This window comes from Bernardetia aquimarina, assembly GCF_042180575.1.
Classification (GTDB): Bacteria; Bacteroidota; Bacteroidia; order Cytophagales; family Bernardetiaceae; genus Bernardetia.
Genome location: NZ_CP170094.1, coordinates 5,476,714 through 5,534,384, shown reverse-complemented (window position 1 = coordinate 5,534,384; position 57,671 = coordinate 5,476,714). Strand labels below are relative to the sequence as shown.

General features: G+C 30.4%; 62 protein-coding genes (2 of these 62 only partly in view). 26 read left to right on the top strand and 36 right to left on the bottom strand.

All coding sequences use genetic code 11. From position 1 onward, the window contains the following. Nucleotides 1-1,486 carry the 3' portion of a GNAT family N-acyltransferase gene (locus ACE193_RS23825; RefSeq protein WP_375560685.1) on the top strand. 332 nt of this gene lie to the left of the window's left edge, so the window shows 1,486 of its 1,818 coding nt (coding positions 333-1,818); its start codon lies off the left edge, out of view; its stop codon occupies nucleotides 1,484-1,486. Between the two features lie 82 nt (nucleotides 1,487-1,568). Here the strand turns inward: ACE193_RS23825 and folK are convergent, their stop codons facing one another. Beyond that, on the bottom strand, nucleotides 1,569-2,189 hold the full coding sequence (gene folK / locus ACE193_RS23820; RefSeq protein WP_375560684.1) for a 2-amino-4-hydroxy-6-hydroxymethyldihydropteridine diphosphokinase: 621 nt from the start codon (nucleotides 2,187-2,189) through the stop codon (nucleotides 1,569-1,571). A gap of 34 nt (nucleotides 2,190-2,223) precedes the next feature. Beyond that, nucleotides 2,224-3,765, bottom strand: a complete 1,542-nt coding sequence (locus ACE193_RS23815; RefSeq protein WP_375560683.1) for an Ig-like domain repeat protein — start codon at nucleotides 3,763-3,765, stop codon at nucleotides 2,224-2,226. 306 nt (nucleotides 3,766-4,071) lie between these two features. Between ACE193_RS23815 and ACE193_RS23810 the strand changes: the two genes are divergently transcribed. The 4 genes from ACE193_RS23810 to ACE193_RS23795 all read left to right on the top strand — a co-directional run bounded on the left by ACE193_RS23810 (nucleotide 4,072) and on the right by ACE193_RS23795 (nucleotide 8,178). After that, entirely contained in the window at nucleotides 4,072-5,436 is a 1,365-nt protein-coding gene (locus tag ACE193_RS23810) for a hypothetical protein (RefSeq protein ID WP_375560682.1), read from the top strand. A gap of 444 nt (nucleotides 5,437-5,880) precedes the next feature. After that, nucleotides 5,881-6,480, top strand: a complete 600-nt coding sequence (locus ACE193_RS23805; RefSeq protein WP_375560681.1) for a Crp/Fnr family transcriptional regulator — start codon at nucleotides 5,881-5,883, stop codon at nucleotides 6,478-6,480. Between the two features lie 120 nt (nucleotides 6,481-6,600). Then, complete coding sequence (locus ACE193_RS23800; protein ID WP_375560680.1) at nucleotides 6,601-7,107, top strand: YybH family protein; 507 nt, start codon at nucleotides 6,601-6,603, stop codon at nucleotides 7,105-7,107. A gap of 102 nt (nucleotides 7,108-7,209) precedes the next feature. Then, on the top strand, nucleotides 7,210-8,178 hold the full coding sequence (locus tag ACE193_RS23795) for a zinc-binding dehydrogenase (RefSeq protein WP_375560679.1): 969 nt from the start codon (nucleotides 7,210-7,212) through the stop codon (nucleotides 8,176-8,178). A gap of 794 nt (nucleotides 8,179-8,972) precedes the next feature. Here ACE193_RS23795 and ACE193_RS23790 read toward each other — a convergent pair. From ACE193_RS23790 to argH, 5 genes are all read right to left on the bottom strand, one after another. Further along, a complete protein-coding gene (locus ACE193_RS23790; RefSeq protein ID WP_375560678.1) occupies nucleotides 8,973-9,620 on the bottom strand; it encodes a DinB family protein in 648 nt (215 codons plus the stop codon). Between the two features lie 145 nt (nucleotides 9,621-9,765). Beyond that, nucleotides 9,766-10,050, bottom strand: coding sequence for a hypothetical protein (locus ACE193_RS23785; protein ID WP_375560677.1), 285 nt, complete (start codon nucleotides 10,048-10,050; stop codon nucleotides 9,766-9,768). After that, nucleotides 10,023-10,211 carry a hypothetical protein gene (locus ACE193_RS23780; RefSeq protein WP_375560676.1) on the bottom strand — a complete coding sequence of 63 codons (189 nt, stop codon included), beginning with the start codon at nucleotides 10,209-10,211 and terminating at the stop codon, nucleotides 10,023-10,025. The genes ACE193_RS23785 and ACE193_RS23780 overlap by 28 nt, the downstream gene beginning before the upstream one ends. A gap of 1 nt (nucleotide 10,212) precedes the next feature. Beyond that, the gene (locus ACE193_RS23775; RefSeq protein WP_375560675.1) at nucleotides 10,213-10,770 is read right to left on the bottom strand and encodes a hypothetical protein; all 558 of its coding nucleotides are present in this window, start codon (nucleotides 10,768-10,770) and stop codon (nucleotides 10,213-10,215) included. 212 nt (nucleotides 10,771-10,982) lie between these two features. Further along, complete coding sequence (gene argH, locus ACE193_RS23770; RefSeq protein ID WP_375560674.1) at nucleotides 10,983-12,263, bottom strand: argininosuccinate lyase; 1,281 nt, start codon at nucleotides 12,261-12,263, stop codon at nucleotides 10,983-10,985. Nucleotides 12,264-12,522: 259 nt separating this feature from the next. Here argH and ACE193_RS23765 point away from each other — a divergent pair, with 259 nt between their 5' ends. Both ACE193_RS23765 and ACE193_RS23760 read left to right on the top strand, forming a co-directional pair. Beyond that, on the top strand, nucleotides 12,523-12,807 hold the full coding sequence (locus ACE193_RS23765; RefSeq protein WP_375560673.1) for a hypothetical protein: 285 nt from the start codon (nucleotides 12,523-12,525) through the stop codon (nucleotides 12,805-12,807). Nucleotides 12,808-12,943: 136 nt separating this feature from the next. After that, nucleotides 12,944-13,777, top strand: coding sequence for an NAD-dependent deacetylase (locus ACE193_RS23760; protein WP_375560672.1), 834 nt, complete (start codon nucleotides 12,944-12,946; stop codon nucleotides 13,775-13,777). A 37-nt stretch (nucleotides 13,778-13,814) separates the two neighbouring features. Here the strand turns inward: ACE193_RS23760 and ACE193_RS23755 are convergent, their stop codons facing one another. From ACE193_RS23755 to ACE193_RS23740, 4 genes are all read right to left on the bottom strand, one after another. Further along, complete coding sequence (locus ACE193_RS23755) at nucleotides 13,815-14,285, bottom strand: nucleoside 2-deoxyribosyltransferase domain-containing protein (protein ID WP_375560671.1); 471 nt, start codon at nucleotides 14,283-14,285, stop codon at nucleotides 13,815-13,817. Between the two features lie 6 nt (nucleotides 14,286-14,291). Next, nucleotides 14,292-14,864 (bottom strand): hypothetical protein, encoded by a 573-nt coding sequence (locus ACE193_RS23750; protein WP_375560670.1) that lies wholly within the window; start codon nucleotides 14,862-14,864, stop codon nucleotides 14,292-14,294. Continuing rightward, complete coding sequence (locus ACE193_RS23745; RefSeq protein ID WP_375560669.1) at nucleotides 14,776-15,231, bottom strand: HTH domain-containing protein; 456 nt, start codon at nucleotides 15,229-15,231, stop codon at nucleotides 14,776-14,778. Before ACE193_RS23745 ends, ACE193_RS23750 begins: the two co-directional genes overlap by 89 nt. A gap of 87 nt (nucleotides 15,232-15,318) precedes the next feature. Beyond that, nucleotides 15,319-16,341 carry a T9SS type A sorting domain-containing protein gene (locus ACE193_RS23740; protein WP_375560668.1) on the bottom strand — a complete coding sequence of 341 codons (1,023 nt, stop codon included), beginning with the start codon at nucleotides 16,339-16,341 and terminating at the stop codon, nucleotides 15,319-15,321. Between the two features lie 193 nt (nucleotides 16,342-16,534). Here ACE193_RS23740 and ACE193_RS23735 point away from each other — a divergent pair, with 193 nt between their 5' ends. Then, nucleotides 16,535-17,260, top strand: a complete 726-nt coding sequence (locus ACE193_RS23735; protein WP_375560667.1) for a hypothetical protein — start codon at nucleotides 16,535-16,537, stop codon at nucleotides 17,258-17,260. Between the two features lie 260 nt (nucleotides 17,261-17,520). Here ACE193_RS23735 and ACE193_RS23730 read toward each other — a convergent pair whose 3' ends face one another. Together ACE193_RS23730 and ACE193_RS23725 are read right to left on the bottom strand one after the other, a co-directional pair. Further along, a complete protein-coding gene (locus tag ACE193_RS23730) occupies nucleotides 17,521-18,576 on the bottom strand; it encodes a saccharopine dehydrogenase family protein (protein WP_375560666.1) in 1,056 nt (351 codons plus the stop codon). A 335-nt stretch (nucleotides 18,577-18,911) separates the two neighbouring features. After that, the gene (locus ACE193_RS23725) at nucleotides 18,912-19,613 is read right to left on the bottom strand and encodes an N-acetylmuramoyl-L-alanine amidase (protein WP_375560665.1); all 702 of its coding nucleotides are present in this window, start codon (nucleotides 19,611-19,613) and stop codon (nucleotides 18,912-18,914) included. Between the two features lie 453 nt (nucleotides 19,614-20,066). On the opposite strand from ACE193_RS23725, the gene ACE193_RS23720 reads away from it, so the two are divergent. Together ACE193_RS23720 and dnaJ are read left to right on the top strand one after the other, a co-directional pair. After that, complete coding sequence (locus tag ACE193_RS23720) at nucleotides 20,067-20,684, top strand: nucleotide exchange factor GrpE (protein ID WP_375560664.1); 618 nt, start codon at nucleotides 20,067-20,069, stop codon at nucleotides 20,682-20,684. Between the two features lie 132 nt (nucleotides 20,685-20,816). After that, complete coding sequence (dnaJ, locus tag ACE193_RS23715) at nucleotides 20,817-21,971, top strand: molecular chaperone DnaJ (protein ID WP_375560663.1); 1,155 nt, start codon at nucleotides 20,817-20,819, stop codon at nucleotides 21,969-21,971. Between the two features lie 72 nt (nucleotides 21,972-22,043). Here dnaJ and ACE193_RS23710 read toward each other — a convergent pair whose 3' ends face one another. Together ACE193_RS23710 and ACE193_RS23705 are read right to left on the bottom strand one after the other, a co-directional pair. Next, nucleotides 22,044-22,520 carry a hypothetical protein gene (locus tag ACE193_RS23710; RefSeq protein WP_375560662.1) on the bottom strand — a complete coding sequence of 159 codons (477 nt, stop codon included), beginning with the start codon at nucleotides 22,518-22,520 and terminating at the stop codon, nucleotides 22,044-22,046. Between the two features lie 10 nt (nucleotides 22,521-22,530). Continuing rightward, a complete protein-coding gene (locus tag ACE193_RS23705) occupies nucleotides 22,531-23,004 on the bottom strand; it encodes a hypothetical protein (RefSeq protein WP_375560661.1) in 474 nt (157 codons plus the stop codon). Between the two features lie 87 nt (nucleotides 23,005-23,091). Here ACE193_RS23705 and ACE193_RS23700 point away from each other — a divergent pair, with 87 nt between their 5' ends. From ACE193_RS23700 to ACE193_RS23670, 7 genes are all read left to right on the top strand, one after another. Then, entirely contained in the window at nucleotides 23,092-23,634 is a 543-nt protein-coding gene (locus tag ACE193_RS23700) for a transposase family protein (protein ID WP_375558620.1), read from the top strand. Beyond that, a complete protein-coding gene (locus ACE193_RS23695) occupies nucleotides 23,588-24,028 on the top strand; it encodes a transposase family protein (protein ID WP_375558619.1) in 441 nt (146 codons plus the stop codon). The genes ACE193_RS23700 and ACE193_RS23695 overlap by 47 nt, the downstream gene beginning before the upstream one ends. A gap of 24 nt (nucleotides 24,029-24,052) precedes the next feature. Then, entirely contained in the window at nucleotides 24,053-24,601 is a 549-nt protein-coding gene (locus ACE193_RS23690) for a hypothetical protein (protein WP_375560660.1), read from the top strand. After that, on the top strand, nucleotides 24,598-24,924 hold the full coding sequence (locus ACE193_RS23685) for a hypothetical protein (protein WP_375560659.1): 327 nt from the start codon (nucleotides 24,598-24,600) through the stop codon (nucleotides 24,922-24,924). Before ACE193_RS23690 ends, ACE193_RS23685 begins: the two co-directional genes overlap by 4 nt. 23 nt (nucleotides 24,925-24,947) lie before the next feature. Next, nucleotides 24,948-25,475, top strand: a complete 528-nt coding sequence (locus tag ACE193_RS23680; RefSeq protein ID WP_375560658.1) for an OmpA family protein — start codon at nucleotides 24,948-24,950, stop codon at nucleotides 25,473-25,475. Between the two features lie 160 nt (nucleotides 25,476-25,635). Next, complete coding sequence (locus tag ACE193_RS23675) at nucleotides 25,636-25,941, top strand: hypothetical protein (protein WP_375560657.1); 306 nt, start codon at nucleotides 25,636-25,638, stop codon at nucleotides 25,939-25,941. A gap of 23 nt (nucleotides 25,942-25,964) precedes the next feature. Then, nucleotides 25,965-28,493, top strand: a complete 2,529-nt coding sequence (locus ACE193_RS23670) for an NACHT domain-containing protein (RefSeq protein WP_375560656.1) — start codon at nucleotides 25,965-25,967, stop codon at nucleotides 28,491-28,493. A gap of 1 nt (nucleotide 28,494) precedes the next feature. Here ACE193_RS23670 and ACE193_RS23665 read toward each other — a convergent pair whose 3' ends face one another. Further along, nucleotides 28,495-29,616, bottom strand: a complete 1,122-nt coding sequence (locus tag ACE193_RS23665; RefSeq protein ID WP_375559008.1) for a transposase — start codon at nucleotides 29,614-29,616, stop codon at nucleotides 28,495-28,497. 175 nt (nucleotides 29,617-29,791) lie between these two features. Between ACE193_RS23665 and ACE193_RS23660 the strand changes: the two genes are divergently transcribed. Further along, a complete protein-coding gene (locus tag ACE193_RS23660; protein ID WP_375560655.1) occupies nucleotides 29,792-30,619 on the top strand; it encodes a hypothetical protein in 828 nt (275 codons plus the stop codon). Nucleotides 30,620-30,747: 128 nt separating this feature from the next. Here ACE193_RS23660 and ACE193_RS23655 read toward each other — a convergent pair whose 3' ends face one another. The 18 genes from ACE193_RS23655 to ACE193_RS23570 form a co-directional block, all read right to left on the bottom strand. Then, nucleotides 30,748-34,140, bottom strand: a complete 3,393-nt coding sequence (locus ACE193_RS23655) for a helicase-related protein (protein ID WP_375560654.1) — start codon at nucleotides 34,138-34,140, stop codon at nucleotides 30,748-30,750. A 9-nt stretch (nucleotides 34,141-34,149) separates the two neighbouring features. After that, nucleotides 34,150-36,087: an AAA family ATPase gene (locus ACE193_RS23650; protein WP_375560653.1), complete on the bottom strand. Its 1,938-nt coding sequence runs from the start codon at nucleotides 36,085-36,087 to the stop codon at nucleotides 34,150-34,152. Nucleotides 36,088-36,098: 11 nt separating this feature from the next. After that, nucleotides 36,099-39,416 carry an Eco57I restriction-modification methylase domain-containing protein gene (locus ACE193_RS23645; RefSeq protein ID WP_375560652.1) on the bottom strand — a complete coding sequence of 1,106 codons (3,318 nt, stop codon included), beginning with the start codon at nucleotides 39,414-39,416 and terminating at the stop codon, nucleotides 36,099-36,101. Nucleotides 39,417-39,582: 166 nt separating this feature from the next. Next, entirely contained in the window at nucleotides 39,583-40,197 is a 615-nt protein-coding gene (locus ACE193_RS23640; RefSeq protein ID WP_375560651.1) for a hypothetical protein, read from the bottom strand. Between the two features lie 550 nt (nucleotides 40,198-40,747). Further along, nucleotides 40,748-41,089 carry a hypothetical protein gene (locus tag ACE193_RS23635; protein WP_375560650.1) on the bottom strand — a complete coding sequence of 114 codons (342 nt, stop codon included), beginning with the start codon at nucleotides 41,087-41,089 and terminating at the stop codon, nucleotides 40,748-40,750. Beyond that, nucleotides 41,086-41,793, bottom strand: coding sequence for a hypothetical protein (locus tag ACE193_RS23630; protein ID WP_375560649.1), 708 nt, complete (start codon nucleotides 41,791-41,793; stop codon nucleotides 41,086-41,088). Before ACE193_RS23630 ends, ACE193_RS23635 begins: the two co-directional genes overlap by 4 nt. A gap of 49 nt (nucleotides 41,794-41,842) precedes the next feature. Further along, on the bottom strand, nucleotides 41,843-43,030 hold the full coding sequence (locus ACE193_RS23625; protein ID WP_375560648.1) for an ISL3 family transposase: 1,188 nt from the start codon (nucleotides 43,028-43,030) through the stop codon (nucleotides 41,843-41,845). Between the two features lie 26 nt (nucleotides 43,031-43,056). Further along, complete coding sequence (locus tag ACE193_RS23620) at nucleotides 43,057-43,260, bottom strand: hypothetical protein (protein ID WP_375560647.1); 204 nt, start codon at nucleotides 43,258-43,260, stop codon at nucleotides 43,057-43,059. Nucleotides 43,261-43,618: 358 nt separating this feature from the next. Beyond that, nucleotides 43,619-44,116, bottom strand: coding sequence for a hypothetical protein (locus ACE193_RS23615; RefSeq protein WP_375560646.1), 498 nt, complete (start codon nucleotides 44,114-44,116; stop codon nucleotides 43,619-43,621). Between the two features lie 151 nt (nucleotides 44,117-44,267). Next, complete coding sequence (locus tag ACE193_RS23610; RefSeq protein ID WP_375560645.1) at nucleotides 44,268-44,585, bottom strand: hypothetical protein; 318 nt, start codon at nucleotides 44,583-44,585, stop codon at nucleotides 44,268-44,270. Nucleotides 44,586-44,792: 207 nt separating this feature from the next. Next, nucleotides 44,793-45,926 (bottom strand): hypothetical protein, encoded by a 1,134-nt coding sequence (locus tag ACE193_RS23605; RefSeq protein ID WP_375560644.1) that lies wholly within the window; start codon nucleotides 45,924-45,926, stop codon nucleotides 44,793-44,795. Then, nucleotides 45,923-46,126, bottom strand: coding sequence for a hypothetical protein (locus tag ACE193_RS23600; protein ID WP_375560643.1), 204 nt, complete (start codon nucleotides 46,124-46,126; stop codon nucleotides 45,923-45,925). Before ACE193_RS23600 ends, ACE193_RS23605 begins: the two co-directional genes overlap by 4 nt. Then, nucleotides 46,123-46,578 carry a hypothetical protein gene (locus ACE193_RS23595; RefSeq protein ID WP_375560642.1) on the bottom strand — a complete coding sequence of 152 codons (456 nt, stop codon included), beginning with the start codon at nucleotides 46,576-46,578 and terminating at the stop codon, nucleotides 46,123-46,125. The genes ACE193_RS23600 and ACE193_RS23595 overlap by 4 nt, the downstream gene beginning before the upstream one ends. Then, nucleotides 46,568-46,840: a hypothetical protein gene (locus ACE193_RS23590; protein WP_375560641.1), complete on the bottom strand. Its 273-nt coding sequence runs from the start codon at nucleotides 46,838-46,840 to the stop codon at nucleotides 46,568-46,570. The genes ACE193_RS23595 and ACE193_RS23590 overlap by 11 nt, the downstream gene beginning before the upstream one ends. Next, nucleotides 46,830-47,024: a hypothetical protein gene (locus ACE193_RS23585; RefSeq protein ID WP_375560640.1), complete on the bottom strand. Its 195-nt coding sequence runs from the start codon at nucleotides 47,022-47,024 to the stop codon at nucleotides 46,830-46,832. Before ACE193_RS23585 ends, ACE193_RS23590 begins: the two co-directional genes overlap by 11 nt. Next, a complete protein-coding gene (locus ACE193_RS23580; protein ID WP_375560639.1) occupies nucleotides 47,011-47,163 on the bottom strand; it encodes a hypothetical protein in 153 nt (50 codons plus the stop codon). Before ACE193_RS23580 ends, ACE193_RS23585 begins: the two co-directional genes overlap by 14 nt. Before the next feature lie 5 nt (nucleotides 47,164-47,168). Next, on the bottom strand, nucleotides 47,169-47,357 hold the full coding sequence (locus tag ACE193_RS23575) for a hypothetical protein (protein ID WP_375560638.1): 189 nt from the start codon (nucleotides 47,355-47,357) through the stop codon (nucleotides 47,169-47,171). Further along, nucleotides 47,350-47,556 (bottom strand): hypothetical protein, encoded by a 207-nt coding sequence (locus ACE193_RS23570; protein ID WP_375560637.1) that lies wholly within the window; start codon nucleotides 47,554-47,556, stop codon nucleotides 47,350-47,352. The genes ACE193_RS23575 and ACE193_RS23570 overlap by 8 nt, the downstream gene beginning before the upstream one ends. Nucleotides 47,557-47,700: 144 nt before the next feature. Here ACE193_RS23570 and ACE193_RS23565 point away from each other — a divergent pair, with 144 nt between their 5' ends. From ACE193_RS23565 to ACE193_RS23555, 3 genes are all read left to right on the top strand, one after another. Beyond that, complete coding sequence (locus tag ACE193_RS23565; RefSeq protein WP_375560636.1) at nucleotides 47,701-48,174, top strand: hypothetical protein; 474 nt, start codon at nucleotides 47,701-47,703, stop codon at nucleotides 48,172-48,174. Between the two features lie 517 nt (nucleotides 48,175-48,691). Continuing rightward, the gene (locus ACE193_RS23560) at nucleotides 48,692-48,988 is read left to right on the top strand and encodes a transposase (protein WP_375560635.1); all 297 of its coding nucleotides are present in this window, start codon (nucleotides 48,692-48,694) and stop codon (nucleotides 48,986-48,988) included. 99 nt (nucleotides 48,989-49,087) lie between these two features. Then, nucleotides 49,088-49,609 (top strand): hypothetical protein, encoded by a 522-nt coding sequence (locus ACE193_RS23555; protein ID WP_375560634.1) that lies wholly within the window; start codon nucleotides 49,088-49,090, stop codon nucleotides 49,607-49,609. Nucleotides 49,610-50,138: 529 nt separating this feature from the next. Here ACE193_RS23555 and ACE193_RS23550 read toward each other — a convergent pair. Then, a complete protein-coding gene (locus tag ACE193_RS23550) occupies nucleotides 50,139-52,799 on the bottom strand; it encodes a DNA gyrase/topoisomerase IV subunit A (RefSeq protein WP_375560633.1) in 2,661 nt (886 codons plus the stop codon). Nucleotides 52,800-53,208: 409 nt separating this feature from the next. On the opposite strand from ACE193_RS23550, the gene ACE193_RS23545 reads away from it, so the two are divergent. The 5 genes from ACE193_RS23545 (at nucleotide 53,209) to ACE193_RS23525 (ending at nucleotide 57,375) form a co-directional block, all read left to right on the top strand. Further along, nucleotides 53,209-54,414: a BspA family leucine-rich repeat surface protein gene (locus tag ACE193_RS23545; protein ID WP_375560632.1), complete on the top strand. Its 1,206-nt coding sequence runs from the start codon at nucleotides 53,209-53,211 to the stop codon at nucleotides 54,412-54,414. Nucleotides 54,415-54,588: 174 nt separating this feature from the next. Continuing rightward, nucleotides 54,589-56,205: a BspA family leucine-rich repeat surface protein gene (locus ACE193_RS23540; protein ID WP_375560631.1), complete on the top strand. Its 1,617-nt coding sequence runs from the start codon at nucleotides 54,589-54,591 to the stop codon at nucleotides 56,203-56,205. 56 nt (nucleotides 56,206-56,261) lie between these two features. Continuing rightward, the gene (locus ACE193_RS23535; protein ID WP_375560630.1) at nucleotides 56,262-56,414 is read left to right on the top strand and encodes a hypothetical protein; all 153 of its coding nucleotides are present in this window, start codon (nucleotides 56,262-56,264) and stop codon (nucleotides 56,412-56,414) included. 129 nt (nucleotides 56,415-56,543) lie between these two features. Beyond that, nucleotides 56,544-57,281: a BspA family leucine-rich repeat surface protein gene (locus ACE193_RS23530; RefSeq protein ID WP_375560629.1), complete on the top strand. Its 738-nt coding sequence runs from the start codon at nucleotides 56,544-56,546 to the stop codon at nucleotides 57,279-57,281. After that, complete coding sequence (locus tag ACE193_RS23525; protein WP_375560628.1) at nucleotides 57,208-57,375, top strand: BspA family leucine-rich repeat surface protein; 168 nt, start codon at nucleotides 57,208-57,210, stop codon at nucleotides 57,373-57,375. Before ACE193_RS23530 ends, ACE193_RS23525 begins: the two co-directional genes overlap by 74 nt. Here ACE193_RS23525 and ACE193_RS23520 read toward each other — a convergent pair. Next, nucleotides 57,361-57,671, bottom strand: partial view of a transposase gene (locus ACE193_RS23520; RefSeq protein ID WP_375560627.1) — the 3' portion only. Its footprint extends 526 nt past the window's final position; 311 of the gene's 837 nt are visible here — the last part of the coding sequence; its start codon lies beyond the right edge, outside the window; the stop codon is at nucleotides 57,361-57,363. The genes ACE193_RS23525 and ACE193_RS23520 overlap by 15 nt on opposite strands.

Genomic DNA, 57,671 nt, shown 5'->3' with positions numbered 1-57,671 from the left:
TTTACTGATGCGTTATTTGGTAGAACAAAATGAAGATTTTAAAGTAATGGGGAATTTCCTATTGATGAAAATTGAACGATTAGCTCCTTATGTTATTCCTGTAAATCCACTAGAAAATCATCAAGATGCATATTCTAGTATGGCTGGAATGAAGACTGCTCTCACTCAACTTCGTGAAGGAAAACCGTTAGGTATTTTTCCTGCTGGTGAAGTGTCAAGTTATCAACCCGAACTAAAAACAATTTCTGACCGTCAGTGGCAAACTCCTGCAATCAAGCTCATCAAAAAAGCAAAAGTTCCTATTGTCCCTATTTATTTTCAAGGTAGCAATAGTCGTATTTTTCATTTGATAGGCAAATTGCATCCACTTCTCCGAACAGCTTCTATTCCTCGTGAAATGTTCAATAAAAAAGGCGAAGAGGTAAGAATAAGAATTGGACATCCTATTTCTGTAAAAAGTCAAGAAGATTTTGAAGATATAGAACGTTTTGGTCGTTTTTTGAGAGCCAAAACGTATGCATTAGGTTCGACAATGGAAGTCAAGAAATTCTATTATCCTTCCTTTACTTTTCCTTCCAAACCTCAAGAAATTGTCAAAGAAAACTCAAAAGACAAAATAATAAAAGAAGTCGAAAAGCTCAAAGAAGCTGACAAATTACTTTTTGTTCAGCAAAATTATGAAGGTTATGTAGCCAATTCAAACCAAATTCCTACTATTTTGAGCGAAATAGGAAGACTTCGTGAAATTACCTTTAGAGAAGTTGGAGAAGGAACAAATAAAAAAACAGATTTAGATGAATTTGATTTGTATTATCATCATTTGTTTATTTGGGACAAAGACGAGCAAAAAATTGTAGGTGCATATCGTGTAGGTAGAGGCGACAAAATTATGTGTCGTTTTGGTAAAAAAGGTTTTTATATAGAAAGTCTTTTTAAGATGGATGATGAATTTACACCTTATTTAGAAAAATCGTTAGAACTTGGACGTTCATTTATTACAAAAGAATACCAACAAAAACGACTTCCTTTATTTTTACTTTGGAAAGGAATTTTGTTTTTCTTGCTCCAAAACCCTCAATATCGTTATTTGGTAGGACCTGTAAGTATCAGTAGCAATTACACAGAGGCATCAAGAACTTTGATTGTACAGTTCATTCAACGTTATTTTTATCACGAAGAATTATCAAAACTCATTACTCCAAGAAAAGAATTCAAGCCAAAAATAGATTTATTAGATACTGATGCTCTTTTTGAAGGCGCACATGATTTGGCACAATTAGATAAACTCTTATGGGATTTAGAACCCAATCGTCATTCTGTACCTGTTTTGCTCAAAAAATATATTCAGTTGAATGCAAAAATTATCTCTTTCAATCTTGACCCCAAATTTAATAATGCACTTGATGGACTGATGGTTTTGGACATTAAAGAAGTTCCAGAAGAAACCATTAAGAATTTGAATAAAGAAATGGAATTGCCTTCTTAGAAAACAAAAAAAGGTTCAAGTGTCGACACTTGAACCTGTCAAGTTTCATAAGGTTTTTTATGAAGTTTGATTCTATTTTTGTCTAAACCAATAAATTTGAAATTGAATTAACTGCTAACTGCTTACTATTCACTGGTAACTGTTCAACAGGCAATTTATCCAAACAAACTTCCAAAAGCTGCTCATTTGTTTTTTGTAAAACAGGATGCACAAAATTAGGAGCAATTTCAACCAAAGGAACAAGCGTAAAACGACGCTCATGCAAAAATGGATGAGGAACTTTCAGATTGTTAGTTCTATTTTCTGTATTTTCTTCTTCCTCCAAAATCTCATTTTCATAATAAAGAATATCTACATCAATCGTTCGGGCATACCATTTTTGATAGCGTTTTCTACCTAATTTTTTTTCTATGTCTTCTATTTGAATGAGTATTTCTTGTGCAGATAAAAAACTAGAAACCTCTATTACTTGATTCAGAAAGCTAGGCTGATTTTCTACACCCCAAGCTGCTGTTTGATATAGGCTAGATTCTTTTTCTATACTTCCAATCTGTAAAGAAATAGACTTTTTTGCTTCTAAAATAGTATTTTCTCTATCTCCTAGATTTCCTCCTAATAATAAAAAAACAGTTTTTGTTGTCATTCTTGATTCTTTCAAAATAAATATAAAATAGAAACGAGGATAACTGTTTTTAGTGGTCATCCTCGTTTGATTAGATTAGAGTGTTTTGCTTTTTTTATCGGACTTGGAAGTAGTAGGTTATCTCGCTTTCCTTATCTAGTATATCTATTGCATATATAGTTAAAGTATATATAGTACCTGCATTGTTTCCTTCAGCACTAAATGTAAAATCTTCTTGATTTGCAGAAAAAGATACATCTAAAGCATTTACATTATTTTCTGTTTTAGTAGTAATTGGTGTTTGATTTTCTATGCCCCAATTTATTTCATAACTGTCTAATAATAAATCATCTTTTAATCTATTGATTAAACGATAATTAGTTGCTGCTGATATGACCATAGGTCTATTTTGGTCATCACTAAAGGTTCTTTGAAAATCAAAATTACTAGCTAATGTAAAAGCAAGTTCCGAAAAGTTAGGAGGTAGGTTCTCTGCAATAAACAGTTTAATATCTCTTATATCGGATTCGTTTCCTGCTGCATCTATAGCTTTTATTTTTAGACTATAAAACTCTTTTCCTATTCTTGGAGTAGAGCGAAAGCTAAAAACAGGGATATTATCACTAATAGTATAGGATTCTCCACTTATTACTTCTGAAAACAAAGTATCATTAACTATTTCTCCTTCTGTTCTATCTTCTAAGTAGATGATAAGCCTATCTAATGTTCCAAGCCTATCTGTTATTAGTCCCCCAGTAATGAATAGCTCTTGTCCTTGAATAACATTTATACTATCTCCATTTTGAGTTATACTTCCTTTGATATTTGTATCAATACTTTCAATTATTGGAATTTCAGTATCACAATTTATCACAAAAGGTATTTCAATTTCTCTAGTATTGTTTTCGGTATCTGTTGCTGTCAGAATTAAGAAAAATCTTTCATTATTTGGTCTATTAGGAAATATAAGACGAGTATCAAAAACACCATCTAAATTTACTGTATCTCCACTCACATTACTTATAATAGGTCTATCAGAAAAAGATCCATCTACAAAACGAAACCTAGCTGTAATTTTTTGCAAGCCTACATTATCACGAGCTATTCCTAAAAGTGGTACAAGTTCATCTCTACAAACAACATAGTTACCATCAATGAAAGGAATTATATCTGGTAAAAGAACATCTGGAAAACTAGGTGCATCAACATCTTTTCCCACAGAGAAAAAACGGTTAGTAGTAGTTTTATTAGGAGCTTGTCCATTTTTGGTTTTGCGATCAGTTACTGTCAGTGTAAGTTTATATTCTCCTAAAGCAGCTTCAACAGGAATACGCACAAGTTTATATTGACTTAGATTTAACAACCTTGCTTTTATACTATCACTATTTAGTAATATAGTTGTATCTAAAGTACTTATTCCATCTGTTTTTTTTATATCAATACGTACTGTATCTATACCAAAATTATCAGTAAGTATGGCATCTAAAAAAATAGTGTCTGTTATGTTATATTGATTATTTATAGTGAGATTACTAATAGTAGGAGCTAACAAATCTTCAATAGGTACACATCTAGAAAAACCTATTATCAAACTCAAAAAAAAGAGTGATACAATTAAATATTTTTTATAGAATGATTTATGTAAATAAAAATTCATTTTTTTTATAAATTAATGGAGATTACCTTATAACTAGGTGTATAATTAGGATTGTGTAAAATGGACTTCAAAACTAAAAAATGTTTAAAAAATCATTCAAAATTGATTCAGAAATTAATTTTGATGACCTTCAAAGGTACAGTTTTGGGAGTACTTTATAGTCTAACGTTTCTTTTTTTATTAAAAATACAAACAATAAAGGCTATTTTCAAAAAAAAACCACTTATTTTTGATATTCTTTCCTTAAATTGATTTTTGTTAGAGATAAAAAACTGACTTCATCTTTTACCAACTCAAAAAAGATACATGCTTTTTAAAAAAATTATAACTGCTTTTGTCGGACAGACAGACACTCACGATGGAATTGATATACGATTCGGTAGATATTCTGATGCACATAAGACACTAGAAAAATACGATTCTTGGGCAAGATCGACAGGTTTCTTCGAACAAAAAAATTATTTACAAGCCTACCTAGAGTTTTTTAATTATTTATTAGATGATGATGAGAGTAACCTAGATTATGATACTGTACAAATAAACGAAGATGGAAATGTAAGTGATTTTAAGATAGATTTTACACTTCAACAAGGCTCAAAAATAGTTCGTGGATTTGCCAATTCGGAAGAGTTTGTCGGAGAAGTAAAACTTGTACAGGTAAAAGATAATTTACATGTTGCTTTGGGTAGAAGGCTCATGGAAATGAATTATAACCTATTGTATAGTGGATTTTCTTTAGATGAAAATGGTGTTATTTGGATTCGTTTTACTACAAATACAGTAGATAGTTTTGCAGGGAAATTATACAATGGACTTAGAGAAATTGCTACTCGTTCGGATGCTCAAGATGATTTATTATTAAATGAGTTTACAAATCAATTAGAAGCTATTGATGACAAACACATTGAATTTTTGTCAGAAGAACACCAACAAGTAAAGCTGCGTTTTTTGAAAAAATGGATAAAAGAAACACTAGAAGAAGTTAAAAAGTTAAATGCTGAGCGTCTTGCATCAGCTATTTCGTATATGTTATTGACACTTTTGTATCGAATAGATTATTTGCTTACTCCAGAAGGAACAATAACAGCTATTTTGGAAGATATTCATAAAGTAGTTTTTTATGACCAAAACCGTTTGCCTGTTCAAAGAAATGCTTATGCAATCAATCAATTTGAGCAATTATTAGCTCTTTCAGAAGAAGAATTATTACCTAATTTTTATGAAACAAAATCTACCTTCGGAATTGCAAAGCCTATCTACGAACAAGAAATTAAAGAAGTGATAGAAAAGCAAATGCAAGCTGCTGCGTGGTTTGACAAAAATGAGCAACAAGAATTTACTCCTTTTGTATTCGAATACATTGCTGGTTATTGTCTGTTTAATTATGGTTTACCACGTCCAACAAAAGAATTTTTACATCTTTATTTTCAAATTACATATCCTGATTTTTTTGAGGCATTAGGAGCAAAACATACTTTTTCAGAAAAAAAAGACAACGAAATTAGTTTACAGAAAAATTTGATTTCAAAAAGAATTGATTTTATTTTGGAAACTTGGGAAGAAATGTATCCCAATCTAACTGAAAAAACACCAAAACTTTCGTATAAGGATTGTATAAAATTTTCTTTTGATTATTTTTCTTTTGTGAAAGAACTGAAAATGAGCACTTAGGAACAATTATGACTTGTCAAAGCAGCAAAAAATACTACTGGACAAAGTGTTATATTGTTACATCCTTATATTTCTATAAGGTCAAGTTTGTAGAGTGACTATTCAAAATAGACAGTCTGCTCTTTTGAACTGGACTATTTGTTGAAAAATACTAGTAGTATGCTATTTTTGGAGCTTTTTTTAAGTAAGTTGAAAAAAATATCTTTGTATATCTACCAAAGTTAAATTTTTTGTGTTTTTTGTTGGTCATCGCAACGGCAAAAGTCGAGTTGTATAACTCACAGACTTTGTAGTAAAGCGAAATTAGTTTTAGGTCATGCATAAAACCTAAAATAGCTAAACTATTTAGTCTGTTGTTTTATTTTAATTGAAAATCAACTAATTAAAAACAAAACCATTTTTAATTTAACTCCTTATTCACATTAGAAGTTGATAATGTTAAATATGAAGAATACAATGGAATTAGAAACACTCATTAATCATTTCAAGAAGTATTTCCCTTTAGGAAAATCAGATATTGAAGAGCTTCAAAAACGAATTTCTATCAGAAAGATAAAACGAAGACAATATATTTTAGCTGAAGGAGATATTTGCAAACATTATAATTTTGTAGTAAATGGCTGTTTTAAGATGTATAAAGTAGATGAGGCTGCTAAAGAACACAATATATCTTTTGCTATTGAAAATGAATGGATTACAGACATAGGAAGTTTCCATTCCGAAAAACCGTCCAAACTTTATATTGAAGCCATCGAAAAGTCTACTATTATTCAAATTGCTAAAACTGATTTGATTTACTTTTATATCAATCATCCAAAATTTGATAGAAATTTTCGTATTATTCTTGAAAATAATTTTGTTGCTCTTCAAAATCGTTTGCTTCAAACCATCAGCACCACAGCAGAAGAACGTTATCAAACATTTTTAGAAGATAATCCTCATTTGATAAATCGTTTGCCTAATACACAAATAGCTTCTTATATTGGAATTACACCTGAATTTTTGAGTAGAATCAGAAGTCAGCAATTAGAAAAAGATAAATAAAACAGCTTTAAACCTTAAACTATATCAAGACTACTTATTGGAAAAGGTCAAGAGTCAGAACTACGCACATTACCTAATTTTGTGGTATAGATTTATACAAAACCATTCAAAATTAAAGTAATGAAAAAATCAATTCTGTTGTTTGCTGTCTTTATGTTGCCTTTCGTGATGTATGCCAAAACAACTACATTTTCGTATTTCTCAACCCAAAATCCAATAAATAAAATGACAACTCAAACCGTTACTGACACAGAAAAAGAACAAATCAAAAAACTTCTTTTTAGTTATAGAGATGCACTCAATGAATCAAATGTAGAAAAATCTGTTTCACTTTATACAGAAAATGGAGTATTTATGCCTTCAAATGCGCCTACCTCAACAGGCAAAGAGCAAGTAAAAGCAGCTTATCAGTTTGTATTTTCGAATATTAAACTGAGCATTGAGTTTTTTATAGATGAAATAGAAATTGTAGGTCAATATGCGTTTGTACGTTCTACCTCAAAAGGCTCTACACTCATTCACGCTACAGGAGATACTATTCCAGAAGAAAACAGAGAATTATTTGTCCTGAAAAAAGAAAATGGAAACTGGAAGATAGACCGATACATGTTCAATAAAATGAAATAGTTTGTTTTATAAATTAAATCGTTACATTCAAAAATAGTGTAGCGATTTTTTTAGTAAAACTCTACTCTTTTATTTACCTTTTCCTTTCTCAAAAAAACAATCATGAAAGCAGCCGTAACTACAAAAGCAGGAAATCCATCTGTTATCAAAATTCAAGAAAGAAAATTACCTACTCTAAAAGAAAATTGGGTTCTCATAAAAGTAAAATCTTTTGGACTTAACCGTTCAGAGTTGTTTACTCGTCGTGGAGATTCTCCTAATGTTCAACTTCCATGCATACAAGGAATTGAGTGTGTTGGAGTTATTGAAAATAATCCTTCAAATACCTATCAAAAAGGACAACAAGTAGCTGCCATTATGGGTGGAATGGGACGTTTTTTTGATGGAAGTTATGCTGAATATTGTGCTGTTCCTTTAGAAATTATTTTCCCCTTCAAAAGTGATTTAGAGTGGAGTATTTTGGGTGCAATTCCAGAAATGTTTCAGACCGTTTCGGGTTCTTTACATCAAGCCTTAGAAATCAAAAGAGGAGAAATACTACTTATTCGTGGTGGAACATCATCTATTGGAATGTTGGCTTGTCAGTTAGCAAAGTCTATTGGTCTGAGTGTTATTTCCACAACTAGAAACCCTGCAAAAGAAAAAGCACTCAAAGAAAATGGGGCAGATTACGTTATTATTGATAGAGGAATGATAACACAAGAGTTGAAACAGCTATTTCCAAAAGGAGTAAATAAAGTATTGGAACTCGTTGGTGTACAAACTTTAAAAGATTCATTAAAATGTATTGGCTATAAAGGAGTTGTTTGTATGACTGGAATTTTGGGAAATGAATGGACTATGTCAAACTTTACACCTATGGGAGATATTCCTTCTTTAGGACGTTTGACCGTTTATATGGGAGAAGCTCAAAATCTCTCAAAAGATTTATTACAAGATTTCATTGATAAAGTTGCGAAAGGAAATATTCATCTTAATATTGACTCTGTTTTTGAGTTAGAACAAATCGTAGAAGCACATACTCACATGGAAAACAACCTTGCTAAAGGAAAAGTAGTTGTGAGAGTGTGATTTTTTAGATAAAAAAAACAATTTAGGTCTAATTTCCAATTCAATAGTGAGTCCGTTTCTCCAACTATAAAAAAAAGATTCTTTTCAAGTACTTTACTAGAAGCTACATTTACTCTTTCTGTCAAAGCAAGATATACATTTTTGATATACTAAACTTTCATTAGATTCGTATAAACCTACAGGGCATGTTCATAAAAACTTTGTCAGTAGTTTTTGGTAATCCAAAATAACTCTGACAATAGTTTAGGTACAGACGAGCTTATTTTTCCAACTATTGACAGCCTTCTGAAAGGACTGTCAAAGTTAAAAAAATGCTATAACTTATTTGATTAAACATATTCACAAGCTCAATTATTTTTTATGAACATGCCCTGTATAAACCTAGTAGTACAGATATTATTAACTCACTTTTATTAAGTACTTGACTACATTTAGTTTATACTATTTCAATCAAAATTAAGTTGTTGATTATCAAGCAGTTATTTCTATAAGGTTTTCAAAAACCTTATAGAAATAATGCAAACTATTTATGAGCAAGTACTTATCATTCATTATAACATAATCTAATAGTTCTATACTTTTTTGATTGTACTTACTGTATGATTTGATAGCATCTTTTAAATAACATGAACCTTTAGGTTTGTAGTAGATAAAATAGATGTAATTTCTTATCTTGTATGTAAGAATTCATCTAGCAGATAGAGAACCTAATTTTTAAACAACTTCGATAACAAAATACAATAAAATAAATAGTGAGTAAAGTAAAAAAACTATTTTTGAGATAAAATGACTTCTTAGGATTTTATGGTATATTCAATTATTTTATTTTTGGAGAAGTCGTTTTCAGAATGAGATAAAATGACTGAAATTTGGATAAAATGTCTAATTTCATGATTTATTACAAAACGAAATGTATCTCCTAAATTAAATTTCAAAAGGGGAAGCGTTAATGAAACCTTTGTCTTATTCCAATCTACGTATTGTGATTTTACTAGAAGACGTATAAATTCATTTTGGTCTTCAATAAAAGTTTCTAAAACTCCTCTATCTACGCCACTATGAATTGGATTTTTGTCTTTAAAAGTTGTCATTTTATTTATCTGTCCTGCTTTTTTTCCTTTGCTATTTGGTAGCATAGAATTAGCTGAATAATTTCCTAAAAAACCACTTTTGAAAATGTAATCTTGACTTAATTTTGATTTTCCATTATTTGTACTTTTATTTTTATCCATTTTTTCATCAATTCGCTTTTCAATTTCCTGTAAATAAAAATCACTATAACGGTTTAGATGTTCGATACATTCCAAGATTGTCCAACTTTCTGTATTCGGACGAAAATTTAATTCATCATTTGATAAATCTTGTAGTTTATGAGCTTTTTGAATAACCATTTTGATTTCTTCAGTTAGATTTTGAGTGAGTTTTGAGGCTTGCATTTTCATAGAGAAAGAATTTTAAAGTTTTGACTACTAATTATTTACTACAAAAATACAAGCCTTTACTTTTCAAAACATTGATTGAAATCAAGAATTTGTTTTTCTCTAACCACCAACGAACTTAAAAGCATCGTTAAGGTAAAAAGCCTATTTATCTTTTAAGCTCCAAAAGATTAATAAAAACGTCCCTTAAATACCCAAAATCTTTATCTGTAGTAACTAAAGTAGAATAAGAAACGGCAGCAGTTGCAGCTATCCAAATATCATTTTTACTCATATTTCTAGCTGTTATTCCACTCGGAAGAGGGTTTGAAGGCTCTTTTCCTTGGCTATAAACGTCAATATCTGTATATTTTTTGACAATAGCAGGAGTAATATTTATCTCTCCAAACTTAGAAAGTAAGGTTTCTAATTTATCAATTTTACTTTTCCCCATTTTGATTGTCTAGCTAGTGAAAATATTTCGCCTCTACTTACGACAGAAAAAAATACTTGATTTTCTGGATGAGTTAGTTTTAGTTTTTCATTGATAATCTTGCCTTCCTCTCTTTCTCTAGCCAAAAGTAAAAGTATATTTGTGTCTAATAAGTAGCGCATTCTATTTTGTTAATAAGTTCAAAAGGTCTTCTATATCTTCATCACTTTCTATACTACCGATGATATTTTCGTCTATTGGTGGCTGAATATAATTATCAAAATCAAATTCTTTTACATCTTTCATAAAGACTATTTCTTGTTCAATTTGCTTTTCTACTTCGACCAGTGAAAACTCTAATTGTTTTGTATAATCTTCTACTTTAGAAATTATTTTTGATAGATTTTTTGTAAAAGAACGCAAAACCCAAGATACTTTTTGTTCTGATTTATGATTTAAAAGTCCTTTTTTATGCTCTAAAAGAAGTTTTAATTCATTTTTTTTCGATAAATATGCATTATAATTTAATGGCGTAATAATAACTTCTTTCTTTAATTTATTTTTTATAAAAAACATGAAAATATAAAGCATAATCTTACCTATAAACCAAAGTTGAATACCTAACCAAAAACTAGATATTTTTCCTTTTGATTCATACAAAAAATGCTCATACTCTTGAAGTAAATCAGTATATTTTATTACAATTTCATCCGTTGATAATGTACTATCTATATTTTCCATACTTCCCTCCTTTTTTAGTAAAAATCACTATTTCTATCTATACAAATATCGTATTTTATCACCAAAACAAAAAAATACTTACCTAGATTATAAAAAATAATTATATTTGGTTTTATTTACCGAACCACTTAAAAAAATGGCTAATATAAAAGAAATTGACAGCCTTATGAAAGGACTGTCAAAGTTAAAAAAAAGTTTTATAGAAAAAGAATCTAAAACACCTTATCAAATTTCGCCTTAATTTCCTTCAAACAAAGATTTCCGATACTTCCCTCATGCGTGTGATGTACAGTTTTTTCAGGATTAAAGTTTCCTTCCAAAATCTGTTTTCCTAGTTGTTGATAGGCTTCTCTAAAACTCATTCCATTCAACACTAATTTATTGAGTTCTTCAACGCTATACACATAATCATACAACGAATTATCCATAATATTTTCGTGAATAATAATATTTTCTAGCATAAAATGACAAACAATTAGATTTTCTTTTGTTGTTTCGATGGCTTCCATTACACTTCCTTTCAAAAGTTGAAAATCTCTATGATAACCACTTGGTAAATTATTGGTAATCATAATCAGCTCGGCAGGAAGATTTTGAATTTTGTTGCTTTTTCCTCTCAAAAGCTCAAAAACATCAGGATTTTGTTTGTGAGGCATAATACTAGAGCCTGTCGTCAGTTCTTTTGGAAAACTCAAGAACCCAAAGTTTTGACTGTTGTACAAACAAACATCCATTGCAAATTTTGAAAGTGTTCCTGCTAGTGATGCTAAAGCAAAAGCTACCGTTTTTTCTAACTTCCCTCTACTCATTTGTGCAGCAATAACGTTGTAATTGAGCGTTGAAAAGCCTAATAAATCAGTCGTCATTTGTCTATCAATCGGAAAAGAACTTCCATAACCAGCAGCCGAACCGAGTGGGTTTTGGTCAGTAATTTTATAAACAGCATTTAGCAAAATCACATCACTAATCAATGTTTCGGCATACGCACCAAACCACAATCCAAAAGAAGAAGGCATCGCCACCTGTAAATGTGTGTACCCTGGAATTAGAATATCTTTATGTTTTTCACTCAGTTTTAAGAATAAATCAAACAGGTTTTTAGTAAGTTCCTTGATTTCTTTTAGCTCATCTTTTATATACAAATGCAAATCAACAAGAACTTGGTCGTTACGAGAACGAGCTGTATGAATTTTTTTACCTGCTTCACCAATTTTTTGAGTAAGTTGAAATTCTATTTTAGAATGAACATCTTCAAAATTATCTTCAATAATGAAAGTTCCTTCTTCAATTTCTGTTTGAATTTCTTGTAATCCTTTTTCAATATCTTGAAGTTCTTTTTCTGTCAAGATTCCAATTTTGTGTAACATTTTGGCGTGCGCAATATTTCCCAAAACATCATATTTGGCAAGTTTCATATCCAAAACTCTATCATTTCCGACGGTATAAGTTTCGATTAAATTGTTGATTGAATAGCCTTTATCCCAAAGTTTCATAATGTTTTTTTTATAATTATATCGTTGGTGAAGACACCACTAACAGCGAGTTTTTTTTAATTTTACCTATCAAAACCCTAAGGATAGGGTGTTCAAAATTTCAAAAAAAAATCTGCAAAAATGATTCTTTTAATTTGTAGCTTTTTAAAACTGCCGTATTTTGCTGAATATCAACTTTGTACGGTAATTATATTTTGCAAAAATCCTATATTTGTTTTTACCACAAAATAAATAATTAGATTTTATAAAATACACTACAATGATAAAAAAAAGTAGCCAAAAAGATAGTTTCTTTGACAAAAAAAATGAACATGAATTTTCAGCCACTTTTTCAGAATTAGATATTTCTAATGTAGCTGAATCTGATAAACTGCTTTTTGAAAAAATGCAGACTGTATTTTTTCTAGGTCAACTACTTGGTTTGCCCACCTTGAAAAGTATTTTAGTCAAATTTGGTAACACAAGTAGTCAAGCATCCACCAATTACAAAAAGTTTCGTTATTTCTGCTTTTGTGTAATTTATTTTTGTCATTATGAGGATTAGCTGTTTATTCTATTATTTTTATCTAAGACTGTTCAATTATTTGTTAAAATAAACGTTATTTACGGTGTACCGATAGGAGAAAGTTTCAAAATCTAATTACGGAGGAGTATAACATTTCCTCAGAAAGAAGTAAAAAATGGAAAAACAAACATTAGAAATTATAAAAAATTGGCTCATAAAAGCTGATGCCATTGTAATTACAGCAGGAGCAGGAATGGGTGTAGATTCTGGACTAGCAGATTATCGTGGGCAAGATGGAGGACAATGGGGAAAAGTAGAAACAGAAACTGAAAAAACTGTTTTCGAAACTGTCAATCCTGCTGCATTTTTAGAAAATCCTGCTTATAGTTGGGATTTATTTGGAAAACGAATGGAAGAGTATGAAAATACTGAGCCTCATCAAGGATTTTACATTCTAAAAAAATGGGTTTCAACATTTGATTTAGATTATTTTATAATTACTTCAAATATCGATTCTCATTTTCAAAAAGCAGGTTTTGAGGAAGAAAAAATAAGAGAATTACATGGTTCATTGGCTTATTTTCAAAGCAGTAACAACAAACTTTCTGATAAAATTTGGAAAACAGAACTCACAGGAAAACAAATTCAATTAGGTATTTTTGATAATCGATTTCCAATGTGTCCTCATTCAAGAGTTATGGCTCGTCCGAATGTCTATATGTTTAGAGATGATACATTTGTAAATACTCGCACCAAGGCACAAGAAAAAAACTTTCAGAAATTCTTAGATAAAAATAAAGGAAAAAATATTGTTGTTTTTGAGATTGGTTCAGGTCCTCATGTGCAGGCTGTTCGGATGAAAACACGCTTTTTAAAGAGTAATTATGATGCAAAAATTGTGCGTATCAACCCAAAAGATTTCAAAATAAAACCTCCTCATATCGGAATTGATAAAGGTGCTTTGGCTGCTCTGAATGAAATTGATATTTATTTGGGGAATGGAAATTAGGAGTTAAGAAAATGGAAATACACCGATATTTTTGAGATTAGATAATAATGAAAGTGCTGTTGATTTCTTCTATCAACTTTTCCAAACTTTCCACTTGTTTCACACCAAATCTCTGACACACAATATCGATATTTCCTTTTCTCCAATAACCTGTCGGACAACAAACAATGACATTTTTATTCCTTGCAAAAAGTCCTAATTCCAACAAACTAATAGGAGCTTTTGAAGTAGGCGCAAAATAAAAAACAATCAAATCAGCCATTTCTAACGCATCTAATTCCCAAGTTACTTGCTCATTGAAATGCTTGTTTTCGATGGTTTGTTCCCAAGAACTATCCCAGTCTTTTCTGCGTGGGTTGAGAAAACAAAGAGCTTCATTTTCTTTGAAAGAATCAATAATTTCTTGTTGCCAATCAATGGCATTTCCCATGTCGATACTTCCTGCTAGGAAAATACTTTTTTGGTCTTGGGAAAGTTGAATTTCTTGAGGTGGGTAGAAAGTAGGCATTTTGTATTAGAATTTATCAGTTAAAAATTCTTTATCTGTGATTTTATCGTACCATTCTTTACGAATTTCTTTACTTTTTATATCATTATTGATTCGTTTCAAAAACTCTTTAAAGTCCTTATTCATTCTTGTTAGTTTATCCATCATTTCCCAATCTAAAATATCTCTAGTTTGAGCAGGAAAAATAATTTCACTACTATCTGGATCTTGAATATCCAATTTTATAACTCCAATTCCAAAAGAAGTAGAAAGACGTTTGAGTTCACTACTAAATTCCTCATCTGAATCTATTTCTGCTGCAACCAAATAACTTTCATTTGCCCAAGAAGAATTCGAAACTGTTTGAAAAAATACTTCTCTAAGGTTTGTGAAGGTAATTTTTCGTTTTAACTCAAAAGAGTATAATTTGAAAGCTGGGTTTCCTGTTGTATTGCTAAACTCTGTTAGTTCACTTTGCCAATCTTCTATTGAAAAGTGGCAACCTACCATATCAGGGTGTATCCATTCGCCATATTCTTTTTTTTGTAGAAGCTGAATGATTAATCGTTTTGGTATAAGTACGCAAATAATAAAAGGCATAATAAGCCAAAACTGCGTGCAATTCTTTTTCTAAATAGGTTACTTTTTCTAGCTTTTTGAGCTGCTTGGTTTCTTTTTCTATTTCTTTTATTTCTTGTTGTTCTGCCTCTTCTACTCGTTTTTCTACATTATCAAAAGATTTTAGAAAGAATTTTTTAGGGCGAGCGTCCGTAGAAGACATATTACTTTGAGGATTATCTCTAACATAAGTATAAAGTCTTGCTCCTAAAGTTGCTGAAGGAGTTTTTCCCAAACTACCCAATATTTTATCATATCCTTTTTCTACTCCAAAAGTCCAAATATCATTTGCTTTCATTGGAGTTTGAGTTTCTTGTAATACTTTTTCTGCTAATTCTAGAAAAGTCATGTTGTGTAAATTGTTAGTTTTTTGTTTTAATGATAATATTCTACATTATTTTTGAATAAAACAAGAAATGCAAGTATTTCTAACAAATTATTTATTTAAAATAAGCTTTATAGCTTCAAACTTCTTTTCAGAATTAACAACTCTGACTATATAAACCCCATTTTTTAAATTATATAAATCTTTAGAAATTTTATTTCCTGTATAACTTTCCTTTAAAACTAAAGTACCCATAGCATCAAATATTTGTATTTCATAGTTATCGTTTTTTTCAAAATTTATATTCAGTTGTCCTAAAGATGGATTTGGATAAAAAGACGAAATTAATTTTGCTTCTTCAAAACTCAACTCTTCTACTGGAAGTCCATATTCTCCCAAAGGAGCTATTACAATTGGATAAAAATTCATTGTAATTTTATCTTCTTTTGCTTTGTTGATAACATCTATCATAGAATAATTGCTCAATGGTTTTTCTAAAGGAGGAGCATCTCCAATCAATACAATCATTCTTTTACTCGTTGATTTCCAAAAATTTTCTTTTGTAGTTTCAAAAAAACCATCATAAACAGATTCAGGATAATCAGCACCTGCTGTTACTCTGATTCCATTGATAAATTTTCTTGCAGATTCTAGTTCAGTATCAAAGTTTTTAAAAGAATACCATTTGATGCCATCGGCATTTTTATCACCATACAAACCAATTCCAATTCTCACATTCTCATATTTTTTTATTGAGGTAATTATTCTATTTAATCCCTTTTTAATATTTGTAATATCATCTTGCATACTACCTGTTTTATCTATCAAAAACAGAATATCAGCATTATCAACAGCATGTTTTTCAATTATATACTTTATTTCATTTGTAATAAGCATTGAATTAACAAGTACTTTTAGTTCTCCATTTGTTTCTTTAGCTAATTCAAGAAATTTATAGGTAGTAGTGGAATCAATAATATCTTTATTAAACAATGGTGGTATATAAACACTCACTTTATTCATTGAGTCAAGCACAACCATTATTGAATCATTCATCTCTTTTTTCATTTTTAAAATCTCATCTTCTGTTAGGCTTCTTTCTTGTCCTATATTACAAGATGTAACAGCTACCAATAAAAAAAAACTGATAAATAGTTTATAGACACTCTGTATTGAAGTTTCTCTAATATTTCTTTACTAAATTTTGATAGATTCATTTGATTTTTTAGATTAAGTTGGTAGTATACAAATATAACACTTATGAACTAATTAGAACATTTTATAATTCTATTCCTATAACTAACAATTTATTTAAAAGTAACATTCAATGAAAGAAGAAATTTATGTCCACTCTGGCAGAGGTATTTTAAATATAAAAGGTAGTCCAACAGAAAGTATTCTTTATGTAAGAAGTAAACCACGAATAATGTCTTTTTTTGCAGAAGTTAATACAACACTACGTTATCAGATTGGAAAAGAAGTAACAGAAGAGCTAATACGAGTCAATCATAAATATGAAAATATAGTCAATGAAGGAAATATAGATTTGAATAAAAGTTTAGAAGAACAGTTTCAGTATATTACAGAATTATTGACCAATGGAAAATATACACTTTCATATTATATGGAACGTCATGAAACCCATGTTCAACCTGCTATATCAAAAGATAGTAATTATATTTCATACGATACTTATGGTGGTTTATATGATATTGTAGCTACTCAATTTCACTTAAATCAAAAGAAAGTAAAGCAGTATAAATCTATTATTTCAAAAGGAAAAAAACCTATAGTTCTTTTACTGATGCTAGAAAATTCAGCAAACAAATATATTATTGATGGTCATCATAAACTTAAAGCCTATAAAGATTTAAAAATCAATCCTAAAGTTTTAGTTATTTCAAAATTAGATGCTAAAAATATAAAATATGAAGAAGGAATGAAAATAATAACTTCTTTAGGTGTAAGTGATAAAAATATCATAGAACGATACAAGGATGAAAAAGAAAGTAGATTTTATGAGAATAACTTCTATAATTTGTACTCTAAGTAACTGAGCAAAATAAAACATATCTAAAAAAGAATTAGAAAATGGAAATTTAAACTGTCAAGACACCTTTGAGGTGTCAGACAGATTTTGTTAAACTATAAATAATTTTACCCAGTTACTTAAATAAGAGTTACAACATCTAGTTTCTTAAAAATCTAAATCAACTTTGACAGTCCTCCTTAGAGGCTGTCAATAGTTTAAAAATGGTATCAACTATTGTCAGAGTTACTTTGGATTACCAAAAACTACTGACAAAATTTTCCTTAAACAACCGTCATTTCTGTTCCTTCTACCTCTAAAATCAAATTTTTGCTATATGCACTAGACGGCGTTTGATAACCTGTTTTAAAATCCTCATTCAACACTTTTTCAGTAATCAAAAGGGCTGTAATTGAAGTCAATTTGTAGCCTTCTGGTGTAATTAGTCTAGCTTCTATAGTTGTTTTTCCATCCGTTACTTTACCCCACAGATAGCTGTTATTAGAGTTTCTTTTTTCTTCATTTGGTCCTTTTTCTCCTGCTTTAATTTTTTTCTTTATCACACTTTTGACAAAATCATTTTTTAAAGCAAAAGACAAATATCCACTTATTTCCATTGCTTTGATAGCCTTTGGAGGTTGAGCCATAAAAACTTTAATATTTGGAATTTGAGTAGAATGAAAAGCAGTAGAAACATCGCCCCAAGGAATTGTTACTGAATTCATTTTCTTTATTCCATAGTCAATAACTTTGGTTTGATAAGCCGTTTTAACGGTTTTGATAGTTCCATTTTCACGAATCATTCCTCCTGCGCCTGCATTTTCTACCATAGTAAGTGCTGTTCCTTGCGAAACCCCTCCTAATCCCATAAAAGCAAGTTCTAAATGTGTAGCAGTAGGCAATTCATCTTTCAAAAATTTGGACAAACAATCTGATGGAACAACATCAAAACCTACGCCTGACATAATCATAATTCCTGCTTCTTTGGCTGCTTTATCTTGTGTTTTGGCATATTCAAACACTTCAATTTCGCCTGTAATATCCAAATAATGGACTTTTGCAGCAATACAAGCTGGAATAAATTCTTTTACTGTTTGTGTAAAAGGTCCTGCACAATTTAAGAGTACTTGTATATCTTCTCTTTGAAGAGCCAGTTTTAAAGCTGTTTTGTCAGTAGCTTCAAAGGCAATCCATTTCAAACCTAATTTATCAGCTAAGACTTGCGTCTTTTCTATATTTCGTCCTGCCAAAATAGGGTTTAAGCCTTTTTGAATGGCTAATTCTGCGATAAGTTCGCCTGTGTATCCGTAAGCTCCGTAGATTAAAAAGTTGGGTTTCATCGTGTAAAAAAGTAGGTTGTTTCTAGTTTTAAATTATCAGTAGGAGAACTTGGTTCTTCTATATCAGTAGAAAGCATTTGAAAGGTATTTTTGTTAGAAGAAATAATTTCCAGTTGTCTATATCTTCAATTCCTTCGTCTAAAATAATTGTATTTGATATTATGCTCAACGTCTTGTTAGCACAGATTTACTGCCTTATTTTCCTAAGTTCTAACTAAAGTATAAAAAATATATACTTCGAAAATACATCTTTTTTAGAACAAAAAAAGGCTATCCATACTTTTTGGATAACCTTTTTCTTCTACTATTTTTGATTCTAAACTATTATATTTTTTCTAATTTGCTGTAAGACCAATTTTTTTCCAATCAAACAAACGACCAGGATCGCTTCTGCGTGAAGGTGCATATTCATCGTGTCCGACTACATGTTTACGGTCATGGCTAATGTCTGTATGACGACTTTCAATATCTTTCAAAAGACGGTTTAAAGATTTGTATTGAGCTTCTGTAAAACCAATGTCTTCTTTATTTATTTTGCTATAACTAGAAGTCGAAATAAATTTTGACATTTCGGTTTGTGTTCCTATTGCCATCATTTCAATTCCTATCGAACGTCCATTCAAATCGTTATGATGATTTTCTCCTTCATGTGCCAAATGACCTTTTCCTGCGTGATGGGCTGCACGATTTTCATTTACTAAGTGATGAATAATTCCTTCTCTGTCTATAATATAATGTGCCGAAACTTTATAGGTTTCGAATACATTTAAAATGTCTTTTAAATTATATGGATTTTCTGGTTTGTTGGCTGCATTACTACAAAAATGAAGCATTACATGAGTGATAGAAGCATCTGAGGAACGATTACGAGAACATCTATCTGATAAAAGTTTGGGAGCAACTTCTGTTTTGGGAATAAATTTCTCTTCACCACCTCCTAAAATAGAAGGCGAATTAGGAGAGTTAGAAAAAAAAGCAGAAGAAAAAAAGTAGATTGCAATAAGTAAGCAAGTAGAGAAAATGTAATTTTTGTTCATAAGAAATAGTTAAGATTTTGAGTAAAGGGAACATTACTTACAAATAGTAGAAAATTTGTAACGCAATTTATATATAATTGTTCAAAAATCAAACCGTTTACCAACTTTTATTTGGTTTTTCTTTGTTATTGCCAAATCTTTAAATAATTGTTAAGTCAATTAAGTAACATAGAAGAAAATAGGGTAATAGTATTGTATCTGCCAAACTGACACTTAAATAATTGGTCTGCACGTTTGGCAAATATATTGCCTTTTTGATAGCATATTTAAAGCAAAATTAATTTTATTACAAGATTTATAAATTAAGGTGTGGAAATTTTTTAATTTTTATTCTATTACTAAATTTATAATTATTTGTATTAAAAATCAATAATAAATGCTATAAAAAATAAATTGCTTTACACAAAATAAAAAGACATCATTTCAAAAATATAAAATCAAAATATACGTAGTATGAATACTAATAATCATTCTGAAAACGATTCTACCAACAATCAAACAGAAGAAAATCTAAATTCAGAAGGACAAACTGAATCTACTTCGGACACTTCGGCAGAAACAAACGAAGAAACAACAGCAGAAACTGACAATTCAACAGAGGAAGCAACAGCAGAGCCTGATTATCGTGCCGAATTATTAGAATTGAAAGACAAACATTTGCGTTTGTATTCTGAATTTGAAAATTACCGTCGTCGTACTGCCAAAGAAAAAATTGAGCATACACAACTTGCAAATAAAAACATGATGGCTGCACTCATTCCTGTTTTAGATGATTTTCAACGTGCAGAGGGCTCTATCAATCAAGCAGAAGACCAAGATGCAAAAGCAGATATTGCTTTTGATGCTATTGGGATTTTGCAAAAACGTTTCCGTTCTGTCTTGGAGCAACAAGGACTTAAAGAAATGGATTCTGCTGTTGGAGAACCTTTAAATACAGATATACACGAAGCAATCACAACTACACCTGCGCCTTCAGAGGAACTCAAAGGTAAAATAGTTGATCAAATAGAAAAAGGATATTTTCTTAATGATAAAGTAGTTCGTTTTGCTAAAGTAGTTGTAGGCGCATAATTTCAAAAGCTGTCAAGACACTTTGTATGTTTTAGATAGTTGAAATAAGAAGCTATAATTATTTAAAAAGGAAAGCAATCAAGTAAAAATTACAACCTACTTTACAAAATTTAGAAAAATTAATTACCAGTTATGAGCAAGAGAGATTATTATGAAGTGTTGGGTGTTTCACGCAATTCATCAACAGAAGAAATCAAAAAAGCCTATCGAAAGATAGCAATCAAATTTCACCCAGACAAAAATCCAGGAGATGCAGCAGCCGAAGACAAGTTTAAAGAAGCTGCTGAAGCTTATGATGCACTAGGAAATCCAGATAAAAAAGCAAGATACGACCGTTTCGGACATCAAGGAATGAATGGTGGAGGAGGTGGTGGCTTCCAAAGTGCTGACGATATTTTCTCTCATTTTGGAGATATATTTGGTGGTGGTTTTGGAGGTGGAGGTGGCTCTCCATTTGATGATATTTTTGGTGGAGGAAGAGGAGGACAACGTCAGAAAAAAGGTTCTTCTGTTCGCATCAAACTCAAACTTACCCTTCAAGAAATTGCTCATGGAGTAGAGAAAAAAATCAAAGTCAAACGCCAAGTTTTGTGTGATACGTGTGATGGCTCAGGTGCAAAAGATGCAGCTTCCAAACAAACTTGTAAGCAATGTAACGGAAATGGTCAAGTAAGACGTGTTACAAATACAATGCTCGGTCAAATGGTAACAACAGCAGCTTGTCCTTCTTGTAACGGACAGGGAAGTATTATTACAGACCCATGTAAGTCGTGTAGTGGAGAAGGTGTCCAGATGAAAGAAGATGTAACTGAAATAAAATTACCAGCAGGAATTGAGGACGGTATGCAGCTTTCGATGGCAGGAAAAGGAAATTATCCACCACGAGGAGGCGTTGCAGGCGATTTACTCATTCTGATAGAAGAAGAAGAACACAAATATCTGAAAAGAGAAGGAAAAAATGTACATTATGATTTGTGCATTAGTTTTCCAGATGCTGTTTTGGGAACAACTGTTGAAGTTCCGACGATTGATGGCAGCGTAAAAGTTCCGATAGAAGCAGGTACACAAGGAGGAAAAATATTGAGATTGCGTGGAAAAGGAATTCGTCCGTACAATACGTATGAAACAGGCGACCAACTCATTCATGTAAATGTTTGGATTCCTCAAAAACTGACTAAAGACGAACGAAAAGAAATGGAACGTTTGAAAGGTTCAGATAATTTTGCTCCTGATTTGGATAAACAAGACCGTTCTTTCTTTGATAAAGTGAAAGAATTTTTTCATTAATTCTTGACTTCTTATATAAATATTCTAAAAAATAGAGTTTCAAAAATGAAACTCTATTTTTTTAGATAATTATTATTTAACCATTTTGAAATGAGTAGTAAAAGAATTAGGCTTTGCTTCATCAAAATGTTTCCAATCTGAATATTCTGACAATTCTTGTATAAATTTAATTACATTTATAATGCCTTCAATTTGAAAACAATTCTGCCAGTAATGTGAAAACTTTCTCTTTTCATTGTTAGGGTCTGAAATTTCATACAAAGTATTTCTCTGAAAACCTCTTGGTTCTACTACACTAAACAATTTCCAATTAGATTTATCTATAGAATAGCTTTGTTCATCTTCATTGTAAAAATCGTAACTAGATTGAGCATAAAAATCTTCATTGTATTGAGACCTAGTTACACCACAGTTTTGTTTTCTTATGGCAAATATAGGTTTTGGTTTCTGTTTGAAAGCTGTTTTTATATCAATTACTTCTACATATTCTAAGTTTTCAAAAATAGCATAATATGAAGTTTCAGTAGTGTCAAGTATTGGGTGTGTCATAATATTAGTTTTATTTTGAAGAAGTTGCTTTATCATAATCTCTCCAGTTAGAATATATTGATAATTCCTCTAACTTTTTCATTATAAGTACAATTCCTTTGATTTGAAAATAATCAGTTCTACTACCTACTGATTTCATTAAAACATAATTAGGTAGATGTCGGATTACACCATTAGGGTCTGAAATTTTATAGAAAGTTTCTCTACCACGAGTTTGTGATTCACGAATATTTAGTAAAACCCAGTCAGATTTTTTGACTTTATATTCATTCAAATCATTTTTATAAAATGTGTATTCAGAATGAGCAAAAAAATTGTCATTGTAATGGGATTTAGTTGTACCATAATTTTGCTTTTTTACAGCAAAAATAGCTTTTTTAGGTTGCTTAAAGGCTGCTTCAATATTATCTATTTCTACATATTCCATATTTTCAAAAATAGCGTAGTATTTAGTTTCCAAATAATCTAATTCAGCATGTACCATAATTTTAGTATTTAAATTTGTGAAATTTATTCAACAGACTTTAAAACGTAAATTTTATTATATTAGCGGTCATTTTATCCTTACTTTATGATTGATTTACCTAACTTACGTAAAAAAGAAAAGCCTTTTATGGCTCTTACTAGCTTGACTATCAAAGAGTTTGATGAGTTATTAGCTACTTTTTCTCCACTTTGGGAAAAACATTATATGTATTATGACCTCAAAGGAAAGGCTAGAAATAAGCCCACCTTCCGAGAACACGCAAAAATACAACTAAAAGGTAGTGAAATGAAACTTTTTTTTATCCTTTACTACTTGAAAAACAACCCTTTACAGGAATCTTTAGCTCTTACTTTTGATGTTTCTCAAGGAAAAGTTAATCAATGGATTAACAGCCTTCTTCCCATTTTAAAAGAAAGTTTAAGAAAAATTAATGTATTGCCTGCAAGAAATGAATCGGAATGGACAATAAAACTTGCAGATCGTGTTGAAGAAGCAGGTAAAGCCTTAGAGTTATGGGTAGATGGAAGCGAACGTGAAATTCCTCGTCCCTCCGATTACAAAGCTCAAAAAGAAGTATATAGTGGAAAAAAAAAAGCACACTATAAAAAATACTTTAGTTACAGATAAACATCAAGAGGTAGTTTTTTTAGGAGATACAGAAACAGGAAAAGTACACGATAAACGTTTATTAGAAGAAGATGATATTACCTTTCCTGAGGGAACTATTCTTCATCAAGATACTGGTTATCAAGGTCATAGACCTAAAGGTGTCCTTATTGAGCAACCCAAAAAAAAGCCTAGAGGAAAAGAATTATCGGAGCAGGACAAGGCTGAAAATAGTAAAAAGTCTAGTCGTAGAGTACGTGCAGAACACAGCATAGCAGGAGTAAAAAGACTTAGAATTGTCTTAGATGAAATCCGATTGTGGGGAGAAGAGGTAAGAGACCAAGTCATGGAAATTGCGTGTGGTATTCATAATTTAAGGGTAAAGACAAGAATAACCTATCAAAAATTATCGTAATAAAGTCTAATAATTAAAATAAATATGAATTATTTAAAACATACATTTTTTTTTGCTTTAGTCTATTTCTCATGTATATCTTTATTTGGACAAGTACAAGAAATTAGATGGAAGCATATTTATTTAGATACTGTTAAATTCGGTACTGTACTAATAAATGATTTTCAAATAAACAAAAAAGGTTGCTTATTTATAGGTACAGATACAGGATTACAGATAGTAGATTCTAATGGAGTGCGAAAGTTATCAAAAAAAAATAATAAACTTCCATTTAATGAAATTAATAAATTATTTATAAATGATAAAAAAAACAGTTTGTTTATAGGTTCTTATGTTGGGAACATAGCTGAGATTTTTATAGCAAAAAGAGATAGTTGTTTTAAAAGTTACCATATAGAACCAGAAAACACCTCAAATGGTTTAATTAAATCTATTTACTCTGTTAATGATAGTATGTATTTTTTTACAAAAAAAGGAGAATTATATAATCTATATTCTTCTAAATCTCATTACAATTTAGAAGAAGAGGTTAAGCAAATAATGATAGGTGGATTAGAACAAATCATAATTTGATTAAAAATAAAGATACAATCTTTTCTGTTCTAAAAGAGACTGATAAATTATTAACGACAGGAATTCATCATGATTCTGTTTCTTATAATTTGATAAAGAAAGGTAATAAATTTTTTTACCATAAAGGATTAGAGCAAAAAAATAAAAAGGTGAAAAACTGGAAAATAGAAAAAGATCTAAATATAATTTTTAGTACTGAGCTAAGTGAAAAATCTAGCATTTATATCTTCGATGAAAGTGGAAGTATTTACCTTTTAGATTTACTAAAAATGAAATTAGAAAATATATATACTCATAAAAAAAGGTTTTTATATCAAAAGTAGATATAATAGGAAATAAGTTTATTTTGAGTACAGAAGGTAGTGGGTTATTTATTATAGAAGGTTTAGAAGCAGAACCTAACATAGATAATAAAAAAAGAGACAGTTTAGTTATGAGAAATATAGAAAAACTATTACTTATTCCATCTAAAAAAGATACTACAAATAAAATCAAATTTCTGTTTCAAGGAGAAGAAATATCGGAAGGAGATACCATACCATTGAAAGATATAAACTTTGATTACCTTTCTTGGAAAATAAAAGATACTAAAGTAGTAGATAGTTTGTTTCAATTTTTAGTAGAAAATCCAAGGGTTGATGTAGAATTTCATGGGCATACAGGAGTAAATAGTAGTAGAAAAAAGGATATTGAAATGAACTATACTTTATCCATAAAGAGAGTACAATCTATTAGAAATTATTTGATAGAAAAAGGTATATCTACAAAAAGAATACAAGTTATAGGTTTTGGAGGCACAAAACCAAAATATGGAAGAAAGGATAAACGTAATCGAAGAGTAGAAGTTTTAGTACTATATAACAAGAGTCAATAAATAAAATGATGCCCTAACTTTTAATTACTAATCATTATTTTTTGTATATTATAAACACCATTAATTCTTGATTGAATTGATGGTGTTTTTTATGAAAGGTAAATTTTTAGAACGCAGTTCCATTTATAAACGACTTTTGGAGCAAAAAAATAAACATAAAATGACAAAATTAGAACAAGCATATCACTATATAGAAGAACTGGAAATTTCAGAGTTTTTTATCTTCTTGAAAAGCAATCCAGATGTAGTACCTAACCCAATGCTCACACGCTTGGAAAAAGCTTTTATACAAAGTAAAACTGACGTAGATTTTTATGACCAGTTAAAAGCTTTAGCTAACATACTTTTATCAGAGAGCAATACTCAACAGCCCCAACAAGAGACAAAAACTGAAACTAAAAGGGTTATCAATTCTAAAAACTATTTTGAGAAACTAGATAATAACGGTACTATTAACTTTGACTAATGTAAAAAAACTAAATTGAGAAAATGAATATCAATGCAGAAAATTATTTTGAGAAATTCGATAACTATGGGATTGTAAATTTTATCAATACCAAAAACATTAAAGAAGTTCCCAAAGAACTATTGGCATTAGCCGAAAAAACATATTTAGAAAATGTGCATACTGAATTTTCTACCCTTGATGAATTAGATAGCAAGGCGAAAATTACAGATGTGTATGTATTGCTGCAAGAACGTGAAGGCATACCACAATCAGATTTAGTTGATGAAAAACGTAAAAATAAAGATCAAGAAAAAGATAACATAGAACAAAAAACTGAAAAGCCACCACAAGAATTAGAGGAAGTTTTAAAGAATAACGACAAGTTTATATTAGCAGGCGAGCCAGGTGGTGGAAAATCAACTACTTTAAAATATATTACCTCTTTTCTTTGTTCAAAAAAAATAGAAGTTAATGAAATTTACGATAAGAATATTGGTATTTCAGATTATATACCTATTTTTATTGAACTTGGAAAAGTCAATGAATTTGATGTTAAAAATGAATATATAATTATAATTGAAGCAGTTATTAGTAAAATTTCTAGTACAATAATACAAGAAATTATAAAACAGAAAGTTTTAGATAATTTAGTAATTCGAGAGGATGTTAAAGAAGATAAAATTTTGAAGAATATCGTTCATAATCTTTCCTTCAACCTTATTCTTTCTTGGATACAATCTAACAAACTTTTTCTTTTACTTGACGGTTTTGATGAAGTTCCAATCAGTAAAAGTGAAAAGGCAAAAAAAGTGGTAAATAGTTTAGTGGATATTGTACCCAAAGCCATTGTTGCAGTACGTATAGCCAATTTACGTTCAGGTGAAAAGCCTAATCTTGCTAAAGAATTTACTATTTTACCTCTTAATCCAACTTCACAAGAAGAATTTATTAAAAAATGGATTTTACAGTTTGATGAAAATAAGGATAAGGTTATTGCTCAAGATATTCTTTCTATAATGCAAGAAAAACCCTCATTAATTAAAGCTACAGAAACACCTCTATTATTGAAAATTGCAGTACGTTTAGCTTGTGAGGAAGGCTTAAAAATTTTTGAGCAGGCAAGTTCTCGTTCTAAACTATATGATGAACACTTTAAATATCTTTTTTATGCAGCACTCAGAAGAAATGGAATTCAAATTCAAAAGAACAGAAATATTTATTATGATAACGAATTCGAAAATATAAAGCATATCCTAAAAACTATCGCCTTAGAGGTTTATCAAAAAGGCGAATGTAAATGGACAGAGATCAGTTCAAAATGTAAAAATACACTAAACCAACTTAACGAATATCTTAGAAAAGAAAATATTGATAAAAAAGGAATTGACTTTTTGAGACGTGATTTGGGTATTTTGGCTTCTGATAAAAAAGAAAAACAAGAGTATGAAAATGCTAACATATTCTTTTTGCACCAAACATTTTTAGAATTCTATTTTGGAGCATCTCTTAAAAATGCTTGGCTTAATAATACCAAACAAGTAGAGAAGTGGTTAAAGGTTAATTTACATCAATTAACTTATAGAGAGCCTATTTTACTAATGGCAGGACTTTTTGAAGAAACAGAGTTGAAAAATTTAGATTTGTTTATTACTACTGTAAAAAAGCAAAAAAGCCCTTTTGAGAGGACTTTAAAAAGAGATTTATTATTAGCAGGCAGAATAATAGCCGAAAGTAACGCATCATTTGAAAGATATAAAAATGACATGAGTAAAATTGTTAGCTTGCTGTCTTTTTGGTACAAACCTATCCACCCAGAAGTAATAGAGGTATTGGCATCATTTGCACGTAAAGATAAATTTCAAAAGGATTTGAGTGGAAAGTTTATAAATCTATTTGGTAAAGAATGGTTGGCTTCTGAAAGCACTCTACAAAATGTAGTCAAAATTTTTACTATTGCACGACATAAAGACGATAAAGTTTTGAGAAGTGCAAAAGCAATGTTGTATAAAATTTATAAGTATGAAAGACAATATTCTCACGGAACTCTAATTTCAGATATCCTAAACTACTTTGTTTCAATTAATTATTATGAAGATAATAACATAAACGCATTAATACTAGAAGAGCCTGAAATCAATTATAAAGAGTTTCATTCAATTATTAATTTTTTCTATAATTTTCAAAAAGTGGATAAAGAAAATTTATCTAAGTTGTTAATTTTATCATGTAATAATTTTTTATGTCAGACTTTTAATGAAAATAATAGTTGGTATGAGTTGCCTAGTTTTCTTATGTTTCTTGTAGTAGAAATAAAATTAGATGATAGTGAAAATGAAATTAGTTTTGTTCGTAAGTTATCAGAAGTAGTATTAAATATACCAAATGATAAATGCCATTTTTCTATTTTTCTTTCTTATGAGTATTTTAGGTCTATAAATTATTATACAGAAAAACTTTTGGATTTTGCATTAAAACAAACTTATAGACCTTTAGATCTTTATCGTTTGGAAAAAATAACTGATTTAACCCATGGTTTAGTGTATTATTTTACAGTACTGGACATGTGTTAATTTAGGTTGTATTTTGAGTTTTAGATTTTTGCACTAATTGGGTTATTATTTTTAATATTTTGTCTATAGAAGTAGCATAAAATACTACTTTTCCATATCCGATTCTAAAAACAGACTCGTAAAAGGATTCATTGTCTTTTTTTACTCTTTGTTTTGTTTTTACTCCTTCTAAGATACAGAGTAAAAAAGATGCAATTACTAATGCCATTAGAACACGAATTTTTCTTGGGTTTACCATTCCTAACTCCTCTAAATGAAATCCATTTGTTTTCAAATGTCTAAATAAACACTCTATTTTCCATCTGAGATAATAGATAGCACTAATTTTCTCCTTTGTTAAACGATATTTGTTGGTTAATAAAATGACAAACTTTTCACTTTCTTTTGCTGCTTGAGCATTATAAGAAATCACTATTTTTAGTTTTTTTGCAAAGTCAGTTTCAAATTCTTGGCTTACTAGTTTGCCTGATTTAGCTTTTTTAAGTAAGCTGTGGTATTTTTTAACTTCTAATTGATAATCTCCCTTACAAAGACGAATAATGTAAGTATATCCTTGTTCTTCTAAATACCTAAACCAAACTCTACCTTTATACTCTCTATCAGCTAAAATTGTAAATCTTTTTAAAAAAGGATATAACAATAAAGCCGATGCTAATAAACTTTTACGATGAGCAACAGTAGAACTACCTTTTCGTTCTAAATTGATCCAAAAAATAGGAATAGCCATTTTTCTATAAATAACACTTAAGACCAAAACATGATAGGTATATTCCCCTAATTGCCAAACACTACCATCCATAGCTAGATAGAAAATTTCTTTTTTTATGTCTTTTCTATTCAAAAAAGAGCCTATACTAAAAACTAGAATCAGCTTCCATAGTGTTTTTTGAACATAGACATCCAAAAAATAACGAGTAAGCCGTTTATAATGAGAATCAATTTGAACAGTAGGAGAATTTAAAAAAATACCTACTTGATTTTTTAATTTGTTTAGATTAACAGTTTCTTTTATCAGAATACAGCTAATAAGCAACAAAGTAGCGTGAACATAATGGATAGGAATATCTGAAAATTCCTTTGTATATTTGTTCAGCAGGACGGAATAGAGTTTTTTGGTTTTCACACTTCTAAATTAACTCTTTCTGTCCTTTTTTTGTCAAAAATTTAACTCATGTCCAGTACTATAGTATTATTTAACCCTTTATGCAAGTGATTTTGGTAGTAAAGAAATTACGGCAGTTTTATTAGCGAATAAAGAGTTTAGTTATAATATCGAATTAATTAATAAGGAAAAATATATGCAATCACTTCCTTCTTATAATAGTGAGCAAGCTCTTAATATAATAAAAGAAATGGAAGTATGTAATGGAGGAGTAATTCCTTATCATGGTAGTTTATGGGATTGGCAAGAAAAAGTTATTTCTGAATTTGAAGAAGAAGTTAAACTAGGGAATGTTTCATTTTCTAATCTATCACAAAAAATGACGGAACAAACTTTGGAAGAAGTATCTTTTAAAGTTTTAAGAAATGTGAAATTTTCGACAATTTTTGTTGTAAAACATAGAATAACAAGTGAAATCATTTGTAAAAAAATGTTAGAGCTTTTAGGACGTAAAGACACAAGACTTTGGGCAATAGTTTACTTTACTGGTGTAAAAAACTATGATTTTCAAGAATTATCTAAATTACCTCAGATTCATTCCCCTATTTGCAGTGTTACAAGAAATAAATATTTCAGAAAAGCTAAGAAAAAAACTACCAAAATTTGTGAATATATTGTACATACTCAGCCTGAACTTTCTTTTTCAAATAACGATATTTGTTTTTTTAATTATTTACAATCTATCCAAATTTACTATAAAGACCTTTTTCTTTCATTATTTGAATATCACGAAAATTATATGATTGCTTATGTAAAATACTTAAACTTTGAAGAACTAAACACTAAAGAAATAAACTATATTTATCAAAAACTTTATAAAAATAGTTTTTTTAGTTTGGGGCTTTTAAGTAATAGCCCAGCAATTTGGAAGAAATTACCTAATTCAGATAAATACAAAGACTATTCCCCTGCACTTTTAGTCATAGAAAATTACCGTAACTCTAAACAGTCAGTAGTCCTATAATCTAAGTACAGCCGCCCTTCCTCGTCAGACTCTAGCCAAATGAGAGCTGCATATTTAGCTCGTACCTTGTAATTCAAACTCTTACTTCATTATTTTAGAGTATTAGCTAGAAGTTTCTAAAAATCTACTCAAATCAAATCCTCCTTTTTCATCTGATTTTCCACCGAAATAATAATATCTTCTTCCAAATTCTGAACTTGTCTTAGGATTATTTCTAAATAATTATTACCTAAACGACGACGCACTTCTTCAATACTTTCAATCGTTGCTTTGACAGCTTTTTTACTTTCATTTGCCAAAACAAGCCTACGAAGTGTATAAGTAGGAAGCGTTTTATACTTTCTCAAATCTTGAATAAGCGTAGTAATAAATTCTAATTGAGCCGAATTAAGCTGTTCTCTGTACTTTTTTGAAAGTGTTTTTAAGCTGTTTAGTGCTTGTTGTTCAAGAGAAATTTGTGGACTTGCTCTTCTACTTTTGGGAGCATAATTTTTAGCTTCCTCATAATTTTTCCAAAAGGCTTTACTTAGTGGTTGTGCAGGTGTTTCAAAATCACATTTTACTAAAGAAACTATATCTTTAAAAGTTTTTCGTTCAATATTTTTGTCTTTATCAATCACTAAAGGAAAAATACTTGTTCCTTTTTTTCTCAAAACAAGTGTGTTTTCTTCTTCAAAAAATTTGGCTGTTTTGATGCGATTTGGAAAACTATTAATTCTTTCAAGAACTTCTGGGTAATTTTCTTTGATTGCTGCAAATTCATTTCTTACAAAAGTATCAATACTTATTTCTTCATCTTCTTGGTACTTACCAATTTTACTGAAAAGCGAACTAGCAGAAGGCTCTTCTGAGGCATCAAAAATTTTGGCATCTTCGCCTAGTGCATTATGAATTAAAAACATTTTTTGAGCTGCAATTTCTCTACTTTTCACGATAGTTGCACCTTGAAGTGTAGGGAAGAAATTGTAAATGTAAAGTGTCTCAAAAACTTTTGTTCCTATTCTATTAATACGTCCAACTCGCTGAATAACTCGTGTAGGATTCCAAGGAATATCATAATTGATAATCAGACCTGCTCGGTTGAGATTAAAACCTTCTGAGAGTTTATCACTCGTTACCAAAACATCAAAATCATCTTCCTGTTTTCCGTCTTTGTCTTTATATTTTGCATTAAAATTAGTGTTGAGTTCTAGCTGTGTTTTTTTGGATAAACTGCCATCACAAAACAAAACTCTTCCTGCAAATTCTGCTGAAAAATACTTTTCCAAATGCCTAACTGTATCAGTATATTCTGTAAAGAGAATTACCTTTCTTTTTGGTACATTTGACTCTTTAGATTGTTTTAAAACGTCCTTTATTGTTTCTACTATTTTTTTACGTTTTGGGTCATTTTGAATTAAATCTAACTCTTTAATTTCCCTTTGTATCATTTCAAAAAGCGCAATATCATTTTCAATATCTTCTAAAAATTGCTTTTTGAACTTAAATTTGTTCACTTCATAAATCGTCGTATGTTTTGGGGAAGTTTTATCTTGAGCATTTCTTTCAAACTCTTCTAAGGCATTTTCTATTTGTTCAGAAACAAAATCATCTTCTCCTTCCTGCTCATTATAAATTCCTTCAATCACTTTTCTATCCAAAATGTACTTATCTGAATGCTCAATAAAAGATTTTACCATTCTATTGACCTTCAAAAAACGTTCAATACTTTTTTCAAATGAACCAAACGAACTCTCAAAACGCTTTACCAACAGACGACGCATAAAACCATATAAGTTATTTTGCTGTTGAAAGATTCGGTTTTCTTCTTCACTTTTTTTCTCTTCGTCTTTTTGTTCATTCTCGTATTGACTTGGGCGATAAATTGCGCCTGTAAACTGTCCATTTTCACCAAAATAAGTATAAATTACTTTATCATAAAAAATGGATTGTTTTTCACTCAATTCATAAAAAATCTCTTTTGGGTCTTCTACTTCTGAAAGGTTAGTAACTTCTTTACTATATGTAACATCTTGTTTTAAATCAATTCTATTTCTGCGAATCGTAACATCTTTAATGGTGTCTTTGATTTGCGTTGCAATAAATTTGACTTCATTTCTGACTAAAGAAACATTGATAGGAGGCTTACTTTTAAAAATATCTTTGTAGATTTTTTCTACTCGTTTTCGTTTTTTGTCGTTCTCCGAATTATAGTCTTTCAAAATATTAGAAAGTCGTTTGAAACGATAATCATAACTCTTAAAAAGCTGTTCCAAGTTGCTTTCTATACTCAAACTAGATTGCCCTGGAATGACGAAAAGTTTGAGCAATGAGAAAATATCAGCAGGCGAATTATTAAAAGGAGTTGCAGTAAGTAAAATGACTTGTTTTGCTTTACAAATTATTGCCAAAGCCTCATACATGGCTGTATCTTGATTTCTGAAACGGTGTGCTTCATCAATTATAATAACATCATAATTTTGGTCTTCGATAGTTTCTGCAATTTCTTCTACCTTTCCTACACTCTCAATATCCCAATCATATAACTGAAAAAGATGCTTGTATTCGTGCCAACCTGTTTTTTGCTGGGCATTTCCCATAAGTCCAGGGGGACACAAAATAAGTCCTCGTTTGCGTAATTGTTTGGCTATTAAAGACGCAATAACTGATTTCCCTAAACCTACCACATCGGCAATGATAACGCCGTTGTGCTGCTCAATGACATGCAGAGCTTGTCCGACGGCATCTTTTTGATAGGAATAGTTTTGAAAACCTGCATCAAGTAATAATCTATCCAAATAACTATCAACTTTCTTTATTTCGTGTAAATCAAGATAGGTTTTGAGAATATAAACGTAGGCTTCAAAAGGTGTAATAAGTGCTGCCTGTGTTTGATTTTTGAGAAATTCAATCAATATATTTCTGTCTTCTTCTAAGGCTGTAATTGAATCGGCAATTTCCCAACGCTCATCAAAATACCTTTCTGCTTCTTCAAAACCGTAATCTTTTATTTCTACATTAAACTCTTCTTGTCCTTGCAAACCTGCTTTTGTTAGGTTGCTACTTCCTGTTATGAGTTGTCCTTTCTTTTCAGTTTCGTCTGCTTTTACTGTGTTGTAGGCAAAAAGATAAATTTTGGCGTGATTGGGTTTTTGTGTCTTGCGAATCTCTAAACGACCTATTTCTATTAGTTTTATAAAAAAATCAAATTGGTCGTGAAAAATTTCGGTGTCCATGTCCGAATGATTGAGAGCTTTTCCTAGTGATTTTATAAAATCTGAAAAGACTTCTTCTCTACTTTGATTTTCTTTAAAATTACCAACTTCTATCAGCGTTCCTGAAACAGTTTTATCAACACTAAGTCCAACCAAAACTTTAAGGTTGATTTCTGTATTGGATTGTAGATAATTATAAATCTCTTGCCAACCCGAAAAATAAAAAAAACCAACCAAAAATTTGAGTTCTTGGCTGACAGGAATAAGTTTTTGCAAACGAGTTTGCATTGATTTTCCGTCGATGGAATTGGTGATGAAGTTGGACATGGTTTAATTTTATAGAGCTAATTGGTTTAGACTTTTTTGAGTAGCATTATCTTCTTCATATTTGAAAAATATATCTTGCCAGTTAGGTATAGGCAATAAATCTGCTTCCTTTTTACTTTTATTTTCGTATTCAATTATTTTCTCCAATACGTTACTGAATGTTATATCTTTATATCTAAGAAAATCAATCTTTTTTATATCCTCTAAACTTTTAGGTTTTTCTTCCCAACATTTTAAACTACTTATTCTACTATCTGATATGTATATATTTTCCCCTAATTTAATAGAAAATACATTTTCATTAGATTTGAATAAATATATATTATTGATTTCTTCAGAAACACGTATTTTTAGAATTACTTCATCATTCTTTTTCAAAATAATTTTAGCACCTTGAAAACTAGGTAATTGCTCAAGGATTTCTAAATTAGTTATAACTTTTGTTAACTCTTCTTTAAATGCAGGAACTGAAATATCAACGTGGGATAAAGGATTCATTAGGTGTTGTACATAAACTGAAATTTCTTTAAAAGCATTATGATAAACAGGATTACTGTTTTCATAGTTTATATTTTCATAATTTATCTTTTCCCAAAAACTAAAGATAGATTTTATTTGTCTATCTAACATTTGTTTGTCCATTCCATCTTCTCCCTTCAATGCTATTCCCCTCAATGCTATTTCCTCCAATTCTGATTTTTTAAATTTTCTTGAAATCAAACTTTCTACTGCCTTTCTCAAATAATTAGCAGATGCAGAATAATCAAATTTATTCTTATAAAATAATGCTTTAGCAATTTCACTTTTTGATTGTTCTATTTTAGGTACTTCAAAGCCTTCATTTGAAAAGTCATCTACATACATTTCATAAAACTTCCATTCCTTATCTGTCTTGTTTTCAAACCATTGTTTCGAAAGCTCAAACCATTGTCTATCATAGGTAGTCAAAAATATTTGATAATCTGAAAATTCATTTTTCAAAATATCTAATAAAGGAATGCGATTAGACATATCCAAACCAATAAAAATATCATCAAGAACTAATAACTTTAATACACTCGGAGGATTGATGATTTTTAAAGATGCCAAATACATACAAATTGCTAAAGCAGATAAACGAGCTTCATTCAAAAAATCGTGATGTTTTGGTACTTCTTTATCAAACAACTTTACTTCAATATTTATTTTTGCATTCTTTACTTGTTCTTGTGCAGATTTTTTATCTGTGATGTTAAATTTAGCAGCTAATGATAACTCTATTTCTAAATTTGTCGAAAAATAATCATTTAAAAACTTATTTGTATTTTGAGATAATCTTTTTAGGAGTTCTGTTAGTGTATTATTGAATAAATCTTGCCATTCAATAAATGCTTTTTGTGGTTTTGCTCCTTTCTCTAATGAATCTATTTTTAAGTTTTTCCAGACTTGACCTATTTGTATTACAGATTTGTCTTTAAGTTCATAACTTCCTAAAATCTCCTCTATCAGTAATTTGAATAAAATTTGTTCTACTTTATCTTCTTGTTCCTTATCAAATAAAAAGGTTCTCAAAATTCGTTTGTAAGTAAAAAAAGGATTTTGTTTTCCTACATCTGCTATAAATTTTCCATTTGAAGGTGCTGAATTTGAAAATACTTTATCAAATCCGTTGCTGCTATCAAAAGGTACTCCCATATCTAAAGGAATTGATACGCCACTACCTCTTCCAGTAAAATGGATAGTAATTTTTCCGTCTTCATTTTCATTAAAAATATTGGAAACAAAATCTATATTTTTGCCCGAATAATCACTATTCGCACTATGAAAAAAATCTTCTAAAGCTCTGTACAAAGAACTTTTTCCACTTCCATTTTCTCCATAAATAAGCACATTTTTTTTATCTGTTTCTATGACATCGTTTCCATAAAAAGCTCGATAATTTTGAATTTCTATTTTTGTGATTTTCATTAGTCTGCTTTTTATCGGTTATATTTTTGACTATAAATAACTCTTATTTCTGAAACACTATCTAAATAGTATAGATTTTGAGCAACTGAATTTTCTAGTTCTTGCATTGGTTTTAAGGTTTGACGAATGGTTTCTAACTTTTCCTCACAACTTTTCAAAACCGTAATATCAGGGATATTCCACATAAATTTAAAAATATCTTTTCCATCGGCTTTCATACTTTCAGAATAATATAATTCGAAGACAAGACCATTAATGATTTGAGTTAAAAAATTAATAAGTAACCTATCTTGAGCTGTTTCTAAATCTTGAGTTTTCAAAAATAAAACATAATCTACCAACCGAACAAAAACTTCCTGCTGTTCTTGACTAGCCACAGGAATAGGAATTTGCTGAATGTAAAAATTATAAAAATCCATTGTACGCACTGCACGAGCATAAACAAAATTATAGAGATACCAACTTACAAAAGTAGAGTTGAGATAAGCCAACCAAAATTTGGGTTGTATGCTTTCGTGTAAATCAAAAGAAATTAAGGTATTTGTAATTATAATTCCTTCTTCATCATAACATGCTGTAATTTTGAGGTGTGGAGTTGGATTATCAATGTGAGATACAATTCTTTGAGCAATTACTTTAGGTTGCAAAAACTCTTTTGCATTTTCCCATTTTAGTTGGTCTTTATTTTTTAGGTATCTGTTGTTTCTGACTTTATAGGCTTCAATATCAATTCCTTTCAAGAGTTTGTATTCTTGCTCTTCATCAGAAAAAAAGTTTGTGCCTATTGCTAACCCTAATTTTCCTTTGACTAATTTTTTCTTACTTGATTTTGCTTCAATTTTATGTAAAATATCTTTTGGATAAACTCCTTTGTAGATTTGGCAAGTATTGAATTTTGTAAAAATAAGCTCTTTGTCTAATTGATTTATTCTTTCAAAAGAACCATCTTTTTTTAGAAATGATAATTGAACTAATGAATTTGTTTTTGATTTTTTTACACCAAAAACAGTCGCTTCTAAAAGGACATTTTGAAACGATTTTCCTGTATCTGCAATAAAAACTAAATCATGTTTTTTCCAATAATTCATACGAACACCTTCCCATTTATCGCCATAAAGAGATTTTTTAGGAATGATGAATGATAGAATACCGTTTTGTTTTAGATAATTATCAAAACAAATTTTAATAAAAAGCTCTGCACTATCTCCACTTTTAAATTCTATATTTTTGGTCTTTCTAAAATATACTTTGTCTTCTTTGGTCAATACATTTCGAAAACCATAAGGAGGATTTCCAATAATAATATCAAAGTTATCCTGCACGCCAAACATAAAATTTGCATCAAACCACTCACAAGGTTCATTTTTAAAAGGTTTCCAAGATGCTAATTTTAGTCCTTTTCCTTCTACACCTTTTATAGCTTTCTCATTTTCAATCGCTTTAATTTTATTCTGTAAAATGATAAAATCTTGTTTTATATTTTCTTTATCCTTGCCATTACTGGTTAGATAATTTTCTCTTTTGTCCTCTAACAGTTCCACTTCTTTATATACATCTTTAGAAGTAAGTGTCATTCCTTTTACATTGTCTTCAATTCCTTTTAATGTATTCGCAGTTACGAACTTAAATTCAAGGTTTGGTAAAGGACGAATTCCTCTATTTTCTGCATTATCATCTACTTTTTCTTCTACAATAAGAGTCAGAAAACAACGTAGTCTTGATATTTCAGTAGCAATAGGTTGAATATCAACACCAAAAATTGAGTTTTGAATAATATGAAATTTTCTAGCGTAATCTGTTGTAGAAGTGTCTAAATCATCTTTGATTTTCTTTCTTAACCACGAATTAGTTATACTTTTTACTAATCGTTCCTTAAAAATTTCAGCATTTGGGTCAATTTTCTGTAAAGCAAAATTAATTCTTTGCAGTACACTAATAGGAAAAGCACCCGAACCACAGGCAGGATCAAGGACTTTTACATTCAAAAAAGCATCGATTATTTGCTCTCTATCTTCAAAATCAGTTGATTGTTTGTCATCTTCTTTAAATAATTCTCTTAGCTTTTCTTCGTCTTGATTTGTATTTTGTTTGAGGTAAGTAATTAAAGATTCTTCTACCATATAATCCACAATCGGACGTGGTGTATAAAAACTACCTGTTGATTTTCGTTTTGATTTTGTAGTTGAGCCTTCTTCTGCTTCAATTTCCCCCAAAAGATTCTCAAAAATTGTCCCTAACATTTCTGGGTCAATGCTTACTTCTTGGTCGCTTAGGCTATTTTCATCTATGGTAAAATTATACCTTTCTAAAGTTTGGAAAAAATCTGTTATCCAATAATTTGGAATAACTAACGTGTTGAGATTAGTAGAAAGACCGTTTTTATCAGCATTGTAATAATCTTCTTCTTGTGCTTCGAAAAGTCCACCATTTAGAAAAGGAATTTTTTCATGATTTTCTAAAATATTATCTATACGCTCGTCTAAAGGCTTGTTGAGAACTTGAAAAAATAGTTTTTCTAAAAAGAAATGATAATACGAATCTGTATTTTCTACTTTTTTAGAATGTAACCAGTCTGTTGGGACAAGTGGTGTTCCATTTTTGGAAACTTTATTTTTCAAAAACCACACAAAAATAATTCTACCTATCAAACGAACAGCAAATTCTTTTGAAGTTTTGGTAGCTTCTTTTTGAGTGAGAGAAGGAAGTTTAAGAGGAGTAAATAAGTTAATTTCTTGATTAACTGATTTTTTATGCTCTGTTACTCCTGTAAGACGATTAAAAGCATCTGAAATATCTTTGTAAAACTGCTTATTGAGTGGTTCAATACTAAAGGCTTCAATAATGCTATCTATATCTGAAAACTCTGCTTTTTCAGTTTGCTCAATAAATGTTCGGTTAGTTTGTTCTTTAGATACAAAATAAGTATAACGTTTGAAATCTGTATATTTTTTTGTTTTTCCTTCAAAATTTGCTTTCACAAATGAAAAACGAAAGTTCTTGTCCTCATCATAAAAGATAAAAAAAGCAGCATCTTTTTCTTCATTTTGCAAGACTTTTTTAGCCATTTCAAACTGCTGTCTTTTTCCTGTTTTGTAGGTAAGTGAACTCTGTGTTTGTGCTGAAAAAACTAATAACTCATCATTACCTTTTAGATTTGCTTCTCCAATTTTATAAATATTGGTATATTTTTCTTCTGTATTTCCGTCAAACAAATGACTCATGTCGTCATTTTCTTTACGAAAAGAACGCAGCTTTTGTCTAAAAAAAGATTGTAAATTTTCTATCGAAAAATTGTCTATTAAATTTTTTGTGAGGCTTTCAGAAGTCATATTTATAGATAAAAAAGTGTTATTACTATCTTTTACTTTTTAAATCATAAAGATAAGTTTTTTTTATTATTAAAAAAATAAGACAAACTGTTTGCCTTGTGCAAACTGCTTGCCTTAAACTTACTCAATAAAGTATTCTTTCATCAGCTTCAAGTATGTTTTTTCACTATACCCTGTCTTCATCTGTAAACCCTCTCAATGTTTTTAATAGATAACTTTTACTCTTCATATCAAATAAATACACAGAATCAAAAGAGTTTTTGCTAGGGCTTCCTGCATTACCAAAATAGTGAATGTGTGTCATCTTACATACAGACGTTACTGATTTAGCATATATTCTTTCAAAAAATGGAAGTTCGTCATCTTTACTCTCATCCACCACACAAGCACAATCAGCTAACATTCCTCCTTCTCTTGAATCTTTATTTTTCCATTTACTACTGGTATAGAGAAATAAATCTTCAAGTAACGTTATTCTAAAACAAGATTGTTTTCTGACACCTTCTTCTTTATTTTCATTTTTTTCTTTGATAAAAAAGTAAAGATATGAACCAGCAGATTTCAATTTTTTTATGTGTGTTACGTTCGCATCTAATTTTAGTTCATCACAAATTTCAGCAGCAGAACGAATCTTTGTAGGTTTATCAAAACTTCCAATCTTCATATCACTCTCTTTTTCAAAAAAGAGAACATAATTTACATTTTCTTCTAAAACTATTCTTTCTTTTGTTTTTGAGTTGTAAATATGTCCGTGTTGAAATGTAATATTGATTGATTCCATATTTGAGTGTTTTTTGTTATTACTTTATAATAATTACGAACAACGGAAAAATGTTTGTGAACTATGGGTTTAGTAACACTTCCCCTGTCCTAGATACAAAGTTTATAGAAAATATAAAAGTTTAAACTATACACGTCAGCAAGTCTTTTCGTAAACATAATGTTGTGAACAAACTCCCTTATGATTACCTGTAACTTATATAAATGCAACTGCATTAATTATTTAAAAAATGCCTATTTCTCGAACATAGCGAACAGATATTGTTATACACTTTTATTCACTACTTAATACCAAAAAATAAAAAGATATTACAAAATTTACATAAAAAAAAACAACTGATTTTTAACTGTATGATTATCAAACACTTACAAATGGTAATTTTGAAGCTATTTCTTAATTTTTTAAAAAAAAGCACTCTGATTTACTTTAAATTACAGATAAGATACAAATAAAAACAGATAAAGTACGGACAGAGTACAGACCAAAATAGACAGAGTACGGATAAAGTACAAACAAAACATCCTTTCCAAACGGATTGGAAAGGATGTTCTTATAGATTTACAATTTTAGATAAGTAAGCGATGCAATTTCTGTCTAATTTTATAAGTCCTAGAGCTTCGGTCTGTGTGAGCTTCAACTCGTTTTTGTTCCCTCTTGCTGCGCTTTGCAGTCTTTTGATAACTTGCTCGTACATATACACTTCAACGTATTGAAAATAATTATTTCTTGTTACGTGGTTAGGGTCAAAGGTCTGATAAAACTCAAAAATCTTTTCTTCCAGTAGGTTGTACATATACCAAATATTCTCATTGGGTACAAAAACAGTCCACCGTCCAGTATTAGGATTGTATTTTGATGGACTGTTTAGAGTAAGAGCATTAGACTTTTTCAAAACTGACCTTGTTCTATTTGAGTAATAAAGTTTGTAAATACGGCATCTATCTTTGAGACTTCTTTGCAGCGTGATAGTGCATTTTCAAAAACGGCTCTTACCTCGTAGGTAGCTTTACGGTTTGTTTTTTCATAGGTCTTAGAAAGTGTATCTATGGCAGCTTCAATGAAAACAGATAAATCGGTTTGTGTCTTTGTGATTGTTTTTGGTGTTCTCTTGAAGGTTTTGGCTACCAGTATAGGCTCATACGCTACGTCTAAATCAGTAGGAGCTGTTACCTGATTTTCATTAGCTTCTTTATCAATCAGCTCTTTGAGTTCGGTATAAGAGTTTGGAATATCTTTGATACGTATTTTCAAACGTGCTACAATTTTCTCATACAGATAGTAATTATTTTCTTTGTTGAGCTTGTAGCCTAATGTATAATAGCAATATTCATTGAGCTGTCTAAAAACGCTGTTTCTCTCTTCATTTAATTGCTTTTCTTTGTTTTGTACCTGTATTTGTGGTTCTGCAAGAGCTTGTACATTTCCTTTTGAAGACATAAAACGCATCTTAAAACGTTCCCACTCATTCAGCGCATTGACTAGCATTTGAGGGTCTCTTTTTATATTTGTAATGGTTTCGCCTTCTGCTGATGGAATAGTGGCAATACACTTATTATGATGAAAAATCTTTAGCTTTTGAGGTATTTGGTCTTCCAAACGATAGTGAGAACCTAAAACCTTTCTGGCTCTTCCGACAATTTAGCGATTATATAAATTTGACTATCATTCTGGCTCTCAAATTTTGAAAGTTTCTAAAGCCATATACATTCCTTTTGATGGTCTTAATTTTATTATTAACTCCCTCTACAATTCCGTTAGAACACCTAGTTTCAAAGTAATTAATAATATAATTTTTCCAAGAATTAAATGTACCTATAAATCTATTCAAAGCTGTATGATTTATTTTTTGAGCTGCTTCTATCCATTGATCTAGTAATTTCTGAGCTTCTTGTCTACTTAAATCAGTATTAAATATATTTTGTAATTCTACTTTTATAAAATAAACTTCTCTAAGCACAGAACTAAACCTAAATGCTTTCAGTAAAATTCGTTTTTCTTTAGCAGTAAGGTCTTTCCAAGCCTTGTATAAAAGCCATTTAATTTGCTTGAAATGCACATTTTTAGCATCTTTTCGTCGCAATTCTTTACGAATTTTATCTAGTACTTTGTTACAGTGTTGAAAAAAATGAAAGCGATCTATTACTACATCAGCATGAGGAAATACTTCTTTTGCTGTAGTGGAAAATCCCTCCCACATATCACAAGAAAATACTTCAATACCATTACAAAAAGCCTCTCCTTTAGCTAAAAAATAACTCTTTAAATACTCTTTATTGCGATATTCTAAAATATCCCAAACCAAACCTGTGTCTAAATCTACCAAAACTACAGCATACTCTTTTTTTCCTTTTTTATAGGCAAATTCATCAATACCTAAACGTTTGGGGAAGTAATCTAAGTGTTCGTCTATTTCACGTTGACTGTATCGTTTAAAAATACCGTTTAAAACATCCCAAAGTATGTTTTCTCGGATAGCAACCTCCTTGAAACTACTGTCTTTCAAACATAAATAAAGATATTTTTCCAAACGATGCGTTTGGTTTTTATGCTTAGATACAAAACTAAAGACTTCTTGAAAATAACGACCACAATCTTCACAATGAAATTGACGAGAAGTTAAGTGTAAAAAAACTTCTTTATCTAAAATATTTCGGTCACGAATAATACGTTCCGAAGTAGAAGTTACTTTTTTGCACTTTTTTAAGCAGTGCGGACACATAGATTCTTCCAAATTACTTTCTCCATAAATAGTCAAACGCTCTTTAGAAGACTCTATTTCTGTTACTGAAAAATCTGAAAATCCTAATAATAGTTCTATTGTAGTAGTATCCATAGGAAAGCTAAATTACAAAATTATCGCTAAATTGTCGGAAGAGCCACCTTTCTTTCTGATTTCATTATTTGAGTAATGAATTTAAAAACGGTATTTAGTCCTCTGTTTTCATAAGGCGTTCCTCTGTAACAGTTTCCTTTTCTGATTACTTCTCCTGTATCTTCATCAAGATATTCGTGGTCGCCAAAAAAATAAAAAACGAACTGATAGGGATGGTTTTTTACGAACATAACGGTTTTTTTGAAAATTTTTGAATCTTTTTTTTATTATAATATACTATAATAGAGTACATTGTAGTACACCATATATACAGTAATATATAGTAGTAGAAACATCATAGTATTTTTAAACAGTATAATCAGCCTAAAGGCTCGACACTCAAATCCATTATATAAGGAACACTATAATTACCTGCAAAAAGTGTAATTATGTTCTTTATAAAAGGCAGTTCTTAACAACCTTCATTTTTGCGACCTTAAAAAATAGGCAACAAAAAAATATGTGAGTTTCTCACACTTTCAAATTCTTACTTAATGCGTCCAAAAAGGGCAAAAATGAAAGTTATTATGTCTGAATGATAAAAATGAATTAGCTTACTTTGAAAGGCTCAAAACGCTTTCTTCTTGTGGTAAATACCAGTAGTTGAGGGTTGATTTTGATGCGAATGTTGCTATCAAAGCGATGATTGGAAGTAGGTTTTATCCAGTTGGGTAAGAATGCTGTAAAACCGTTTTGGGTAGCTTTATGAATCTTTTTGAGGTGGTTGGCTGCTGTGCGTTCACTTCTACACGTCGCAATATCCAAATGATTTAAAAGCCACTTTGAAGTCTCAATATAGAGTTCTCCGTCCTCTAGGACGATAAAATCACAGTTTCCTGCATTATAGGCATTGATAAAAGAGTTATAAATTGAAATTACTGTATTGTACGCATTCAAACGTATTTGGTCTTTGTCAGCTTTACCGATGTTGTATTCATTGATAAGGGTTCGGACATTCGATAGCGTTTTTTCGTGGACTATCCAGTTTGCTTGTTTTGCTTTAATTTTCTCTAAATCAAAGCGTTGAAGGGATTGTATTGCTTCCATAAATAGTAGAATTTATTTGTGCAATAGGGTCTGTAAACATAGATATTTAGTTTCATATTTTTACAACTCTATTGGGTGTTTTTGAGACTTTTTTTTGCTTTCTATGAGGAAAAATACCCTACCCAAAAAGTAGGGTTTTCTCTTCCCTTCATTAATTAACTTTCTTGTTCTTATTGATGTACTCCTTTTCTCTCTCGTTAGATACTTCGACGCTTCGGGTCAAGTCATACAAAAAGTATTTACCCTTGCTTTTTGGCTCAATTTCCTGTCCTGCATCGGTACGAATAAGGCTATTAAGTGCCGTCATTGACAAAGCCGTTTTGAGTTGTTGGATAATCTCTCCCTCTTCATTTAAAAAAGAGACTACTTGATACGATTTCTGACGGCTCACTTTTGGCGTTTTGATACGTACAGATACATTTATCTGCTGTGCGTTTACAAAGTTGTCGGTTGCTTTTGTCGTTTCCATAATGTTTGAAAAAATTGATTGATGAATTGAAAATTAATGTTTGAAAACGTGTTTGAAATACTGTTGAAAAGTCTGTTGGAAACACGGTTTGAAACGTTGTTTTGACTTGATACGCTTTAAACGTTTAGGCTAAAAAATAGCCTTTCTAACCGTGTATTGCGTGTTTATCCGTGTCAAAACGTGTACTTTGCGTGTCAGAAAACACGCTTAGCTCGGTGCTGATTTTTTTGTTCCGTTCAGCCTTCGGAATACTGTTGGAAAGTCTGTTGGACTTTGTGTTTGAAACGCTGTTTCTTTTTCTGTTATGCCACTTGTGCCTACATTTTGGGCTGCAAAACTTGGCGTTTTCTCGTCGCTCACTGATGTCTTTTTTGCATCGTTTACAAGGCTTGAACGGCTTTTTTTTTGTGGTTCTTGTGGCTCATCTTTTACTGCTCCTTCCTTGCTGTCTATATATTGAGAAGTAGTCTTTTGAAATTGGGCAATATGATAGGCTTCTACAAAGACTTTCCCAAAGAAAAAGGCACACCACGCAATACAAAAAATACCTGCTAACTCACAAACCAAAGAACCTATTAATACAAACTTTGCTGTTTGTCCTGTATCTGTATCGTTTTTTGTGAGGGTTTGAAATTCTGTTTCTTTGAGTTCTGATACTGCTTTATCTCTTTGAGCTTGTAGAGTTTTGAGCTGCTCCTGTGTAGTCTGTAAAATTTGGCTCTCTTCTTTTGTAAATCCCCACTTTCTTTTACTCAATCTATCCGTAAGGTCTTGAATAGACTTTTGAGTTTGTGTGATTTGTGGCGTATAGAGATTGTTAATACTATCCTTTTGGCTCACAAAAACACTCTTAATTTCTTGGGTATTGTCGGTCTGCTCCTTTACGAATAATTCTGCTCCTGCTGCGCTGGTGTAAACAGATAAGGCAAGTAAAGGAATATTGATAAGTAGATACTCAAATTTGATACGATGACCATTTTTGATAGACTTTGATTTTATGATACTCTCCACAAAAGGCATTATAAAAATGCGCTTGGTATATTCAATGACCATAAGGAAAAAAGCTGTCAATATTCCTGCTGCAATCATTTTTATATCTTCTCCTAAAAATGAAGGCACTAACGGACTACACACTTTCAAGTACATAAATGTTGCTGCAAACAAACAAGAAAGCATCTGAAAAATATAGCTTGTGATATTGAATACTGAATATCTACCTTTATTCGCTTCTAAAAACGTTTTGTCTCGGTAGGTTTCATAGGCTTTTTCTACTAATGAATTATCGTTGTATTCATTAAATAGCTTTCCTTGATGGTTCTCAAATATTTCGTGTGGTTTCATAGGTGTTTGAGTAAAAAGTCTAATTCTCCTAAATCTATATCCAGTCCTTTTTCAGTTATTTTCTGTGAAATGGCTGTTCTCATCTTTTCCCTTTTGAGTTCGTAGCTCAAAAGTTTTCGGTTCAAGGCTCGTATTTGTAACTGCTTTTTGATTAAGAAAAAGAGACAAATAAAGAGTAAAAAGCTAACGAGGTAAATCATATCTTTAAAGAGTTCATTGCACAACTACTAATTGAGAGGACTTCCATTTTTGGTTTATCTGTTTTTGTAAAACCAGTCTGAAAGGCTTTAATATCTACTTTTATCTTTTGTACTTCCATATTTTGCAGACGAATTAAATAATTTTGGTTGTCTAATTCATCATCGCCCAAAGGGAAGAAAAGTTGAATAGAAGATTGCTCTTCTCCGTTCTTAACAAACATAGATTGATGCTCTAGCTTGTTCCATTCTTTTACATATTTCAAGTAGCCTTTTAATTCAATAATTGGCTTTTCTTCTTCCTTCTCGCTTTTTTCTATTGGTACAATACTCGTTTGGCTCATAAGCATCTTTTGTAGTATTGTTTCATTCGTCTCTCCATATCCTAATAGCCTTTTGAAATGATAAGCTAGTTTTTGGTATTGGTAATCGATACGTTCTTCTCTAGTGTGCATTTTGATTCGGATTAAGTCGTGTAAATAATTCAATTTGTGTACCGTGCAAGGCATCAAGCGAAATTTCACAGGCTTCAAACAATGTTTCGAAAAAGCTACTTGTAGCCAAAAAGGAAGGCATCGGTTTAGCTTGTTTTTTACACATTTGTATAAGCTGTAAATGCTCTGTTATTTTCTTTCTTGCATCTTCTATCTTTTTGGCGCACTCTTTTTTCTGATAGGTTTTCATTTCAGATAAAGACTTAGTAGGGTTAGTTTTCATAGGAGTTATTATAGTGTTGTGCTTGACTTAAAATTTCTTTTTCCTTCAACCAACTTATCCAACGCTGATAAATTTCTTGTTGTCGTGGGTTAGTAGATTCTTGTATGGCTTGTTCGTACAAACTAATTATTCGTTGTCGTAAATTTTTACTCTGATAATAATGAGGGTTTTTATTTGCTTTCATCTTGCAGCTTTTTTAGTGTGTCTGAATGGATTTTATAAGCAAGGCTATGTTTATGAAAGTTCTGTTTTTCTCTTTCTGCAAATTTTACTTTGCTACTTGGTTTTTGATTTTCTAAAAAGGTTTGATAAGCTGTTTTCATTGTAGTTATTGTTTGGATTCTCTGATTGCTTTTTTCTGTCGTAGCACTTCGTCTCGTAGTTGTTTTAAAATTTTATACAGTTGTGTGTCCTTTTCATATTTTGCTGCCTTCATTTGTTGCGAATATCTGTCATACTCGCAGTTTAGTTCGTACAACTTTGCTTTTTGAGCTTCGGTATATTGTGGGTTATTCATAATTTCCTATTATTTTTTTTCCTCTTAGGAAGTTGAAGAATTCATTTTGATGCTCAATAGCTACTTGCATTGTCCATACAAAAAAATCGGATTGATGCCCTATTTTTTCCTCTTCTAATACCCTCAAAAAGTCTATTTTGAGTTTACGATTGATATTTCTCGCTCCTATGCTAGTTAAGTCTGATGCTGTCTTTTTCATATGATTCAAAACTTTTTACAGATAATTTCGTATTTTTGTGTATATTGTTAGTATCTATACGACAAAACTAATAAAAAGTTATTAGTTATCAAACAATTTTTTAAAAAAAATGACCTATTTTTCATACATAAATAATAAATTATTATGAATCAATCGATTAGACTAAAAGAAACTAGAAAGTTTTTACGTGAAAGCCAAGAAGAGTTTGCTACAAACACACAAAATTCTGTGGGTACAATTAGCTTAATTGAAAGAGGTAAGGTAAAAACTATTAATGAAGGCATAATTAATTATGTCCGTCAGAAACAAATTAGTAGCGAGTGGCTACTCTTTGGAGAAGGAGAAATGTTGAAATCTGAATCAGATAGCAATTTAGAATGGAAGGAAAAGTTCAAAGAAGCTGAAAAAGAAAAAGAATACTATAAAGAGAAAGTAAGCAAACTAGAAAGAACCATAATAGATATTCAAAGTAAAATGAATCTAATGTATGGCTTCTTACTGCAAAACTCTGATAAACTAGATTTATCGAAACTAGATTTGGGAAAGCGTAAGGCGTATCTAGTAGGTAGTTTTGTATTTACTTCTAAAAATGAACTGAGAAAGACTTTTATAGATTAAATACAAAATTAGATACGCCTGTTTTGGCAAAACCAAAACAACTACCATATTTTGATAACACGCTGGGTAACACACATAAAAAAAAGTGTGTTAAAGACGAAAAAAGTAATAGGTTCGACTCCCACCAGCTCCACAAAACTAAAGGCATATCTTAACTGATATGCCTTTTATTTTGCTTTAAAGCGTGTTTTTAGTATATTTGTATAGAATCTAAAGGTCTAAAAAAAGGTATAAAACCTTAGATTCCGACATTCATTATACTCCACCGACACCTATGGCAAAAGTTCAAATTAACGAGGCTAAAATCAATATTCTTGAGAGACACCCACTGAAAGACGGAAGGTGCAAACTTGTCATGTCTTTTTTTAAAGGGAATAGACTTCGATTAGATACAGGAGAACGTGTACTACCAGAGTATTTTGATAAAGCATGTCAAAGGGTAAATAGAAGCTGTTTAAGAATAGGCTCTTTTTTTTCAAAAAAGAGATAAAATAGTTATCCTTGTAAATCTTTACATTTGCAATTTCTAACACTTTACCCCTATGTACGTAAACTTATCAAAAAAAAAATAACAGAAAATATTTTACCCTATTTAACTCAATTTAAAAAAGGACATAAACCTAAAATTGCTCTTTGGCGTATTGTTAAAACTATCATTTATCGTCTTAAAACAGGCACTCAATGGAGAGAATTACCTATCAAACAATTTTTTGGTAGAATCTCAATTAGCTGGAATACAGTCTATTATTACTATAACAAATGGTCAAAATTGGAAAGTTGGAAGAATTTATGGACATATTATTTATGTGAATAAGGAGTTAAATTAAAGATAGATTTGTTTTTTAATTTCTTGATTTTCAATTAGTTATAAACTAAAAAAAACAGACTAAGCAGTTTAGCCGTTTTAGATTTTATGCATGACCTAAAACTAATTTTGCTTTACTACAAAGTCTGTGAGTTATACAACTCGACTTTGCAATATAATGTTCAACGTTTCAGTAACAACGGTAATAAAGGAAATATTACCGATGAAGAACTGATTACAATGCATTTATTTGCTCAAATTTATGAACAGAAACACGAAAAAAAACAAGTCTATGACTACATCAAAAATCACTGGTTAGCTTGGTTTCCTACTTTGCCAAGCTACCCAACTTTTTGCAATCGTCTGAACAATTTAACGGGAGCTTATGAGCATTTTATTATTCATATTTTTGATAGTTTGTCTCCAAGCACACAGCAAGAATTGCGTATTATTTTAGGAGATTCAATGCCTATCATAACTTGTTCTGGTAAAAGAAAAAACAAGGTAGCTACTCATATATGCGATAAATCGTATTGTGCAAGTAAAAGTGTATGGTATCAAGGCGTTAAATTACATCTTTTAGCAGACCGTAGAAAAGGCACATTACCAATGACTGTCTATATCCAGTAATTCCCAATGTAAAACATATTATTTATTTTTGAGCTTTCTTTCTCTTCTTTTTTCATGAACGATTCCACTTTTGATAGTCTTTATCAGACTTATGTTCGCCCAGCAGTTCCCAATGTAAATTAAATTAGCAATAAAACGCCTTTCTAGGATTCAAAAATTTGAAAAAGTAGCTTTAAACTCTCTTAAATGTTGATTTTTTTAGCAAAAAAATGACTAAATCATAGCTTTGAGATTGAATTCGTGTTACATTGGGAATTGTTGGGAATTGTTGGGAATTGTTGGGAATTGTTGGGAATTGTTGGGAATTGTTGGGAATTGTTGGGAATATTTGGGTAAACTGCATTGTGAGCAAACGGAAACAATAGAAAAATTTCCAGTAGTGTTCTTTGTTATTTTTTTGGAGGTGCTACACAAAGTATGATATTTCTTCTGTTCTTTCTAAGTCCACCAACGACAAAAATACAAATACGTATCATACTTTTTACAACACCACCATTTTTTTTATTCTTACACCAAGATACAGAAAAAACTATCCAAAAAGCGAATCATCTTTTCCTTTTTCACTTTCAGAATCACCCTTTTTTACATCTCCTTTTACAGTTGGGTCAAATAAAGATTCTGCTGCTGAAGGTTTTGGAACTACAAAGTTAGCTTTATAAATAGCTGGTTCTTCTAATTTTCGTCCTAATGCTCTCCAACCTTTTATGTCTTCTAAGGTATGAAGTAGATAAGAGATTTTGAACTTCTTACGATTTTGTTGGTAGAAAATTTCAACCTTTAGATTACTCTGAGAGTTTTTACTTTCTTCATTTTCAAAATGAACAGCCAAAACTTCTGATTTCTGATGCTCTGGGATAAAGTCAAATTCTTTTGAAACTGTTGTCGTTTCTATTCTAAAACGCTTTATAAAATGTGTTTTAGATTTTCCATCGTAATAAACAGCCGAAATAACAGCTTTTGGATTGAATTTTTTAATAGCTAACACTCGTTTTACATCATAACGATTGGTAAGTTCAAAGTTTGTTTGTTCGTAGCTTCCATCTTTATAAATCACTAAAATAGTATCTTCATTATCAAACTCGCCTAGCTTTTCGCCTATTTCGTCTTTATTGAGTGTTCCTGTTACTGCATCATAATAAATTTCTAATGCCCCAAGTGTAGATTCTCCTTCTTTGGCAAGTTTAATTCTACGAACAGGATATTTTGTAAGTTGATTTCCTTTTACACCACGCCCTTTGATGTCTAATTCGGCAAAATCAAAATCAAAACTCTTGTTTTTGGCTTTACAGGCATTTGACAAAAGAATATTTACTACTTCAGCTTCTCCATTTGGGTTAGCAGAAAAATAATGAACTTTAGATAATTTGTGGTCGCTGGCAAGGTTGTATTCTCTCTCACGAGTTACTCCCAAAACTTGAAAACGTTTTACATAACTTGTTCCTGTTTTTCCATCTAAATATGACATGTTGTAAACCATTCTCTCATCGCCTTTTCTATACACATCAACGTGAATGATGTTTTTTCCTACAAAAACCTTATCAGCCACTTTTACCACTTGCATAACACCATCTTCTCTAAAAATGATAATATCATCCAAATCAGAACATTCCTCAACAAATTCATCTTTTTTGAGTCCGATTCCAATAAAACCTTCTTTACGATTTACGTATAATTTCGCATTATTGGCAGCTACTACACTTGCTTCAATGTTATCAAATGAAGAAACTTGAGTTTTACGTTCTCTTCCTTTTCCGTATTTTTTCTTTAATTCTTTATAATAATCAATCGAATAAGGCGTAATATTTTCAAGATTGTAACGAACTTCTTTTAGCTCTGTTTCCATTTTTAAACGCAAATCGTCTGCCTTTGAAGTATCGTATTTCGAAATTCTTTTGATTTTAATTTCTGTCAATTTTATGACATCATCATCTGTAATTTCTCTGTATAATTGGTCTTTGAACGGTGCTAATCCTTCATGAATTGTTTGGATAACCATTTCCCATGTTTCAGCATCTTCTATTCGATTATAAATTTTCTCATCAATAAAAAGACGTTCTAAAGACGAGAAAAATATTTTTTCTAATAGCTCTCCTTCTCTAATTTCTAACTCTCTTTTTAATAATTCTCTTGTAAAATCTGCACATGTTTTGAGCATTTCATTGACATCAATAAAATGAGGTTTGTCTGCAATAATTACACACGCATTTGGCGAAATAGAAACTTCACAATCCGTAAAAGCATACAAAGCACTCATCGTAACATCAGGCGAAATTCCAGGGGCAAGTTTTACCAAAATCTCTATTTCAGCAGCCGTATTATCGATTACTTGCTTTATTTTGACCTTTCCTTTGTTATTTGCTTTTAAGATAGAATCAATCAAACTTGTCGTTGTCGTACCAAAAGGAATATCACGAATAACTAAAGTCGTTTTATCAAATTGTTCCATTCTAGCACGTACACGGACTTTTCCACCACGCTTTCCTCCGTTATAGTTTTCTATATCGATATATCCTCCTGTTGGAAAATCGGGATAAAGATTTATTTTTTTATCTCTCAACGCATCAATCGAAGCATCTATAAGTTCATTGAAATTATGAGGAAGAATTTTGGTAGAAAGACCAACTGCAATACCCTCAACACCTTGCGCCAAGAGCAACGGAAATTTTACAGGCAAAGCCATCGGTTCACGCTTTCTTCCATCATACGTAAGCTGCCAATCGGTAGTTTGAGGATTGAATAAAACATCAGTTGCAAACTTAGAAAGTCGTGCTTCAATATAACGAGAAGCTGCTGCACCGTCGCCAGTACGCACATCTCCCCAGTTTCCTTGAGCATCAACGAGCAAATCTTTTTGTCCCATATTCACAAGTGCATCTCCGATAGATGTATCGCCATGTGGGTGGTACTGCATCGTCTGACCAATAATATTTGCCACTTTGTGATAACGACCGTCATGCATTTCGTTCATGGCGTGCATAAGTCGTCGCTGCACAGGCTTCAAACCATCTTCTATGCGAGGAACAGCACGTTCCAAAATTACATACGAAGCATAATCTAAAAACCAGTTTTGATACAGCCCCGAAACAGGTAAAACATCAGAAACACCACCTCCATTGAGGGCATTAAAATCTTCTGCGTGTTCTTGTAATGATTCGTCGTCTGCGTGTCCGTTTGTATTATCTGCGCTCATATATTTTATATTTGATGTTGTTGGTGGGGACACCAACAACGGCAAGTTTTGTTTTAGTAGAATGTTAAGTCTGCTTATTTCTAGTTTGAACTAGAAACAAAATACTTTTTGCTAAAAATATTAGTCAAAAAATATCTTATTTGTTTTGAGTTGATTTGAGAATACAAAAATAGCTATTTTTTTTGATAAATGCTAAATTATTTAGCAAAATATTTTTGTAGTAAAATTTGAGAATGCGAAATTACGAAAAAATGATTTAAGAATTTCAAATTTAAAAAGTCAGTTTCTAACACAATCATTCTGATTACATTAATTTTGTATATTTTTGATTTTTAAATAATCTTAGTTCCTAATACCAAATTTACTTTTGCTGTTTATGAAAAATGTGTTTTTATTCTATTTATCAATTTTGATTCTCTTTTTTCTCACTACAAATACTACTTATTCTCAAGCCTTCCGTACTACTTGGAAAACTACTGACTCAACAATTACGATTCGTACAAATGACAAATTGGATTATGATTATGACATCACTTGGAAAAACCTCACTAATAAAGGAGTAGGGGATGGTTCTGCTCAAAACCAAAAAGATAATTGTATAATTACAAACTTGGAAAATGGTAGTATTTATGAAATAGCTATTACACGAATTTTTCCTCGTTTCTACATGGACAGTTTTAAACCTAACTTTAAACTTCAAACACTAGAAGAATGGGGAGAAATTGAATGGCAATCTATGGCAAATACTTTTAGAGGCTGCGAAAATTTAGTTTATAACGCTACTGATATTCCCAATTTAGAAAATGTAACTGATATGTCTGCTATGTTTTCTGAGTGCAAGAATTTTAAGGGTAATGCTACTTTGAATGATTGGAATATAGAAAATGTAACTAACATGTGGGGAATGTTTTATGAAGCAGTTTTGTTTAATCAGCCTATCGGAAAGTGGAACACAAAAAATGTAAAAGATATGAACTTGATGTTTTCTGGTGCTAGTTCATTTAACCAGCCTCTTGATCAGTGGGATACTCAAAGTGTAACTGATATGAGTTTTATGTTTAGTCATGCCACTTCATTTAATCAGTATATTGGAAAGTGGAATACAAAGAATGTAAAAGACATGGCTCTTATGTTTTCTGATGCTATATCATTTAATCAACCCATAGAAAATTGGAATACAGAAAATGTAACAAATATGCATGGTATGTTTTCTAATGCTTTATCATTCAATCAACCTATTGGAAAGTGGAATACAAAGAATGTAAGAGATACGCATGAAATGTTTAAAAGTGCTATTTCATTTGATCAATCTCTTGGAGCCTGGAATATTAGTAATATAGTGCCTTATGAAGAAAGAAATGAAATAGGCTTTAGAATAGTTGGTCAAGGGGATAGTATGATGGATATGCTAGACAGTTGTGGTATGAGTCAAAAAAACTATGATGCAACTCTTTTAGGTTGGGCTACTATTAAGAAAGGAGAAAAAATACCAAAGACAGTTAGGATAGATGCAGAAGGATTGAAATATTGCAAATCTAAAAAAGCACGAAAAAAACTTATTTCTAAATATAATTGGCAAATAAAAGGCGATGAACTTTCTTGTGAAGAAGACTAAAACACAAAACCCCATAAAATAAGAAAAGACAACTACAAATGTGGTTGCCTTTTTTTGTTTTATAAAGTCAGTTTTCGATATTTTGATTAGAACGCAACGATATTTATTCCATTATTTTTATATTTTAGACTGTTAATAGGTCTTAATTATTCTTCTCAATTTTAAATTCCACTTATGAAAAATATCTTTTCAACTGTTCTTTGCTGCATTTTTTTAGCAATAAATAGCATTTATGCTCAATCCTTCCGTACTACGTGGATAACCACAGACCAACAAATTATCATTCCTACAAATGATAGTTTGGAGTACAATTATTCTATTACTTGGAAAAACCTCACAAATAAAGGAGTAGGAGATGGTTCTGCCAAAAAAGTAAAAGGAAAGTACACTATCCAAAACTTAGAAGATAGTAGCGTTTATGAAGTAGCTATCAATGGACAGTTTCCTCATTTTTATATGAATAGTAATTATACAGAAAAATTCAAAATTCGAACGATTGAAGAATGGGGAGCTATAAAGTGGCAATCTATGAAAAATAGTTTTAGTGGTTGTACTAATATCACTTCTAAAGCTACTGATATTCCTAATTTAAAAGAAGTAACAGATATGTCTTTTATGTTCGCTGATTGCGAAAAATTTGATGGAAACTCTACTATGAATGAATGGAATATAAGTAATATAACAAACTTGAGTTATATGTTTTATAAAGCTATTTATTTTAATCAGCCTATTGGAAATTGGAATACTTCAAATGTAACTGATATAAGTCATATGTTTGAAGGATCTACTTCTTTTAATCAGTCTATTGAAAAGTGGAATACTTCAAATGTAATACTAATGAATAGTGTATTTTGGGGTAGTACTTCTTTCAATCAACCTATTGGAAACTGGAATACCCAAAATGTAACTGATATGAGTAAAATGTTTATGTATTCTCTGTCATTCAATCAACCTATTGGAAATTGGAATACTCAAAAAGTAGAAAATATGAATTATATGTTTTCCACTACTCTGTCATTCAATCAACCCATTGAAAAGTGGAATACTTCAAACGTAAAAACTATGTGTGGAATGTTTTCTTCTACTGTATTTAATCAAGCTCTTCAAAGATGGAATACTCAAAATGTAACAGATATGTCTGATATGTTCAAGCATGCTAGTTTGTTCAATCAACCCATTGAAAAGTGGAATACCGAAAATGTAACAAATATGAGTGGAATGTTTCAAAATACTACTTCATTTAATCAACCTATTGAAAAGTGGAACACTTCAAACGTAACAGATATGAGCGAACTGTTTTTCAATACTATTTCTTTTAATCAACCAATTGAAAATTGGAATACTCAAAATGTAACAAATATGAGTTATATGTTTGCTTATAATTCTTCTTTCAACCAACCAATTGAAAATTGGAATACTCAAAATGTAACAAATATGAGTAACATGTTTTATTCTAATACTCTATTCAATCAACCCATTAGCAAATGGAATACAGAAAACGTAACTAATATGAGTAAAATGTTTTGGCATGCTAAAGCATTTAATCAACCTATTGGAAAATGGAATATAGAAAATATAACTACTATGAGAGATATGTTTAGTGATTCAAATTTAAGTCTAGAAAATTATGATGCTACTCTGATAAGTTGGGTTAAAAATACAATTATACCTAGAAATATTAATATAAACTCAAATGGTCTGAAATACTGCAAATCAAAAGAAGCTCGCCAAAAACTTATTGATGAATATGGCTGGACAATAGAAGGCGATGAACTTAACTGTGAAGAGTAAAAGAAAGATTGCTATTCAACATTATTTTTAATTGCTTAAAAAAAAATATTACACTTATGAAAAATATCTTTTTTATTGTTTGTTGCTTTGCTTGTCTAATTACAAATAGCATTAATGCTCAATCTTTCCGTACTAAGTGGATAACCACAGATACAAAAATTACCATTCCCACAAATGATAGTTTGGAGTATAATTATGATATTAAGTGAACAAATCTTACTAACAAAGGAGTCGGAGATGGCTCTGAAACAAATATAAAAGGAAATTATTCTATTGAAAATTTAGAGAATAATAGTATTTATGAAATAGCCATAACAGGTAATTTTCCTCATTTTTATATGAATAGTATCTATAAGAAAAAAAGAGATGAATTTGAGTTTTTACATGATTGGATTGAGTATAATTCAAAAGAAAATTCTAAGTTACAAACACTTGAAGAATGGGGAGAAATAAAATGGAAATCTATGAAAAATGCTTTCGATGGATGTAAAAATTTAACTTATAATGCTACTGATATTCCTAACTTAACAGAAGTAAAAAACATGTCTTATATGTTTTTTTTATGTAAAAAATTTGATGGAAATACCACTATAAATAATTGGAATACTTCAAAGGTAACTGATATGTCTGGGGTGTTTCATACAGCTAGTTCATTCAATCAACCCATTGGAAAATGGAATACACAGAATGTAACTAATATGGGTATTATGTTTGATACAGCTAGTTCATTCAATCAACCCATTGAAAACTGGAATACACAAAAAGTAACAAATATGAGTAGTATGTTTAGTGCTGCAACTTCATTTAATCAACCCATTGGAAACTGGGATACACAAAATGTAACTAATATGAGTTTTATGTTTTATGAAGCAACTTCATTTAATCAACCCATTGGAAACTGGAATACACAAAATGTGACAGATATGACTTCTATATTTCTTAGAGCTAGTTCATTCATTCAATCAACCAATCAACAACTGGAACACACAAAATGTAACTGGTATGGGAGGAATGTTTCATACAGCAACTTCATTCAATCAACCTATCGGAAATTGGAATACTTCAAATGTAATTAGTATGAGTACTATGTTTTATAAAGCTGCTTCGTTCAATCAGCCTATTGGCAACTGGAATACTTCTAATGCGAATAAGGGGTTAAAATTCTGTTAGAATGATGAATGCAGCCGTTAATTTAGAAAAAATATGTAACCATAATCCTTTTTCTGACCTAATTTTAGCAGCATTTTGAATATTTGTTTTTTGATGTATCCAATTAAAAGCTGATTCAATAGGTTGTCTAATCTTTGCGACTGCTGTGTTAAGTTGTTTTTTGAAAGCAAAATCCATCTGTTTGAGTGTTTTAGGTGTATTTTTCTTGCCTTTTTCTGGTGTAAATAAACAAGAGTTTTTCTTATGCAATTCTTTTGATAATTTTTCATCACAATAGGCTTTATCTAGCACAAAAA

Coding starts and splice junctions, on each gene's coding strand:
- folK (WP_375560684.1), bottom strand. CDS start 2,189: ATGACCACTAAAAACAGTTATCCTCGTTTCTATTTTATATTTATTTTG.
- ACE193_RS23815 (WP_375560683.1), bottom strand. CDS start 3,765: ATGAATTTTTATTTACATAAATCATTCTATAAAAAATATTTAATTGTA.
- ACE193_RS23810 (WP_375560682.1), top strand. CDS start 4,072: ATGCTTTTTAAAAAAATTATAACTGCTTTTGTCGGACAGACAGACACT.
- ACE193_RS23805 (WP_375560681.1), top strand. CDS start 5,881: ATGAAGAATACAATGGAATTAGAAACACTCATTAATCATTTCAAGAAG.
- ACE193_RS23800 (WP_375560680.1), top strand. CDS start 6,601: ATGAAAAAATCAATTCTGTTGTTTGCTGTCTTTATGTTGCCTTTCGTG.
- ACE193_RS23795 (WP_375560679.1), top strand. CDS start 7,210: ATGAAAGCAGCCGTAACTACAAAAGCAGGAAATCCATCTGTTATCAAA.
- ACE193_RS23790 (WP_375560678.1), bottom strand. CDS start 9,620: ATGAAAATGCAAGCCTCAAAACTCACTCAAAATCTAACTGAAGAAATC.
- ACE193_RS23785 (WP_375560677.1), bottom strand. CDS start 10,050: ATGGGGAAAAGTAAAATTGATAAATTAGAAACCTTACTTTCTAAGTTT.
- ACE193_RS23780 (WP_375560676.1), bottom strand. CDS start 10,211: ATGCGCTACTTATTAGACACAAATATACTTTTACTTTTGGCTAGAGAA.
- ACE193_RS23775 (WP_375560675.1), bottom strand. CDS start 10,770: ATGGAAAATATAGATAGTACATTATCAACGGATGAAATTGTAATAAAA.
- argH (WP_375560674.1), bottom strand. CDS start 12,263: ATGAAACTTTGGGATAAAGGCTATTCAATCAACAATTTAATCGAAACT.
- ACE193_RS23765 (WP_375560673.1), top strand. CDS start 12,523: ATGATAAAAAAAAGTAGCCAAAAAGATAGTTTCTTTGACAAAAAAAAT.
- ACE193_RS23760 (WP_375560672.1), top strand. CDS start 12,944: ATGGAAAAACAAACATTAGAAATTATAAAAAATTGGCTCATAAAAGCT.
- ACE193_RS23755 (WP_375560671.1), bottom strand. CDS start 14,285: ATGCCTACTTTCTACCCACCTCAAGAAATTCAACTTTCCCAAGACCAA.
- ACE193_RS23750 (WP_375560670.1), bottom strand. CDS start 14,864: ATGCCTTTTATTATTTGCGTACTTATACCAAAACGATTAATCATTCAG.
- ACE193_RS23745 (WP_375560669.1), bottom strand. CDS start 15,231: ATGACTTTTCTAGAATTAGCAGAAAAAGTATTACAAGAAACTCAAACT.
- ACE193_RS23735 (WP_375560667.1), top strand. CDS start 16,535: ATGAAAGAAGAAATTTATGTCCACTCTGGCAGAGGTATTTTAAATATA.
- ACE193_RS23730 (WP_375560666.1), bottom strand. CDS start 18,576: ATGAAACCCAACTTTTTAATCTACGGAGCTTACGGATACACAGGCGAA.
- ACE193_RS23725 (WP_375560665.1), bottom strand. CDS start 19,613: ATGAACAAAAATTACATTTTCTCTACTTGCTTACTTATTGCAATCTAC.
- ACE193_RS23720 (WP_375560664.1), top strand. CDS start 20,067: ATGAATACTAATAATCATTCTGAAAACGATTCTACCAACAATCAAACA.
- dnaJ (WP_375560663.1), top strand. CDS start 20,817: ATGAGCAAGAGAGATTATTATGAAGTGTTGGGTGTTTCACGCAATTCA.
- ACE193_RS23710 (WP_375560662.1), bottom strand. CDS start 22,520: ATGACACACCCAATACTTGACACTACTGAAACTTCATATTATGCTATT.
- ACE193_RS23705 (WP_375560661.1), bottom strand. CDS start 23,004: ATGGTACATGCTGAATTAGATTATTTGGAAACTAAATACTACGCTATT.
- ACE193_RS23700 (WP_375558620.1), top strand. CDS start 23,092: ATGATTGATTTACCTAACTTACGTAAAAAAGAAAAGCCTTTTATGGCT.
- ACE193_RS23690 (WP_375560660.1), top strand. CDS start 24,053: ATGAATTATTTAAAACATACATTTTTTTTTGCTTTAGTCTATTTCTCA.
- ACE193_RS23675 (WP_375560657.1), top strand. CDS start 25,636: ATGACAAAATTAGAACAAGCATATCACTATATAGAAGAACTGGAAATT.
- ACE193_RS23670 (WP_375560656.1), top strand. CDS start 25,965: ATGAATATCAATGCAGAAAATTATTTTGAGAAATTCGATAACTATGGG.
- ACE193_RS23660 (WP_375560655.1), top strand. CDS start 29,792: ATGCAATCACTTCCTTCTTATAATAGTGAGCAAGCTCTTAATATAATA.
- ACE193_RS23655 (WP_375560654.1), bottom strand. CDS start 34,140: ATGTCCAACTTCATCACCAATTCCATCGACGGAAAATCAATGCAAACT.
- ACE193_RS23650 (WP_375560653.1), bottom strand. CDS start 36,087: ATGAAAATCACAAAAATAGAAATTCAAAATTATCGAGCTTTTTATGGA.
- ACE193_RS23645 (WP_375560652.1), bottom strand. CDS start 39,416: ATGACTTCTGAAAGCCTCACAAAAAATTTAATAGACAATTTTTCGATA.
- ACE193_RS23640 (WP_375560651.1), bottom strand. CDS start 40,197: ATGGAATCAATCAATATTACATTTCAACACGGACATATTTACAACTCA.
- ACE193_RS23625 (WP_375560648.1), bottom strand. CDS start 43,030: ATGGATACTACTACAATAGAACTATTATTAGGATTTTCAGATTTTTCA.
- ACE193_RS23620 (WP_375560647.1), bottom strand. CDS start 43,260: ATGTTCGTAAAAAACCATCCCTATCAGTTCGTTTTTTATTTTTTTGGC.
- ACE193_RS23615 (WP_375560646.1), bottom strand. CDS start 44,116: ATGGAAGCAATACAATCCCTTCAACGCTTTGATTTAGAGAAAATTAAA.
- ACE193_RS23610 (WP_375560645.1), bottom strand. CDS start 44,585: ATGGAAACGACAAAAGCAACCGACAACTTTGTAAACGCACAGCAGATA.
- ACE193_RS23605 (WP_375560644.1), bottom strand. CDS start 45,926: ATGAAACCACACGAAATATTTGAGAACCATCAAGGAAAGCTATTTAAT.
- ACE193_RS23600 (WP_375560643.1), bottom strand. CDS start 46,126: ATGATTTACCTCGTTAGCTTTTTACTCTTTATTTGTCTCTTTTTCTTA.
- ACE193_RS23595 (WP_375560642.1), bottom strand. CDS start 46,578: ATGCACACTAGAGAAGAACGTATCGATTACCAATACCAAAAACTAGCT.
- ACE193_RS23590 (WP_375560641.1), bottom strand. CDS start 46,840: ATGAAAACTAACCCTACTAAGTCTTTATCTGAAATGAAAACCTATCAG.
- ACE193_RS23585 (WP_375560640.1), bottom strand. CDS start 47,024: ATGAAAGCAAATAAAAACCCTCATTATTATCAGAGTAAAAATTTACGA.
- ACE193_RS23580 (WP_375560639.1), bottom strand. CDS start 47,163: ATGAAAACAGCTTATCAAACCTTTTTAGAAAATCAAAAACCAAGTAGC.
- ACE193_RS23575 (WP_375560638.1), bottom strand. CDS start 47,357: ATGAATAACCCACAATATACCGAAGCTCAAAAAGCAAAGTTGTACGAA.
- ACE193_RS23570 (WP_375560637.1), bottom strand. CDS start 47,556: ATGAAAAAGACAGCATCAGACTTAACTAGCATAGGAGCGAGAAATATC.
- ACE193_RS23565 (WP_375560636.1), top strand. CDS start 47,701: ATGAATCAATCGATTAGACTAAAAGAAACTAGAAAGTTTTTACGTGAA.
- ACE193_RS23555 (WP_375560634.1), top strand. CDS start 49,088: ATGCATGACCTAAAACTAATTTTGCTTTACTACAAAGTCTGTGAGTTA.
- ACE193_RS23550 (WP_375560633.1), bottom strand. CDS start 52,799: ATGAGCGCAGATAATACAAACGGACACGCAGACGACGAATCATTACAA.
- ACE193_RS23540 (WP_375560631.1), top strand. CDS start 54,589: ATGAAAAATATCTTTTCAACTGTTCTTTGCTGCATTTTTTTAGCAATA.
- ACE193_RS23535 (WP_375560630.1), top strand. CDS start 56,262: ATGAAAAATATCTTTTTTATTGTTTGTTGCTTTGCTTGTCTAATTACA.
- ACE193_RS23530 (WP_375560629.1), top strand. CDS start 56,544: ATGAATAGTATCTATAAGAAAAAAAGAGATGAATTTGAGTTTTTACAT.
- ACE193_RS23525 (WP_375560628.1), top strand. CDS start 57,208: ATGGGAGGAATGTTTCATACAGCAACTTCATTCAATCAACCTATCGGA.